Genomic DNA, 57,251 nt, shown 5'->3' on the forward strand with positions numbered 1-57,251 from the left:
GCAGCGAGCCGCGATGACGGAACGACATCAGACCATGATGGCCGGCATGGACCATTCCAACATGTCGAGCGAAGAGCGTGCGGCGATGAAGGCGAAGCACGAGGCCATGATGGCGGCCTGTGCCGGCGGTTTGGCGGGTATGGACCACGGTGCGAACGACCCGGCCCCAGCCGCCGCGGCTGAACCGGCCCACCAGCACTGAGGCCAGCGCCCGCCGCCGGCCTTCGGGTTAGCGGCGGGTCCGTTTTCTGCTCTAGCGCGCGCTCATCAGTTCGTCAGCGATTGCCGCGGTCGGCCCTGTCAGCCCAAACTTTATCCGCCCGGTAAGACGGCTCGCGCCAGGCTCATGGCATGGCCAAATCGACCAACCCGTTCCGCTGGTTTGACAGTTCGCCCGAGGTGATCCGCCTCATAGTGCTGATGTACGTGAAGTACCCGCTGTCGCTGCGAAACGTGGATCGCGAGGACGAGGTGCTGGAATCCTTTGTCACGCGGACCAGAGACAAACCCGCAGCGCTGAAATTCATCAAGAAAGCCATGAAGCGTCACGGCCGACCCAAGGTCGTCGTCACCGACAGGCTCCGCTCATACAAGGTCGCGATGAAGCAGCTGGGGAACGCTGAAAAGCAGGTGCTCGGCCGTTGGCTCTGCAACAGGGCAGAGAACTCACATCTGCCGTTTCGACGACGAGAACGGGCCATGCTCCGCTTCCGGCGGATGAAGACGCTGCAAAGTTCAGCTCCGTCCACGACGCCTTCTACAACCACTTCAACCAGGACCGCCACCTCATCAGCCGAGACGATTTCAAAGCCCGAAGCACGGCCACCTTTGCCGAATGGAACACGCTCGCCGCCTGACGATGAGCTCCCTGCCCTAGTTGTGCCCGGTGGAGACAAGTTAGCGTTGAACTGACAGCGCCCACGAGTGCGCCAGTCCGTCGCGACGTCAGCGCCCCCCACCAGGGTCCTGTCCTTCTGGGCCCGGACCGCATCAGTGACCCGTTTGCCGATGACGCCGTATCCTTTCACGGCAACCCGGGTTGGTCTGATCATAGCGACTTCATCTTCTGTGAGTTCACAGAACAGGAGATGAAGCAGCCACGCCTTGATGCACATCAAGGCGTGGCTGTGCCGACGCATGCAAGTCTGCAATGATGGATGAGACGGAATGTCCGACGCATACGATCAAAGACACGACATCGTGGATGGATCGTCGCGGATGTTGACCGCGGCCATCTTCGACGTCGATGGCGTCCTGCTCGCATCGCCTCATGAGCGCGCGTGGCGTGAGGCGCTTGCCGGCTTCGCCGAAACAGAGCGCTTCACGACGGCGATGTATCAGTCCCAGATCGCGGGCAAGCCACGACTCGACGGCGCTCGATCGGCGCTTGAGGCCCTGGGCGTGAACAACGCCGGGCGCCACGCGGTCGCCTATGCAGAACGCAAACAGGCTCGCCTCGAGGAACTAATGCGGACCGGCGGGATCGAGGCCTTCCCGGACGCCCTGCGCTTCATCGAGGCGGTCGCCGCCCTCGGCTGGCCCGTGGCCGCCGCCTCATCGTCCAGAAACGCCACCGAAATGATGCGATCAATCCGCCTGGGCACCGGCCAAAGCCTGCTGGATATCTTCCGCGTGAATGTCTCCGGTCGAGAGGTGAAGCACGGCAAGCCGGACCCGGAGCTTTTCCTGATCGCGGCCGACGAACTCGGCGTGTCGCCGACCCGGTGTCTGGTGGTCGAAGACGCTCCGGCCGGCATTCAGGCCGCTCGCGCGGGCGGGATGGCGGCGCTCGGCGTGGCTCGACTGGGCGACGCGGATCAACTGCGGACGGCAGGTTCGCATCTTGTGGTCGAAACCCTGGACGAGATCGCGCTGGTCGATCTTGCGCAAGGCCGGCTCAAGGCTCGGACACCGTGAAGGAACCAGGGACCATGGAACAGACGCTTGAACCAACAGCGGACGCTGCATGGGTTCTTGTTGACGATGGCTGCGACGCGCTCCGGGAGAGCGATCGCGAAACCCGCTTCACCGTCAGCAACGGTTTCCTGGCCGCCCGGGCCTCTCGGGCGATCAATCAATCACGGCAGCGCATCGCTCCGCCGAGTACCTATGTCGCCGGGCTGTTCGACACGCGCGATATCGAGCGCCCGGTGCCGGAACTGGTCCCCGCACCGGACTGGCTTCAGATCCGCGTTTCCTTGCCGGGAGGCCCCCTTATCCAGCATTTCGGGCCCGGGCCGTCGCATCCTTTGACACTCGATATGCGCAGAGGCCTGCTGCTCACCGAATGTCGCCTGGTGGAAGGGTCGGCCGTGAGCCTCCGCCTGCGCCTGCTACGACTGACCTCACAAGACCAGCGAGCGCTGGGTCTGCAGTTGCTTCACCTGGAGACCGACGAGGGCGAGACCGAGATCACGCTCGAAGCCTCCATGGACGGGTTCGATAGCGATCTCACGTCCGAGCGTCTTGAGCACGAGTTCGGCGTCTGGCGCACCCATCTTTCCGGAAAAGGCCTCGCCATGTCCGCCGCCGTGGCCTTGCGGATCGACGGCCAGACACTTCTTCCGACCGTGCTCAGCCCGTTCAGATGGTCCTGGACCTGGAGAACGCGACCCGGACAGGTCGTCTGCTTCGACCGGCTGGTTGCTCTGGCCCGAAGTGATGCTCCCGATCAGGACCCAGGCGAGAGGGCGCGGAATGTTCTCGATGGCGCTCGGACAAAGGGCTGGCGTCGCGTTGTCGAGCAACACGAAACGGCCTGGTCAAACCGCTGGTCGCGCAGCGACGTCAAGGTGGAAGGTGACGGCACCGCGCAAAAGGCTCTTCGCTTCGCGGTCTATCATCTGAACGGCGCAGCCAACCCGGAGGATCCGCGAGTCTCGATCGGCGCCCGGGCCCTGACCGGAGCCGATTACCGGGGCCATGTATTCTGGGACACTGAAATCTTCCTGCTGCCTTTCTATATCCTGACCTGGCCCGAGGCGGCCCGGTCCTTGCTGATGTACCGCTTCCATACCCTGGACGGCGCGAGAGCGAAGGCGGCCGAGAGGGGCTGGCGGGGCGCCTTTTACGCCTGGGAGTCCACCGACACCGGCCTGGAGGCGACACCTGAGCAGGCCGTCGGTCCGGACCGGCAGATCATCGACATCCTCACCGGCGCCCAGGAGCAACACATCAGCGCCGACGTCGCCTATGCCGTCTGGCAATACTGGCAGGCGACGGGCGACGACGAATTCCTGGTCGCGGCCGGCGCGGAAATCCTTCTCGAAACCGGACGCTTCTGGGCCAGTCGGGCCCAACCCGAGGCGGACGGCTTGCACCACATCCGCGGCGTCATCGGCCCCGACGAGTATCACGAGAATATCGACGACAACGCCTTCACGAACGTCATGGCGCGCTGGAACATCCGGCGCGCGCTTGAGGTCGCGGCGATGCTGCGCGAGCAGTGGCCCGCGCAATGGACCGCCCTCTCCCGCCGCCTCGACCTGAACGAGTCCGAACTCGAACACTGGACCGGCGTCGCGGAGACGATGGCGACCGGCCTGGATTCGGGCACGGGCCTGTTCGAGCAGTTCACGGGCTATTTCGATCTCGAGGACGTGGACTTGTCGGCCTACGCGGGTCGCACTGTTCCGATGGACGTGGTCCTCGGACGCGAACGCACGCAGCAGTCCCAAGTGATCAAACAGGCCGATGTCGTGGCTCTGCTGGCCCTGCTGCCTGAGGAATTCGCGGGCGCCGCCGGCAAGAAAAACTTCGATTACTACGAACCCCGGTGCGGTCACGGCAGTTCACTGAGTACCGCCCTGCACGGGCTCGTCGCCGCCCGTCTGGGCGATGTCGAGACGGCCCTGGACTATTTCCACAGGACGGCGGCGGTCGATCTCGCCGACACCAAGGTGGCGATCGGCGGCGGCATTCACATTGCGGCCCAAGGCGGCCTCTGGATGATGTCGGTCTTCGGGTTCGCCGGACTGTCGTTGCGGAGCGACGGCCTCGCCTTTGCGCCGCACTTGCCCGCAAGTTGGTCCAGCCTGAGCTTCAGCGTCCAGTGGCGAGGGCGACGCCTGAGCGTCAGGGTGGACCAGGTCAATCAGCAACTCGAAGCCTCCCTGGAAGTCGGCGAACCGATGATCCTGATCGTCGGTGGCCGACCATACCCGCTCGCTTCCGAGGCACCCCTTATCCTCCACCTCGAGTCGCCTCCGCCTTGATCAGGTAACTGACGGTCAGCATTGTCTTAGCCGAGGTCGACGCAACGGGTAGGCGTGCGGCCGCCTCCCTTGAGGTCACGCCTCACACCGGCCTGACTTGCTCAGGACGACCATAGCCAATTCCTCGTCGGCGGCGACGACGCCCGCGGCGCGCGCCAGATGTTATTCAGGCGCGTAACGCGCGTTCTACTCAGTCGCGCTCGTTTGCGTTGGCTTTTGACACTGCGCCGACAGGCGTGGCGAGCGGCCCATTGTCGAGCGTCACTGGACATCACTTTCGTTTCGCTGCAAGCGTCGCGTTACGGGGCGAAAACAGATGAAACACAGCGACCGCGTAACCCCGGACCGGAAGCGGCCTCCGGCAGAGCTCCCCTTCGGCGAGGATTTTCAAACCATCCTGTCCCTGATCGGGGATGGCGTGGTCAGCACCGACCAGGATGGTCGCATTATTCTGTTCAACCGAGCGGCCGAAGACATTTTTGGCTACACGATGAACGAAGTGCTTGGCTGTTCAATCGATACTCTCATTCCGACGCGTTTTCATGACCACCATCGCGAAGACGTCAGGCGCTTCTGTTCGTCAGAAGCCCCGTTGCGCCGATCCATGGGGGCCGGCCGCGAAGTCCTCGGACGACGAAAGGATGGTCGGGAACTGGCCATCGAGGCGACGCTCTCTCGGCAAATGATCGGAAGCCAGCACATCGTCACGGCCGTGGTCCGTGATGTCAGTGACCGGAAAACTTTGGAGAGGCAGGGTCAGGTCGTCGCGAACGAGGTCGCCCATCGCCTGCGGAACACCATGGCGGTCGTCGATTCGATCGTGACGCTCACCGCCCGAACGGCGCCGTCTGTCGCCGAATTCAAGGAGACGCTGTTGGGTCGTTTCGCGGCCATCTCGCGCACGAACGATTCCCTTATTCGCGGCTCATGGACCGACGCCAGCGTTCGCCTTCTCCTTGAAACAGAGCTGGCCCCTTACCAGGACAGCGAGGGAAAGATCACCCTCACAGGACCGGACATCAGTATCGATGGGCAGGTCGCCGTGGCATTGGCGCTGGTCCTCCACGAACTGGCGACAAATGCGGCCAAGTATGGCGCGCTTTCAACGTCAGCCGGGCTGCTGCGCGTGGATTGGCAAGTGTCGGCGGACGCAATCCCTCTGTTTGAACTCATCTGGGAGGAACGGGGCGGGCCCACGGTTGTCGCGCCGACGCGCCGGGGATTTGGAAGCGAACTTATCGCTCGCAGCCTTGGCCCCCATGGCGGTAGAGCCGCCTCGACCTATGCACCGCAGGGCCTCAACTGCCTCATCAGGCTGCCGTTCCGTAGCGTCAATCGACCAGCGGACGATCCTGTTCAATGACTGCAGCTCCGGCCCCTCGGCGGAGCCGATGACTTTTGCCGGCGGCGGCGCCTGGCGCGGTCGGGATGTCAGCCGGCCAGGTCCATACTCGCGAGAGCTTGCTGCAAAGCCTTTGCGGACGCAGCCAGCATGGTGTTCTCCGCGGGGGACAGCGCCGGCAGCAAAATCCTCTCGACCCCGCCGGCCCCGAGGATGCACGGAAGGCTGAGGCATACATCGGCGAAGCCGTATTGTCCGGTCAACAGCGTCGAAACCGGCAGGACCGCCCGCTCATCGCGCAGTATGACCTCGCATATCCGCACAATCGCGGTCGCGACGCCGAAGGACGTGTAGCCCTTTCCCTGGACGATACGGTAGCCGGCGTCGCGCACTTCCGTGGCGATCCGGTCCTGGTCGAGTGCCTGTCCCGGAGGACAGAAATCGCCTAGCGGCACCCCTCCGACCAGAACCGTAGAGAATGCGGCCACCTCGGAATCGCCATGCTCACCCAGAACGACCCCGTCGATGGACCCGGCCGCGACCCCCAGGCGCTCGGCGAGGGCTTGTTTGAGACGGCTGGAATCGAGCAATGTGCCCGTGCCGATGACCCTCGCTGCGGACAAGCCTGAGCGCCGCAGCGCCACCAGCGTCATCAAATCCACCGGATTGGCCGCGACAAGGATGATCCCCGTGAAACCGGCCTGGACCAGTTCTCCGACGCAGGTGGAGACGATCATGGCGCTTTGCGATGCGACCGACAGGCGACTTTCCGCGCCGTGCGTCGCTGCTCCGGCGGTGATGACGGCGATCCGGGCTGTCGCCGCATCGGCGTAGCTTCCCGCCCAGATGCGCGCGGGTCTGGCAAGGGCGTTCGCATCGGAGAGGTCGGCGGCTTCGGCCTCGGCGAGCCCGGCGTCACTGTCGATCAGGACGATCTCGCGCACCAACGCGCGAAGCATCAGCGCATAGGCGGCCGTCGATCCGACGTGGCCTGCACCGACGATCACAATCCGGTCGTGTCCGATCATCGGATATTCCTTCCTGTCGGCGCGGCTGGAGTCGGCCTCACCGCGCCGCCTCCATGCCGGCGGCGCCGACGGAGAAACATTCTGATCGACTTCGGCCGTGGGTGACGCTGACGGCCGAGATGATCTCGGGTTTGATCCGGATCAGGGCGACCGAGTCGCCCGATGGGCAATAGACACTGACGCCCGGATAGCGCGAGAAAACGAGCTGGTTCAGATGCTCGATATCCTCGGCGACGGTCACCTCCTCCGCCCTGCCGGCCAGGGACAGCCCCACGGCGCCGTCCGCGGCGCTCTCGCTTCTTATCGCGGCGGAAACGCGGGGATCGGCCTGAATATTCGCCAGCTTCTGACTGTCCCGTCCGGTCACGAAATACAGATTGAGCCCCTCGTTGACGTAACCCAGCGTCGTGACCTGGGGCCATCCGTCCGGTCGGTTGACGCCCAGGCTCATCAATCGTTCGCTGGCCAAAAGGACCACAACGGCGGCGACCGCCCGCCCGTGGATGGGTGTACAGCCGGGCGTGACGTCCTGGATCGGCATCGGAAAAATTCCTCGCTGGAATCACCCTTGGCCCGGCTCAGGGACAACGGCCTTGATCTTGCTCAAGCGCCTCTCGGGTATTGCAGTTCGCCGTCCGCCAGGGCGCGCAGCATCTCACGATGGACGATCCTGAGTTCGGACCGTGACAACAGTTGGATGACATCCTGCTTTTTCAACCTGGTCAGAACGCGGCTCACGGTCTCGATCGTCAAACCCAGATAGTCCGCGATCTCGCCGCGCGTCATCACCAACCGGACACGATCGGCAAGAGTCGGACGCAACGGGTCGTGGCCGGGGAGATCGAGCAGAAACCAGGCAACGCGTTCGATCGCCGTTTTGCGCCCGAGCAAGAGCATCTGGTCCTGAGCGGCGGCCAGCTCATGCGAGGCCCGGTTCAACAGGGCGTGCTCCAGGGAGGGACAGTCCTGAATCAGCGACCTGAAAGCGGTTTTCCGGAACCGGCATACGGACGCCGGCTCCATCGCCTCGGCGGAGAAGACATAGGCGTCACCAACGGCCAGACCGAGAAAGTCACCCGCAAAGAGAAAACCGATGATCTGACGGCGACCATCGGGCAGGAGTTTGTAGACCCTGATCGAACCCGAGGAGATGTTGAAGACATGCGGCGCCCGGTCGCCTTCACGGATCAGGACATCACCCGCCGCTAGCGTGACGGGTTCAGCAATGGCTGCGAGCCGATCCAGGGCGATATCGTCTGTGCTGCCGCAAACGCTGAAGGCTCGCGCCCCACAGCTGTCACAGACGTTTAAAGGTCGCCGCTCCGCACACCCGGTTGGAAGAGTGGCAAGCGCCAGCCTTGGCGTCGTCCTGGCTTCCATGGCGTCGGACACGGTTCCAATTTCAGATGTTGTTGACGTGAATCAAAGCGCGGTGATCCCGGACGATCCAGTTACACCGGATGACCGCCGCTGTCGTTAGTCGATTGGTCCGAGCCGCGATTGACGAATCCTTCGTCCTGGCGCGCTTGGGATACCCCGACCTGACCTTGATCGCCTGGCGACGGGCTGCGCGGCGACAGCTTGACCGTAGCGCTGCCACCGGGGGCATCCTGATCGCCCGGGACGCCCTCGGGCGCCTGAACGGTCTGGTGCTCTATTCGCATTCCGCCTGCATCGCGGCCAGGCCCTGCGTGCAGATCGAGCGACTGGTAAGCTTTGACGTCTATTCCCCCCGATCTGTCGCCGACAAGCTCGTCTCGGAGGTCATGCGCATAGCTCATCTGGCTGGCTGCGACAGCCTGAGCCTGGTTCGCCCTTGCCGTCCGCCCGCCGACACAACGACCCTGGTTCTGGCGTCCGAGACGTCGGTTGCATGCCGGATGTTCTGAGGGGAGCGGTCTGGGCCAGGCCATTCCTCTCACCTGCAAGCCCGCCGACATCCCGGAGGAATGAGGAGAGTCGCGGTCGCTTCGTCTGCGACATGTCTCCAGCCAGGACCGGTGCTGTGACGACCTCGGCCAGAACGATAAGGCGGGGCACCGTTGGAGCATCGGTCGGCGCCCGCTGGCCGGCTAAGGTCTCGAATGGTTCTGCACATCCTGAAGGTAGGCGATCAGATCCGCGATCTGGTCGCCCTCCAGGGTGATTTCAGGCATCTTCCTGTGGCCGCTGGTCATGCCCTCGGCGAAGGCTTCCTGAAGATCCGTCACGGGATAACGGGCTCCGAGGTGGCGGAGCGGGGGCGCGGCCGCCACCGGGCTTTCGCCGGTCGGCCCGACCGAATGGCACGCGGCGCACCGGCTCTGAACGAGCGCTCGGCCCCGCGCCGCCGAGGCGAGGTCCACAGCCTGTTTGGGATAGTATTTCGCCGCTTCAGCCGTGCCGGCAGCTTCGCGAAATTCGGGACCAGCCGTACATCCCGCCAGCATCAACACGCCGACAATCGCGATCAATCTCAAGACGCTCTCCTTACCGCACATCGACCAGCCTGATCTTCGACGAGGCGCCCGGCGTTGATCTCGATCAATGTCATCGTGGCGAACCCGTTGGACCTTCGACGCTTGTCGGGAGCGGAAACGTCGTGAAAAATGTCGTCCTCACTGGCGCGCAAACCCCGTCTTCCGTCCAGGATTCACCTGACCCCGAAGACCTGGTGAGGGCCTTGGTAGAGCGGGGCTTCTACGTCTTCCGTCGGCTCAATCCTCAACAGACCGGCACGGGTGGAAAGACCGTCGCCTCCACGGCGCAGGACGTTGCATGGGGCGGACGAGCCGAGCCGGTTCCGTCATTCGACCTGGTCACAGCATCGGGGGCCGGCTCGGCGCCATCCTCCACCTGATCGATGGACCGTCCTCATCGCATGACGCTCCGGGGATCAGTGAGGGTAGATCGCCGTCACCTCTCCGGCTCCGTCCCGTACTGTCAGATCGAACTGGATGCGGTCACCGACGGCGGCCTCCCGCAATACAGCCGGCGAAGCCTTGAACGTCATGGTCATCGCGGGCCACCCGATTGAACGGATGGCCTCGTGGTTGATGGTGATCGTCCCCGCCGCCGGGTCCACGGCTGTGATGACGCCCGCGCCGTCTGCGGTCGTGGCGTCGGCGGCCTGCGACGTCGAGGCGCCATCCGCGCCAACCGTCGGTGATCCGGACTGGGCGGCCGGGGCGGCCTCCCAGAGCAGCTCCAGCGCCGACAGCACCTCCTCGAGCGCCGCCAGCCGGCGACCGGCGTAGTGCAGATCGAGCCAGGCCACGCCGGCGGCGATCCGCGCCTCGCGGCGCGCGAGGGCGTCGGCGGCGGCGGCCACGTCGATGTCGGCCTCCGCCACGGCGCGTTCCGCCCGTCGCCGGGCGCGGCTGGGGACTTCCTGCATGAGGCCGATGCGCGCCATGGTCATTTCGTCGTCGCCGAACCGCCCGGCCATGGGGCCCGAGACCGGCAGGTCGTCGATTCCGAACCGGAGCTGTGGATCCGGGAGCCGACCCGCGGCCGCCGAGGCCGCCGAGGCCGCCTCCACGCCGAGGGCGCTGGCCCGCAGCTGCGGAGCGGAGGTCCCGGCGAGCGCCAGGGCCTCGTCGAACGTCATCGGCTCCGCCGCAGCGGGCATGCCAATGGCGGCGAACAGGCCGATGGCGGCGGCGGCGCCGATCGTTCCCCTGGGGGCGATCCTGGCCGGCCGGAGTGGTTTTCCGCGATCGGGATCGACGGCGGCGCTCGACATGTGACGGCCTGGAGCCGTCCGATAGCCGGAGTTCATGGGAATGTCCTCGAGCCCCGCGTCGATCACCTTGGTGCGACGCGGGATGCCAGTCGTTCGATCAGCGCCCGGGCGAGCGCGGGCCATGATCAGCGAAGTCGGGCTATGCCCGCGTCTTGGGAGGATCACCCAGGGGCGTCGGCCGCTCCCCTGCACGGGTGTCGTCGGCGCTCAATGCGACCTGCTGGCGATGCGGCGCCGATGGCCGGGCCGTGACGCCCGCGCCGGACGGAAGAGGAACCGCGACCGCCGCGCAGGCAGCGAGGCCCATGCAGTCGGGGCCGACGTCGTCGCAGGGAGCCCCCGGACCTTCGGCTCCCGCCTGCATCATCATCTCGGCGCAGTCCGGCATGGCGGCCATGGCGTCCGCGTCCGCGCCCGGCCGCTGGGGCGCGGCGAACGCCGAGGCCTGGCCGATGGAGCCGGCGAGGGCGAAGGCGAACAGAAGGGTGCGAACGATACGCCACATGCCATCGACGTTCCGCTTCGCTCTCCGGCGAGTCAAGGCGGCGGACACTCCGCTCAAACCCCGGCTTGACATTCCGAACGAGAGGGGTCTGCGGCCGTGCCGCAAGCTCGCCGGGGCGAGCTTGCGGGCGCCCATGAAATGGGAACGAACCAGGTTCCACTGTCCGCATCTCATTCGCCTCTCCCTTGCGAGATGTTCATGCGGGACCCTCGGCAGCCCCGTCGCCGGCATCGGACCGGCGGGCGCGCACCAGCCCCGCTGCGTCAGGCTCACGCAGCGCCGACGCCAGCAACGGGGCCAGGGAGATGGCGTTGCTCGGGTGCGGCACGCTGTCGGTGGACACCACCTGATCGGTTACCTTGGCCAGTTCCTCGAAGGCGTTATCGGCGAACACCGCATGCACGACCACGCAGACCGGCGGCTTCAGTCCCTGGGCCTGCAGCCGCCGGGCGGCCTCGATCAGGGTGCGTCCCGAGGAGGCGATGTCGTCGATCAACACGGGCCGTCTGCCGGTCCAGGCGCCGAGATCGGGCAGAACGATCTCGACCTCGCGATCGCCCCGGCGGATCTTGCGCAACACGATGTGCGGGGCTCCCACCCTGGCGGCGACGGCCGCGACCCATTGTTCGCTCTCCTCATCCGGACCTATGATCAGGGCATCCGGAACCTCGGCCGCGATCCAGTCCGCCAGCACGGGCGCCGCATGCAGCGTCGCGGTCGGAATGGCGTACAGCGCCGCCAGATCCGGATAGCGGTGCAGATGGGGATCCACCGTGATCAACCGGTCGAACGCTCCGGACAGCAGACGCGCGAACGGGCGCGAGGTGACCGCCTCTCCGGGCTTGAACCGCCGGTCCTGGCGCATATAGGCGAGGTAGGGCGCGACCAGGCTCACCTGCGCGGCGCCGAGATCCCGCGCGGCGTCGGCCGCGAACAGCAGGCTCAGAAAGCCGGGGTCCGGGCGGGCCAGGCTGCAGACCAGATCGACCGTCCGCCCCGCCATATCCGAGAGGTGACGGATGTAGCTCTCCCCGTCCGGAAAGCGCCGGGTTTCGAGACGGCCCAATTCGAACCCGCCGGCCGTGGCGAGCCGTTCGGCGAAGGCCTCATTTCCAGGCAGCGGCACGATCAGTCGCACGAGAACCTCCGATGGACCGGCGGACGGCCGGCAGGCTCTCCGACAGACGCCGGCGCGCGTGAAATCTTACTGCAGCGCCGGACTGATCGCGAAAGCGGGTGTCGGCGGGCGCGGAAGGATGCGGCTCCGGCGGTCGGAACCGCATGTCCGGCGACGCTCAGGTCGCCCCCCCCGGCGATGGTGAGGCCGGCGTGACCGCCGTCACCACGTTCCGGGCCGCGCCCGCGGCATAGGCTTCGATGTTGCCAAGGGTGGTCTCGATGATCCTGTCGACCGCCTCCTGGGTATTGTAGGCGATGTGGGGCGTGACCAGGACATTGGGCAGCCGAACCAGGGCGTGATCCGCCAGCAAGGCGCGCAGCCGGGCGGGGTCGACCTGGGCGTCCTGCCGGAAGACCTCCGCCTCATCGCCAAACGCCTGCTCCTCGGCGATGACGTCGAGGCCGGCGCCCGCGAGCCGGCCCGACGAGAGCGCGCGCAGAAGGGCGGCGGGATCGACGGCTCCGCCGCGCGCCGTGTTGATGAGCAGGGCGCCGGTCTTCATGAGTGCAAACTCCGGATCCGACAGGCGCAGGCCGGAGCCGCCCGGGGCGTGCAGCGAAATCACGTCCGAGGCGGCGAGAAGCTCCGGCAACGGCACAGCGTGGAAGTCGGGATCTTTTCGCGCTGCGGCGTCCGGAGACGGGTCGGAAGCGAGCGTCCGCATGCCGAAGCCGCGCGCGATCTGGAGCACGCGGCGACCGACCCGGCCGGCGCCGATCACGCCGAGGGTCTTTCCCGTAAGCTCCACCCCGCGGAGGTCCCGCGCCCGGACATCGCCCCGGCGCACCCGCTCCGTCGCCTCCGGAATACGTCGGCACAACGCCAGCAGCAGGGCGAAGGCGTGCTCGGCCACGGTGTGATCGCCATAGTCCGGCACATTACAGACGGTGATCCCGGCCTCGCGGCAATAGGCGAGATCGATATGGTCGTAGCCGGTCGATCGGGTGGCGATCATCCGCAGCCGGAGCATGCCGGCCAGAACGGCGGCGGAGAGGTCCGAATGAACGAACGGACTGATCACCTCCGCGTCGGCGAAGCGGGCGACGTTGTCCGGGCGGAGCGGTTCCGGCGTGCAGGCCAGGGCGTGCGTCCCGGCGAGGCGGCCGCAAGCGGCCGCCTCCCACTGCTCGGTCTCGAAGATCACGATCTTCATCAGGGCCCTCCCGGTCCTACCAACGGCGCCTGAAGACCAGCCAGGCGCTGAGGAACATGGCGCCGCTGATGGCGCCCAGGGCCAGCGCCTGACGCCACAGTTCGGCCAGGCCCGCGCCCTTGAGAAACAGACCGGAGACGATCTCGACATAGTGGCGCTGCGGACTGGCCAGCGAGGCGGTCTGCAGCCACGGCGGCATGCTCTCGATGGGGGCGATGCTCCCCGACAGAAAGAGGAGCGGAAACAGGCCGAAGAAGCCCACGAGCATCGCCTGCTGAAGGGTCTGGGTGATGGCGCCGACGAAGGTGCCGAGCGACACGGCGCTCAGCAGATAGACGACCGTGAGACCGAGCAGGATGAGCACGTCGCCCCGCATCGGCACGCCCATCAGCGTCATGATGACCAGGGCGGGAAACACCGCGCCGGTGCAGATCACCAGGGTCGGCGTGATCTTGGCGATGAACAGTTCGTGGGCGCGGATCGGGGTGACCCGGAGTTGCTCGATGGTGCCTTCCTGCTTTTCCCGAACGATCGCGGCCGCCGGCAGGACCACGCCGAGCATCAGCCCGGCCTGGGCCAGCATCGACAGGGCCATGAACCGGGTGTTGGTCAGGTCCGGATTGTACCAGACCCGCACTTCCGGCCGGACGGCGGCCCGCCGCTCCCCGGCCGGACGCCGGCTCTCCACGAAGCGGGCGCTCTGTTCGATCACATAGGCGCGCGCCCGCGCCGCGACATTGCCGTTGGACCCGTCGACCACGACGCCGAACGACGCCGGGCGTCCGGCGGCCAGCCGGGCGCCCATGCGCGGTGGTATTTCGACGACCACGTCGAGGGCGCCGCGCCGCAGCCGGTCCTCCGCCTCGCGCAGACTGGTGAACTGATCGGCGAGCACGAAATTGTCGCCCGTGGTCAGTTCCTCGATGAGGGCGCGGCTGACGGCCGACCGGTCGTGATCGACGACGGCCAGCTTGAGATGCTGGACGTCGAAACCCAGGGCCATGGTGCACATGACCAGTTCGGCCGTGTAGAGAAAGATCACCACGAACAGCATCACAGGATCGCGCAGAAACTGGGCGAATTCCTTGGTGATCAATCCCGCGAGACGGCCGGACAGCATCAGGCGATCCTCTTGCGGAAGCGCCAGGCCGCGAGCGCGAACACCGTCGCGGTATAGGCCGCCAGCACGAGGACATTGGGCCAGAGGTCCCCGAGCCCCGCGCCCCGCAGCACGACCCCGCGTGAGAACTCGAGAAAATACCGCGTCGGCAGCACCGAGGCGTAGGCCTGAAACGCTGGCGGCATGGTGAAGAGCGGATAGACGAAGCCGGAAAACAGGAAGGCCGGCATCAGGGTCACGATCAGGGCCGTCAACATGGCGGCCAGCTGGGTGCGCACGAGGGTGGAGACGAGCAGTCCGATGGAAACCGTGCAAAGAACGTAGAGAAGGCCCACGGCGAGAAGCAGCCCCACGCTTCCCCGCACCGGCACGTCGAACCAGACCACGCCGCCAAGGACGACAAGGAGAAGTTCCGCATAGGCGATCACGGCGTAGGGCAGCAGTTTGCCGGCGATGAACTCGCTCCCGGTCAGCGGCGAGGCGTAGATCTGGGCGATGGTGCCCAGTTCCTTTTCGCGCGCGACGGCCAGCGCCGTGAGCAAAGGCGGGAAGGCCATGAGGATCACCGCGAACAGGCCCGGTACGATGAAGTTGCGGCTGCGCAGTTGCGGATTGTACCAGACGCGCACCTCGGGCCTGAGAGGGAGGCGCGCCTCCTCCGGATAGGCGTGGAGGATGGCCCGGCCATAGGCCGACAGGATCGCCGCCGTGCTGGCGTAGGTGCCGTCGACCACGAACTGCACAGGCGCGTCCTCGCCGCGTCCGAGGCGCGCGGAGAAGCCCGGCGGGATGAACAGCGCCGCCCGGGCCGTCCCGCGCATCAGGGCGTGCTCGGCCGAGCGTTCGTCCTCCGGCGCCGCCTGGAGGACGAAATATCCCGAGTTGAGAAACCGGGCCTGCAGCTCCCGGCTGGCGGCGGTCCGGTCATGGTCGACCACGATCAGCGGCGCGCGGTCGACGTCCAGCGATATGCCGTAGACGAACAGGAACAGCATCATCAGCGGCATGAACAGCGCCACCCCCATGGTGAAGCGGTCGCGGGAGATCTCCAGCACCTCCTTGCGGGCGAAGGCCAGAACGCGCCGCGCCTTCACGCCGCCCTCCCCTGCCCGGCCCGTTCGCGCTCGATGAAGCCGAGAAAGACCGCCTCGACATCGGGCGTGGCGAGCCCGAGCTCGCCGGCCAGCGTGGTCAGGGGCCCCAGGGCGATGAGCCGGCCGTCCATCATCAACCCGAGGCGATCACAGAAGGCGGCCTCCTCCATGTAGTGGGTGGTGACGACGATCCCGACGCCGTCGGCGGCCAGGGCCGCGATCAGACGCCAGAACCGGAACCTGGACAGGGGGTCGACCCCGGAGGTCGGCTCGTCGAGGAAGAGCACCCTGGGCCGGTGAACGATGGCGCAGGCCAGCGCCAGCCGCTGGCGCGTGGCGCCGGACAGGTCGCGCACCGCGCCCTCCCCCGCGTTCTCGAGGCTGGCGCGCGCGCTGGCCCAGGCGATGCGCTCGCGCAGCTGGGATCGGGGCACGCCATAGGCGCGCGCGAAGAACGTCAGGTTCTCGCGCGCGCTCAGGTCGGGGTAGAGGGAGAACCGCTGGGACATGTAGCCGATGCGCGCGCGCACCGCCTCGCTCTGGCGCGCCACGTCGAACCCCGCCACCTCGGCGGTCCCTTCCCCGGGCGAGAGCAGCCCGCACAGGATGCGGATCAGGGTGGTCTTGCCGGCGCCGTTGGGGCCGAGCAGGCCCAGGATCTCCCCCTCGGCGACCGTGATCGTCACATCGTCCACAGCCTTGAAATCCCCGAACCGAACGCTGACGCCGCGCGAGACGATCACGTCATTCCGGATGCGCGGCGGCGGCGGCTGCGGGGGCGCGGCGGAGGCCGCGCCAGGCGGCGCGGGCGGGGGCGCCGAGGCGAAGGTGAACACGTCCTCCATGGTGGGAACGGCGGCCTCCGCCACGGCCGCCTCGATCGGCGCCAGCCTCGACCCGTCCCGGACCTGCGCTCGCACTTCCCGGCCCGCGCGGCGCTGGAAGCTGATCACGCCGACGTCGGTCTCGAGCGCCGCCTCGATCCGGTCCAGGGCCGGACCGGTGATCCTGTAGACCTGCCCGGCCACGTCGCGTCGCAACTCCTGCGGGGCTCCAAGCGCGAGGGGCTTTCCATCCCGCAGAAGCAGGACGCGGTCGCAGGCGTCGGCCTCGTCCATGTAGGAGGTCGCGAACACGATCGTCCGGCCCTCGGTTCGCGCCCGGTCGAGGATTCGCCACAGCTCCCGTCTCGACAGCGGGTCCACGCCCAGGCTGGGCTCGTCGAGGATGAGCAGCGGGGGCTCGTGCATGAGGTTGGCGCACAGGGCCAGCTTCTTGCGCATGCCCCCCGACAGTTGTCCCTCGCGGCGGTGCTGAAATCGGTCCAGCCCGGCCATGCGGAGCAGCTCGGCGCCGCGCACGGCCCGGTCCGGTCCGGTGACGTCGCGGATGTCCGCCGCGAAGGCCAGGTTTTCGGCGACGGTGAGGCGATCGTACAGGGAGAAGCCCTGCGACATGTAGCCGACGCGCGCCTGCACCCCGGCCGGATCGCGCCGGACGTCGCGCCCCAGAACCTGGCATGTCCCCGCGCTCGGGCGCAGGATGGCGGCCAGCATCTGCAGCAGGGTGGATTTGCCCGCTCCGTCGGGGCCGACCACGCCGAACACCTGCCCGGCGTGGACGTCGAGATCGATGTTCTCCAGCACGCTACGGGCGCCGTATCGGCGCCCCAGTCCGCGGGCCTCGACGACAGCCTCGGCCATCCCCCTACTCCGGAACGGCGAGACGGTCGGGCCAGCCGGCGGAGGCGTCCCACAGAATCCATGCATCGGCCGGCATGCCGGGCTTGAGCAGCCCGTCCGGATTTTCAGCCTCCAGAGTGACCCCGTAGACGGTCCGGCCCCGTTCGTCCTGCATGTGAATATCGCGCGGGGTGAACTGGGCCTGGGCGTCGACCCGGGCCACGCGCGCCGCGAAATCCCGGCCGGGAAAGGCGTCAACCCGCAGCCTGGCGGGAGCCCCCAGACGGACCTTGCCCAGGTCCGGCTCCCGAACGAAGACACGCAGCCTCACCCGCGACAGGTTGGCCAGCACCACCACGGGCTGGCCGGCGACGATCACTTCGCCGGGCTCGGCGAGACGCTCCAGCACCGCCCCCGATATCGGCGAGGCGATATGGGTCCTGACCAGCTGCGATCGGCCCAGGGCCAGGGTCTGGGACGCCGCCTCGGCCTGGGCGACGGCCTCGCCGCGACGCGCCTCAAGCAGGCTGATCTGATCCACGGCGGCCTGATGGGCGTTGCGGACAACGTCGAGGCGTTGGGCCGTGACATAGCCCTCACGCGCGAGCGCCTCGTAGCGCGACAGATCCGCCCGGGCCGAAGCGGCGTGATGGCGGGCCAGATCGATCTGGCTGCTCACCTGGGCCACGGTCTGCCCGGCGGCGGCGCGTTGGGCGGCGGCGCGATTCATGAGCAGACGGGCGTCGGACGGGTCGATGGAGGCCAGCGGGGCTCCGGCCCGAACCGGGGCGCCTTCCAGGGCGTGGTTCTGCAGTAGACGGCCGGACAGCTCAAACGAGACACGCACCTCGTCGACCTCGATCCGCCCGCTGCCGTAGATGACCTGGGCCGGCGCCGGAGCGGGCTGCAACCGCCAGAAGGCGGCGGCCGAGCCGGCGGCGACCACAATGAGGCCGACAGCCACCAGCACCGTCAGACGTCGCCCCTGAATCCTCACATCCTGCCTCCGGACGCGCTCGCCTGTTCGATGCGCTGATCCTGAAGACGCCGGGTGGAAGGATTGCTTACGCCCTCGGAAGCCGCCCGCGACGGCGGCTGTGCGCAAGGGGCAGCCGCGCTTCGAGCCGGGAGAGGAGATCCGGCGCCGAAGTCCCCCCAAGCTTCGTCGGACATGATCGCGCCAGCCGGGGGCCCCGCGGCGTGCGTCTCGATCCGGCCGCGCAGACAGGGCGCCAGTCCGCCCGGCCCCTTGGCGAAGACGCCGAATTAGCAGGTCGAGGCCCGCTGTTGGGAGCGACGATGAACGGCTTGCCACGACTGGATCCTTGATCGGACAATGACCTGATGGCCCAGGGTCTGACGCCGGCGACCGGCGGGTCTTACGACCGTCGGCCTTCCGCGTCGGTAATGATCGGTCGGGTGAGGCGTCAGACGGCGGACGGTGTTCAGAACGGAAGGGGCCTCGCATGACCTCCAATTCCCCCGGGATCGGCCGGGTCTTCACGCGGCGAGTTCTGGCTCATCTCCGCCTGGCCGGTGCTTCATCGCGCCCAACGCGAGGGCAGGCTGACGACGACCGGTCCGTGCAAATCCATCCGCCACCCGCAGTAGGCCGGCTTCGTGTTGATCATGATCGGCGTACTGCTTCAGTGGCCGAGGCTGCTCACCTTGGCGATGTTTCCGGCGCTCGTTGTCCTGTACTGGCGCCTGGCCGTGGAGGAGGAGCGCGAAACCGCCCCCCGCTTCGGCCCGGCCTGGGCCGGATACCGGCGGGCGACGCCGGCGTTCCTCTCCCGACTCGGTCCCGTGTCCCGGCCCGCCCGGCCTGAAGTTTGATTTTCACCGGAGTTCTTCTTGATGCGCACCACCACCATCGACGTTTCCGGATTCCGCACCCCGCTGGATCCGCTCGTGATCGAGAAACACCTGCGGGGTCTGAAGGGCGTGCTGGACGCCGCCGCCAACTTCGGCTCGGCCACCGCCACGGTGCGCTACGACGAGGCCCGTCTCAGCCAGGCCGAACTGGAACAGGCCGTGCGGGACTGCGGCTTCCATTGCCGGGGCGAGGTCGTGCCCCGACACGTCTGCGTCCCGAACGAGGATGCCGTGGACGCCCGCGCCTCGCACCCCCACCCGCCGGCGGCCCCGGCGGCCGCCCACGGGGATCACGCGGCGAGGCGCGGGCACGGGGCCGCGGCCGGCCCCGACGACATGGCCGAGATGGGCCACGGCCCCGGCATGGACATGCAGGCCATGGCCCGGGACATGCGCAACCGCTTCCTGATCGCGCTGGGCTTCACCGTTCCAATCTTCTTCCTCGCCCCGATGGGCATGGACTTCATGCGCGTGGCGCCGCCGTTCGGCCTGCCGCTGAAGCCGCTGCTGTTCGTTCTGGCCAGCGCCGCCATCCTCTACCCCGGCTGGCCCTTCTACATCGCCGCGGTCCGGGCGCTGCGACGCGGCGTGCTCAACATGGCGGTGCTGGTCCTGCTCAGCGTCGGCACCGGCTATCTGTTCAGCGTCGGCGCGACTTTCCTCTATGACGCGCCGGACTTCTACGAGGCCTCGGCCCTGCTGCTGGTCTTCATCCTCATGGGCCACTGGCTCGAGATGCGGGCGCGGGCCGGCGCCTCGGACGCCATTCGCCGACTGATGGACCTGGCGCCGCCCACCGCCCGCGTGCTGCGCGACGGCGTCGAGGTCGAGGTCCCGACCTCCGCCGTTCTGGTGGGCGACCGGGTGGTGGTCCGCCCGGGCGGCCGCATCCCGGTTGACGGCGTCATCGAGGACGGCGGATCGGAGGTCGACGAATCCATGCTCACCGGCGAATCCCTGCCGGTGATGAAGGGGGTCGGCGATGCCGTGACCGGCGGCGCCATCAACAAGACCGGGGCCTTCCGCTACAGCGCCACCCGGGTGGGCGCCGACACCGCCCTGGCCCAGATCGTCAAGCTGGTGCAGGAGGCGCAGAACTCCAAGGCCCCCGCCCAGCTGCTCGCCGACCGCGCCTCCCAGTGGCTGGTGCTGGCCGCCATCGTCATCGGCCTGCTCACCTTCGGAATCTGGTTCTGGGTCCTGGGCCAGACCCTGCTGTTCGCCCTGACCCTGACGATCACCGTCTTCGTCATCGCCTGCCCCGACGCGCTCGGCCTGGCCACCCCCATGGCGATCATGGTGGGCACGGGGCTGGGCGCGCGGCACGGCGTCCTGATCAAGAACGCCGCCGCCCTCGAGGACGCCGTCAAGCTGGATGTGATCGTCTTCGACAAGACCGGCACCCTGACCCTCGGCGCGCCCAAGGTCGTCCAGATCACCCCGGCCGCCGGGGTGGACGAGACCGACCTGCTGACCACGGCCGCGGCCCTCGAGCGAGGGTCCGAGCATCACATCGCCAAGGCCGTGCTGGAGCGGACCCGGGACCTCCCCGAAATCGCGGCGGCGGGCTTCGAATCCTTCGGCGGCAAGGGGCTGCGGGCGACGGTGGACGGTCGCACCGTGCTTTCCGGCAACCGCATGCTGATGGCCGACAACGGCGTCGAGCTCGGCGAGCTGGCCACGGAATCCGAACGGCTGCAGGGCGCCGGGCGCACCGTCGTCCACATCGCCCGCGACGGCCGCGTCATCGGCCTGATCGCGGTGGCCGACGCCGTGCGGCCGACCGCCGGGGCCACCATCCGCCGGCTGCAGGGCCTGGGCGTCAAGGTCGCCATGATCACGGGCGACAACCTCGGCACGGCGCGGCGCATCGCGGGCGAACTGGGCATCGACATCGTGCTGGCCGAGGTCCTGCCCGGGGAGAAGGCGCTCAAGATCAAGGAGCTCCAGGGCGAGGGGCACAGGGTCGGCATGGTCGGCGACGGCGTCAACGACGCCCCCGCCCTGACCCAGGCCGATGTCGGTTTCGCCATCGGGGCCGGGACCGACGTGGCCATCGAGAGCGCCGACGTGGTGCTGATGCGCAGCGACCCCGCCGACGTGGTCAAGGCCATCGAACTGTCGCGCGCCACCCTGCGCAAGATGCATCAGAACCTGTGGTGGGCCGTCGGCTACAACGTCATCGCCTTCCCGCTGGCCGCGGGCGTGCTCTACCCCTTCACCCTGAGCCCCGAGATCGCCGCCCTGTCTATGTCCGGCAGTTCGGTGCTGGTGGCGATCAACGCCCTGATGTTGAAGCGCCTGCGACTGGGCGCCGGTATGACCTCCCCGTCGTCCGCCAGAGCCGCAGCGGCGCCGATCTAGCGTCGCCATCGGCCGTAACGTTCGGGCGGACGCCCGGCGATTTCGCGGGGCCCCGGCAACCGGGCGCGCACGCCGCGTTCCTGGGACGGTCGCTGGGGATGGCGCCGGGCTCGCCTGGCGCGCCCTGGCGCCGGGGTTCGTCGTCATCGCGGGACGCCCGGCCTCGTCGATGATCGCCTATGGCCCGGCCGTAGCGGTGGGCGGCCTGCGCCCCGGCAAGGCCAGGATGTCCGGCTCGGCAGACGGACGGCGGCGGTGAGCCTCGGCCAAGCCCCCGGCCCGGTGACGCGCAACCCCGGCCGATTCCGTTCGCCGTCGTGGTCTCTGTCGCCGGAGCGATCGTCGCCCCGCTGCGGCCATGGGCGTTCCATCCGCAGTCCGCTTGAACCCTCGACGTGACGGGACGCATGTAATCACCCGGGGGACTCGAACGTCTTAGCGAATGACCCGGCGCCACCCGCCAACGTGCATCCGTGAAAGGCACGACCATGATGCAAGACGTGAGGGAGGCGCTTGGCTCGATCCTGCCCGGCCAGACGGCCTTCGGTCTCCTCGCCGCGCTGCTGCGGCGGACGGTCCGCTATGGATCGCTGGTGGTGATCGATCCATGGGACGAGCGGCATGCCTTCGGCACGGGCGAGGCGCCCTTCGCCACAGTCCGCATCGCCGACCCGCGCGAGGCGGCCAGGCTCCTGGCCAACCCGCGTCTGCGGGTGGGCGAAGCCTATATGGAGGGTGGGCTCACGCTCGAGGCGGGCACGCTGCGCGATTTCCTGCTGATCGGCGTGGCCGCTTCCGGGGCGATGACCAAGGAAGCTCGGGCTCTGCGCGAGTTCGCCGCGCCGTTCAGGCCGCGGCGGCACAATCCGATCCCCCGCGCACGGGCGAACGTTGCGCACCATTATGACCTCTCCGAAGAGCTCTATCGGCTGTTCCTCGATGAAGACCTGCAATACTCCTGCGCCTATTTCCAGGACGGCGACGAAACGCTGGAGCAGGCGCAGGCCAAGAAGAAGCGCCACATTGCGGCCAAGCTGCGGTTGCACCCGGGCGTACGCGTGCTCGATATCGGTTCGGGCTGGGGCGGCCTGGCCCTGGAGCTCGCCCGCCGTTATGGAGTCGAGGTCGACGGCGTGACGCTGTCGCAGGAACAGCTGGCCGTGGCCCGGGCGCGCGCGGCCGAGGCCGGTCTGGAGGATCGCGTTCGGTTCCACCTGAGGGACTATCGGCAGGAGGCGGACTCCTACGACAGCATCGTCTCTGTTGGCATGTTCGAGCATGTCGGGACCCCGCACTACCTTGAATTCTTCGACGCGCTGAGCCGGCTGCTGGCGCCCGATGGCGTCGCCGTGATCCATGCCATCGGCCGCAAGGGGCCGCCAGGCGAGGCCGATCCGTGGATCGACAAGCACGTCTTCCCCGGCGGCTACTGCCCGTCCCTGTCGGAAGTGTTCGCCGCGGTGGAGAGGTCAGGGCTCTGGGTCACCGACGTGGAGATCCTGCGCCTGCACTACGCCGAGACCCTGCGGCACTGGGCCGAGCGGTTCCAGGGCGAGCGCGGGCGTGCCGCCGCGCTCTATGACGAGCGCTTCTGCCGGATGTGGGAATACTACCTCGCCGTCTGTGAAGCCGCCTTCCGGGTCGGCGGCCTGATGGTGTTCCAGATCCAGCTCGCCCGCGATATCCGCGCCCTTCCGTTGACCCGGGACTACGTGGTCGATGCGGAGCGCCGCGGCGTCCCCTGAGGGCCCCGGGCGCGCCCGACCTTCTCGCCGCAACCGATCCGGTCCGGGGACCTTCCCTTCACGACCAGGCACCAGCAAGGACAGCGATCCATGGCTCAATCAGACACCATCCGCGTCGCGGGGAACGGCTACGGCGTGATCGGCAAGCGGGTGGCGGCGGCCATCGACGCACAGGGAGACATGACCCTGGTCGGCGTGGCCGACGTCAGCGCCGAGCTGCGCCTGCGCGTGGCCTCCCGGAAGGGCGTCTCACTGTATGGCGCCGCCGATGACGCCCCCCGGGCGATGGAGCGCGCCGGCCTTCCGGTTGCGGGCGGCCTGGACGACCTGATCGCGGCCGCCGACATCGTGGTCGACTGCACGCCCAAGGGCATCGGGGCCGCCAACGCCGAGCTCTACCGGCGCAAGGGCAAACCGTTCATCGTCCAGGGCGGCGAAAGGCACGCGGTGACCGGTCACTCCTTCGTCGCCGAGTCGAGCTATGCCGGCGCGCTCGGACGGTCATCGACGCGGGTCGTCTCCTGCAACACCACCTCGATCGTCCGCACCCTTGGCGCGCTCAAACAGGCGGGATTGCTGCACCGGGCCCGGGGTACGCTGCTGCGAAGGGCGACGGACCCTTGGGAAAGCGACCGGGGCGGGATCATGAACACCCTGGCGCCGGAGCCCGGGATTCCGAGTCATCAGGGCCCCGATGCGCAGAGCGTCGACCCCGGACTGGATGTCGTGACCATGGCGGTCAAGGTTCCGGAGACGATCGCTCATCTGCACTATTGGGCGGTGCAAATGACCCGTCCGGCCGAAAAGGCCGAAGTGGTCGCGGCTCTCCTCGCGTCCTCGCGCATCGCCCCCGTGCGCATGGCCGATGGCATGACCGCGCTGAACAGCGTCAAGGAACTGATGGCCGATCTCGGCCGTCCGCATGACAGTCTCTACGAGGTGGCGCTCTGGGTGGACATGCTCCGCGTCCAGGGCGACGAACTCTTCTACGCCTATATGGTCGACAACCAGGCCATCGTCGTACCCGAGACCATAGACGCCATCCGGGCGCTTGCGGGCCGGATCACGGAGGCGGCGGACTCGATCGCCATGACCGACGCCAGCTTGGGCGTCGGCGCCGTCGCGGGGTTGGGCTTTCCGGATTAGGTCGCGTCCGGCCATTCCCGAACGCAGGCCGCAAATCACCGTCCGTCTTCGTCGAGCGGCGGTGGCGCCACGGGCCGCCCGATGCCGTCCAGGGAAGGCGCAGGTGGCGCATCCCGCCTGGAGCCGGACCGGATGCGGGCCGGCGGAATCGCCGCGAGGCGGAATACAATACGCATCACGATTGAGTATCCCTCAACAAAACAGGCGCTGAGGGGAATCTTTTCAAGCACTTGATTCAACGCAAATCTTGGCGTTGCTTGTCCGTGAGTGCTCCCTGACTTCATGCAGGAGAAGGTCCATGAGCTTGCAGAGCCCCATCGCGGCGCGTGACCAGGGAATACGAGCCGTCGCCCCCCGACTGGCCGCCCGCGCGACACCGGCGGCCGAGATTCGACGCCTTGTCGAGCGCCGCTTGCGCGACGATCGCCCGGCGCACCTTCGTTACCTCCTCAAACGGCTGCGGTCGCACGAAGACGCCGAAGATGTCCTGCAGGAGTTCGCCCTCAAGGCCACGCTGGCGGCCAGCCGGCTCACCGATCCCGGCAAGGTGGACGCCTGGCTCGGGGTCGCGCTTCGCAACGCCCTGTTCGACCGCTATCGCCGCAACGCGGCCAGGGCGCGGTTGACAGAGGCGCTGAGCGCCGAGGCGGCCTGCGACGGGGAGAACCCCGCGGATGACGAGCTTGCCCAGTCGCTCCGTTGCCTCGCGCTGGTTCTTGCGGATCTGGCGCCCGAAACCGCCAGCCTGCTCCGGAGAGCGGAACTGGAAAGGACTCCGCTGGCGACGATCGCCGGCGAGATGCATCTGACCGCCAACAATGTCGGCGTGAGGGTCCACCGGGCCCGGGCCGTGCTGCGGGAGGGAATGCGGGCCCGCTGCGGGCTCTGTCCCGATCCCTGCGCCCTGGCGGTCGCCGCCTCCGTCCGCGCGACCCTCGTTGATCCCCTGCGGCCTCAGCCTTCGACCTCGATCAGGTCGGTGTGCGACGCCGCATAGACCATGGCGTAATCGAGTTCGCCCCGGCTCTCCGCGTGGACCGTGGCCAGGGCGTCGCCCGCCGCCACCTCCATCCCGAGGCGGACGTGCATCTCCAGACCGGCCGCCTTGCGTTCGGGTGCGCCGGCCAGTTTCGCCAGGGTCGCGATCTGGCGGTTGTTAACCAGGATCACCCGACCCGACCGGGTCGCCCGGATCACGGCGCGCTGGCCCGCCGTGGGCGGGACGCGCATCCCGCCCTGGGCTTCGCAGATCCGCTGGAATTTCGTCCAGGCGCGCCCATCGGCGATCACGCCCTCGGCGGCGGTCACTCCCTCCCCCGCGGCCGCCCGCCCGGCCAGTTCGAGTGCGGCGCCCGCCAGCAGGCAGGCGCGCGCTCGCAGATCCGCGGGCGCCCCGGGACGGTTCTGCAGCACGGCGAGGATGTCGCGGGCCTCCAGGGCCGGCCCGATGCCGACGCCCACGGGCTGTGAGCCGTCCGTCTGCAGGCACAGCGCCCGAATTCCAAAGCCGCTCGCCACGGCCGTCAGCCGCGCGGCCAGCGCTCCGGCCGCCTCCGCAGAGCGCACCTTGGCGGTCGCACCGACCGGGAGGTCCAGCACCACATGGGTCGAGCCGGCCGCGATCTTCTTGGACAGAACCGAGGCGATGAGCTGGCCGTCGGTGTCGACGTCGAGAACCCGTTCGATGCGGATGAAGATGTCGTCCACCGGGCTCAACCGGACCGCGCCGCCCCAGACGACGCAACCGCCTTCGGCCTCGACCACCCGCCGCATCGCGCCCACGTCGAGATCGACCGGCGCCAGGGTCTCCATCGTGTCGGCCGTTCCGGCCGGCGAGGTGATGGCGCGCGAGGAGGTCTTGGGGGCGACCAGGCCGCAGGCGGCGAGGATCGCCACCACGATCGGCGTCGTCCGGTTGCCGGGCAAACCGCCGATGCAGTGCTTGTCCATGACCACGTCGGCGGCCCAGCTCAGGCGGTCTCCCACGTCCACCATGGCGCGGGTCAGGGCGACCGTCTCGGCCTCGTCCAGCGGAAGGGCGGAGGTGGCGGTCAGAAAGGCCGCCAGATGAATGGAGGTGTAGCGCCCCGCGGCCACATCGCGGATGACCCCCTGGATCGCCGTTTCGTCCAGCCGCGCGCCATAGATCCGGCGGCGGACGCTGGACATGGACTCGATGGCCGGCGCGTGTCGCACGGCGACGGGGTCGCCCGGCGCCACCCCCAGCAGGCGCCACGCCTCTTCGGAGAGCGCGACTTCGTCGTGGCCGAGGAGGTCCCCTTCCATCTGGTACAGGGTGGCGTAGACCTCGCGGCCCCCGGCCGACAGCACCACCTGGGCGCGCGACGACAGGCCCTCGGAGCGGCAGACCGGGCAGTCTCGCCGCATCAGCACGATCGACTCGTGCTGGGCGTGAAGACCGAAGCGGCGCGCCTTCAGGGAAGGAACCGCGGCGTGGGACGGGTTGGACAGGCGGGTCACAGCGCGTGACGCTCCATCATCTGGGGAATGACGCAGTCCCATCCGAACCGGTCCTGGATGCGGACGCGCAGGGCGTCGGACGCATGCGGTTCGCCATGAACGATGAAGACCTTGCGCGGGGGCCGCTTGAGGCCGGACAGCCAGCGCAGGATTTCCTCGGCGTCCGGGTGAGCCGAAAGCATGGGCAGATTGGCGACCTCGGCCTGGATGGGGACCCACCCGCCGTGGATCTTCACCTCCCTGGCGCCCTCGACCATCGAACGCCCGCGGGTTCCGGCCGCCTGGAAGCCCGAAAACAGGATGGTGTTGCGCCGATCCGGGCCGAAGGCCTTGATGTGATGGAGCACCCGCCCGCCGGTGGCCATGCCACTCGCCGACAGGATCACCTTGGGCATGGGGCTTGCGGTGAGCTTCTTGGACGCCTCCACGTCGCGCACATAGGTGGCGACGGCGCAGGCGGCGTCGCACACGTCGGGCGGCATGCGGTGGTCTTCCAGATGCGCGCACAGCAGGTCGGTGGCGTTGATCGCCATCGGACTGTCCATGTAGATCGGCGTCAGGCCGATCCGCCCCGCCTGCTTCAGCCGCCAGATGTGGTACAGCAGCGACTGGGCCCGGCCGACGGCGAAGGTGGGGATGACGACGGTCCCGCCGCGCGCGGTGGTCCGCTCGATGACCTCGCCGAGGGCTTCCGTGGGGTCCTGGGGGTCGTGGCGCCGGTCGCCATAGGTCGATTCCACGACCACATAGTCGGCCTCCGCCACGGGCTCGGGATCGACCATGGTGGCGTCGCCATAGCGGCCGAGGTCGCCGGAGAAGAGGATCTTCGTCCCGTTCCAGGTCACCTCGGCGGTGGCCGCGCCGAGGATGTGCCCGGCGCGCCGCAGCATCAGGCTGGCTCCGCCCGGCAGCTGGACCGACGTGTGGAACGGCGTCGGGGCGAAGCGCTCCACCGCGCGCTCCGCGTCATGAACCCCATAGAGCGGCAAGGCCGGCTTGTGCTTGCCGTAGCCGTAGCGGGTCGCCTGCTCGGCGTCCTTCTCCTGGATGTGGCCGCTGTCGCGCAGGATGATTTCCGCCACGTCCCGTGTGGCGGCGCTGGCCAGGATGGGTCCGCGGAATCCGTCCTTGACCAGTTTGGGCAGATAGCCGGAATGGTCCAGGTGGGCGTGGGTCAGCACCACCGCGTCGATGCTGGACGGCTCGATCGGCAGGGGGGCCCAGTTCTGCTCGCGCAGGGTCTTGAGGCCCTGGAACAGGCCGCAGTCGACCAGGATGCGGCGGCCGTCCGCCTCCAGCAGGTGTTTTGATCCGGTGACGGTGCCGGCGCCGCCGAGGCTGGTGAGACTGATCACGAGGAAGATCCTTCCGGGGGTGAGACTTGCAGGATGCGGGGGTGGGCGTCGCCGCGAACGGCGGCCAGTTCCGCGGGGGTGAGAACGCCGGACGCGTCGGCGCCGAGGAGGTCCGCGCAGGCAACCGCTGCATGGGCCCAGGTGCACCGGTTGGCGAACAGCATGCCCGGGGTGTCGAGGGTTCCGCCGCGGCTGATGTAGCCCAGAGCCCGGGTGCGTCGGGGTCCGCCGTCGAGGCGGCGCAGCAGGCCGAGCATGGGCTCGGGCCGCGTATGGGTCAGGATCAGGCGCGGCAGGCGCTCGGGGAAGCAGGCCTCCAGGTCCTCGGGCGACGCGGTATGCCTCGCCTCGATCTCGTCGCGCGGGGCCCGGAACCGGCCCGGCTCGAGCAGGGCCACGACGCAGACCCGGCGGCCGCTCCGTTCCAGCCGGACGGCGGCGGCGATGGCTTCTCGGGCCTGATAGGCGCCGACCGCGACGATCTGCATCTCGGCCGCGGCCGGGTCGCCGTGAATCACCCCCGCGCCCCTCGCCCACAGGGCCTCGGCGGCGGCGGCGTCGACCAGGCAGGGCCCGATCCGTTTCGGGACGACGAGACAGGCGACCTCGCCGCGGCCGCCGTAGACGCCGCGAAGCGCGGCCACGGCGCTGTTGGCGTCGACCGGGAACAGCACCCGCGCGGTGTCGGACATCTCCCCGAGCAGCGCCTCGGCCAGGGTCGGATCCTGATGCGACTGTTCGTTCTTGCCGTTCTCCCAGGTATGGGAGGTGGCGACCAGCGGCACGCTCAGCCATTGCGGCGGGACGCCGATCTCCCGCTGCCGCCGCGCGAAGAGGATCTCCTGGCGCAGCAGACCCAGCATCTTCACGGCGAAGGCCTCGTAGCTGACGATCAGGTTGAGGCCGCCCTTGTTGCCCAGGGCCGCGCCGGCCACGGCCTCCTCGTTCAGGGCCGTGACGACGGCCCCGTCCACCGCTTCCGGCAGGCCCGGCTCCGGGCGGTTCACCCGGTGGCGGAGCCGCTCGAGCGTCCGTCCCATGCCGTTGCTGCGGAGTTCGTCCGGGTTGCCGAGCCGGACGCGCAGGCCCGGATTGGCGTCGACGAACGACACGAACCAGTCGTCGATCGCCGCCATGGGCGAACGCGGTCCGGCCTCCGGAGACGGCGCGGGCCGGACCGGCGCCGGCGGCGCTCGCCGCGCGGCCGGATGGCCGCTCTCGAGCGGACGGCGCTGCAGTTCATGCGTCGCCAGGGCGCCGAGCGCGGGCTCGAGTTCGCGCGGCGGCACGAAGAGGGCGGCGGCGGCGGCGTTGAAGGCGGCGCGCGCCGCTGAATCGGTGTGCGGGTTTCCCTCCAGCGGAAGGTTGTGGGCCCGGTTGGTCCCCGCCCCGGGAAAGCCGAAGCCTTTGACGGTGCGGGCGACCACATAAGGCAGCCGCGCCGGATAGAGGCGGTTGGGATCGGCGGTGAAACGCTTCAGCCGCTCTTCGGATTCCAGGATGGCCCAGGCCACGGCGGCGGGGTCGCGGCCGTCGATCTCGATCGGATCGAACCCGTTCAGGCGCAGGTGGCGGTCAAGCCAGTCCGCGCCGCCGTCCTGGGCGATCTCGGTGCGTTCCTCGATGCGGCGTCCGTTGAGGATCATGACGGGCGTGACGAGGCCGCAGTCCTCCGCCCGCCACCAGCGCGGCGACCAGTCCGAGCCGCGCTGCTCCTCGAAGGCGCCGTCGCTCAGGAAGGCGACCAGGCTCTCGCCGCGCAGCGGCATGTGGACATATTCGAGCTCGGCGAGCCGAGATAGCCGCCCTCCGAGACGGCGCCCGCCGTCCCGGGGCCGGCGTGACTGCCGAGGGGAACCGCGGGGCGGCCGTCGGGACCGATCGCATAGCTGTAGAAGTCGGCCGCCAGCTGGGACAGGCCGGCGTCGGAGCGATCGTAGCGACCCGTCTGTCCCGGCGAGACGTCCCCGGTCAGGGCGTTGACCGCCTCCACGGCGGCGACGCAGTGGCCCTGCCCCATGATCCAGGCGCGCGTTCCCCCGGACAGCGCATTGGCGAGCAGATAGCCCACGAAGGCCGGGACCATGTTCAGCGATCCCCCGGTATGTCCCTCCGGCGCGGCCTTGAAGGCCTCCGCCGGCAGGGTCGCGCCGGACAGGTCCACGCGGCGCGCGTAGGTCATGTGCGCCACCAGCCACAGAGCGGCGCTGGCCAGCCGATCAGCCGCGGCCAGCAGACGGTGGACCGACTCCTCGTCCGGCCAGACGCCGCGCCGCACGAGGCGGTCGGTCGTCGCGGCCAACCGCTCGACGGTCTCCGGGCTCCGCACCAACGGCCCGTAGCCGCCCCGCCATGTCTCCGCCCAGCGCATCGATTCCTCGTCCGTCCGTCAGCGTCCGGCCTCGATCCGGTCGTGCGTATGACGCCGCTCGCACGGAATGCTTACGGCGGGGGGATCGATGTCGCCGCGCCTTGCGCGCGGTCCCCCGGGGCGCCAAGATGATCGCCTGCCTGATGAAACGGATGACGAGATGTGCCTGTCGGCGCCCGTGAGCTTCGCCGCCGCCGCCCTGCTGATCCCGACCGGCGGCTTCACCGTGGCGACGGCGCTGAGGCGTGATCCGCGCTACGCCATGCTGGCCGCTCTGCCGATCCTTCTGGGCCTCCAGCAACTGATGGAGGGGTTCATCTGGGTGGCGGGCTCCGGCGGCGATCCGGAGGGCGCCCGCCTCTATTCCCTCGCCTATATGTTCTTCGCCTGGGTGGCCTGGCCGATCTGGCTGCCGGTCTCGGTGTATTTCATCGAGCCGCACCGGCGGCGCGCGGCCTATCTGGTGTTCGCGGTCGCCGGGGCCGCCCTGGGGGCGGTTCAGTTCATTCCCTATCTGGTCCACGAGGGCTGGCTGCAGGTCACCCTGCTGCCCCGCGCGATCCGCTACAGCGACACCGAACTGCTCGACGCGGTCATCGGCCGGCCCATGACCTACCTTGTCTATGTCACGATCATCATCGTCCCGCTGCTGCTTTCGACGGATCGCACGGCAAGGGTGTTCGGCAGCCTGGTGGCGCTGGTGCTGGCGGTCACCGTCGGCTTCTTCCAGTGGGCCTATATCTCGGTCTTCTGCTTCGGCGGCGCGGCGGCGTCCCTGTATCTGATCTGGGCCCTCTCCCGGAAGCCGGCGGCGTCGCCCGCGCCCTGCTGAGGCGTCGCGCGGGCCGTCGCGCGGGTGGCGTCACTCCGGCCGGGCGGCGCGCCGCCGACGTGGTGCTGATGCGCAGCGATCCCGCCGACGTGGTCCAGCTGTTCGGCGGACGGTGAGGTCGTCCGGGCGGAGCTGATCCGCCACACCGCCCGGCGCCGGTCGGCGGTACGCGCGTCTTCGCGCGCCACGCCTGGGAAGGGACCCGGTCATGAAGGTTCTCAAGCTCTCCACCCAGCTGCACAAATGGATCGCGCTCGTGGTCGGCCTCCAGGTCCTGTTCTGGGTCGGCGGCGGTCTGGTGATGACGGCCATCCCGATCGAGACGGTCCGCAGCGAACACCGGGTGGCCGAGCAGCCCACGGCGCCGCTGGCGCTCGCCGCCCTGCCGCCGCTCGGCGATATCGCCCGGCAAGCCGGCGTCGCCCCCGCGCAGGCCGCGCTTCACAATACGCCCCGCGGACCCGCCTGGACGTTGACGCCGGCCAGCGGCCAGCCGGTCGTCGTGTCCGCCCTGACGGGGCAACCGTTCGGTCCCCTGTCGGCCGGCCAAGCCTCGGCCTTCGCCCGGCGCGCCTATCGGGGAACGGCGGAGGGTGTCCAGCGTCGCGCTGCTGCCCGAAGCGCCCCGGGAGACGGGGCGGACGGGCCCGCTCTGGCGCGTGGATTTCGCCGATCGCGAAAAGACCAGCTTCTACCTGTCTCCGGCGACCGCCGAGGTGGTGACGCGCCGCTCCGGCGTCTGGCGCCTCTTCGACTTCTTCTGGCGTCTCCATGTCATGGACTGGAACGACGGCGAGGATTTCAACCACCCCCTGATCATCATCACCACGGCGTTGACGCTGAGCATCGTGGTCTCGGGGTTCATCCTGCTGTGGATCTGCTCAAACGGCTGCGGCTCGGCGCCGGCATGGGCGCCCGGCAGCCCGCTACGTCAGGGGCGGCGCCGATCTAGCTTCGCCAGTACCGCGTTGTCCCTGGTGACCGAGGCCCGCTGAGCGCCGCAGCGGACAGGGCGGCTCCTCCAGCCGGAGATGCTCCAGCTGTTCGGCGGACGGTGAGGTCGTCCGGGCGGAGCTGATCCGCCACACCGCCCGGCGCCGGTTTGGCTTGACGGGGAACCTCCTGCGGAAAGAGCAGGCGGGGCATCCGACGACATCGGCTGGTGGAAACCGGGTGAAGCGGATGTCTATACGCATAGCCGCTCCGTATCCCTCAACAAAACAGGAGTCGAAGGGAATCTTTTTAAGCACTTGATTCAGCACAAATCTAGGCGTTGCTTACTCAGGAATCTTCACTGACTTCATGCAGGGGACCAACCATGAGTTTACAGAGCCTCGTCACCGCTTCCAGCCGGGGAACACCGTCCACATACCCCCGGCTTGCTGCCTCCGCGACGCCGGCGGCTGAAATTCGCCGCCTCGTCGAGCGCCGTCTCCGCGAGGATCGTCCGACGCATTTGCGCTACCTCGTCAAACGGCTGCGCTCGCCCGAAGACGCCGAGGACGTCCTGCAGGAATTCGCTCTCAAGGTGACCCTGGCGGCGGGCCGGCTGACCGACTCTGGCAAGGTGGACGCCTGGCTCGGGATCGCGTTGCGCAACGCCCTGTTCGATCGTTACCGCCGCAACGCGGCTCGAGCCCGGTTGACGAACGCCCTCGACGCCGAGCCCCGATATGACGAGGGGAACGGAACTAACGACGACGTCCACCGCGCGCTGCACTGTCTCGCGCAGGCCCTCGCCGAGCTTCCGCCGGAAACCGCTCGCCTGCTGCGCAAGGCGGAAATGGAAGATGTCCCTTTGGCGGCGATCGCCGGCGAGATGCGACTGGCCGCCAACAACGTCGGCGTGCGGGTGCACCGGGGCCGCGCCGCGCTGCGGCGGCAGATGCTGGCGCACTGCCAGGCCTGCCCGGAGCCCTGCGCCCTGGCGGCCGCGGCCACCGCCCGCGCGACGCGGGCCGGGACTTTGGAGCATCAGACATCGACTTCGATCCGGTCGCCATGCGACGCCGCATATTCCAGGGCGTAATCCCGTTCGCCCGGGGTTTCCGAATGAACCGTGGCCAAGGGGTCGCCGGCCGCCACTTCCATGCCAAGGCGGACGCGCATCGGCCCGTGCTGGTGGGCAAGCTGTTCATCTTCGCGCGCATGCTGGTCCTGGCGGCCGCAAATCGCGTCCACCTGGCCCCGGATCTCGCCAGCGCCCGTCACATTCCCAAGGACTTCCGGCGCGGTCGGACGTCTGAAGCTCGACCTGGTGATGGAAACCCTCCTCGCTCTGGCGCTCCTCGTCGTGGTCGTGGTCGCGGTCATGGCGCCCTGTCTCCGGTCACGCCCATCACCATGGCGAAGTCGGCATGGCGGCTGGCGCGCGACTCCCTTGCCAGGCGACCAGCGTCGGGACCCTGCGCCCAACCGCCACCCGCCTGGCGCCGGTGGCGCTTCCGCACCAATCTGACTAGGCTGGGACGGCGATGGAGTTCTGTGGGGGCGGCGTGCCGGATCGACTTCAAGAGCTTATCGAGCAGTGGCGCGACGATCCTTCGGCCACCTATAGGACGTGGTTCCTGTGGGATGAACGGCTGAAGAATTTCCGGTCCATCCGGCGGGGCATCGGTCAGGTCGTCGAGGAGATCGAGGCGGGCCGGTTCGGCGTCGCCTATCGTGGCTCGTCGCTGGAGACCATCGTCCATTCGGTCGCCGAACAACGCCAGATATTCAGGGGCGCCGACCACGCGTTCCTGTGGAAGCCCAAGCTCCGGATTCCCGACATCTACGAGAACCCGCCCAACCAGCGCGCCTTTGGCCGTCTGCTGCATCACTGCAGCTGCTGTTCAACCGGCGCCGAGATCCTGTCCGGCATCCGCACGATCGATCAGCTCAAGATCAAGGGCCTCGGGCCGGCCGTGGCCAACCTGATCTACTTCTTGCATCCCACGCACGCCCCGCCGTTCAACACCGCCATCGTCAATGGCTACAACGCAATCACCGGGTCGAAAGTGAAGCTGGGCAGTTGGGAGCACTATCTGGCCATGCGTGAGGGAATTCTGGAACTCAACGCCCGCTATCGCGACCTGCTGTCAAACGACCTGGGCGCCATCGCGGGCTTCCTGTTCGATGTCGGGTCAGGACGATACCCCGCTCCGCCCCTGGAAAGCGAAGATCTCTCTGACCGTGACTGGGATCGGCGGCTGGCTGAAGCCCGGGCTGAAGCGGTGAAGTTCGAGAAGACCGCGCTGCAGCAACGCGACACTGATCGCACCCACACCGAAGTTCAGGCATGGATCCGGGATCTGGGGCGAGCGCTCGGCTATCGCGTGTGGATCGCCGCCAATGACCGCAGCCGGCCTTATGACGGCGCGCGTCTCGGTGAGGGTTGTCTGGACCAGCTGCCCGCGGCGCTGGCGAACGGCGCGGGTGCAGAGTCGATCCGCCTCATCGACGTCCTCTGGCTGGAGGCCGGCGCGGATCGCGTGACAGCCGCCTTTGAGGTCGAACACTCCACCACGATTTATTCCGGCGTCGTGCGTATGCTGGACCTCGCCCTGTCTGGCGAGCTCCATACGTCCGCAGGCCTGTTCCTGGTGGCGCCAGACAGCCGCGAGGGCGATGTCGGCGCCCAGTTGCGGCGGCCCGCCTTCAGCCGGATCGCGGACCTTGACGTGCGCTACCTTCCCTATGGCGAACTGGAACGGCACCGGGCTTCAATCGCCCGCTTCGGGACCGACCTTCGGGCCCTGACAGAAATCTCCCACCGCCTGATCTGATGGCGGGCCGGGCGGCGGTCGGCAATCGATCCGGGGGCGCGTCACTCTCGCCGGACGGCGCGCTGCGAGGCCCGAGCCGCCTTCAGATCCCGCGCCAGCCGAATCCAGAGCAGGATGAACCCTGAAACCACGATGCTCAGCGTCAAGGCTGTGGTTATGATGATCAGGGGGTGATTGAAATCCTCGCCGTCGTTCCAGTCCATGACATGGAGACGCCAGAAGAAGTCGAAAATCCGCCAGACGCCCGAGCGGCGCGTCACCACCTCGCCGGTGGCGGGCGACAGGTAGAAGGAGGTCTTCTCGCGATCTGCGAAGTCGACGCGCCAAAGCGGCCCGGTCCGTCCCGTCTCCTCTGGCGCCGTGGTCAGGAGCACGGCGCCCGAAACCCCCGCCTCACCCTTGTAGGCGCGCTTGGCGAAGGCCGAGACCTCGGCGGCGGACATCGGTCCGAACGGCCGACCTGTCGCGGCGGACACGATGACCGGCTCGCCCGCCGCCGGCTTCAGGGTCCAGGCCGGCCCCCTCGGCGTGGAATGAAGCTCCGCCTGGACGGGCGCGACGCCGGCCCGACGGGCGATCTCGCCGAGGGCCGGAAGCGCGCCGAGCTCCAGCGGACCCGGCTTGAGTTCGACCGCGCGATGTTCGCCGCGCACCGTCTCGATCGGGATGGCCGTCATCACCAGACCGCCGCCGACCCAGAACAGCACCTGAAGACCGACGACCAGCGCGATCCATTTGTGCAGCTGGGTGGAGAGCTTGAGAATCTTCATGCCCTAGCCGTGACGCGCGAACACACGCGTGCCGCCGCTCTTGAGGATCAACAAGGTCTCGTAAGGCTCCCGCCGGCCGTCGGGCGTCTCCATCCCGGGCGATCCCAGCGGCATCGCCGGCACCGCGAGACCCACGGCCTCCGGACGTTCAGCCAGGAGTCTGCGCACATCCTCCGCCGGCACATGACCTTCCAGCACATATCCGCCAATCAAGGCCGTATGGCAGGACGCCAAGGACTCGGGAACGCCTTGGGCGCGGCGGACCGAGCCGGGGTCGGTCACCTCGGTTATCCGCGCCTGAAACCCCGCCGCTGTCATGTGTTCAACCCATGCGCCGCAGCAGCCGCAGGTGGGCGATTTGTAGACGGCGAGGTCGGACGAAGGACGAGGGGTTTGAGCGCAGGCCGCGGCTGCCGAGGCGCTGACGCCGAGGATCAGAAGGGAGCGGCGCGAAAGCGACTTTATCATTGGCTCATTACTCTGGTGATCGGGAGGCCGGGCAACCCGTTTCCGCGTCTTCAGGTCGCCCGGCGCAAGGGCCGGGCCGAAGAGTGATAGATGGCGAACCTCCACTCGTCGCCCCGCTTGCGCAGGACGCTTGTGGCGACGCCGCGACGCTCGATCGGTTCGCGCGCCGTGTCCTTGAAGGTGATGTGATAGGTGTAGGTCTCGCTCACGAATGCGGTATCGCCGTCGATCTCCACTGTCATCTCGTGGTTGCGAAACTCGAAACCCGCCAGATCGGTAAACTCGGGTCCGAGATGGTGCTCGAGGTAATAGGCGAAAGTCCCCTCTACGCCGCCGTTCTCGAAAATCGCCGAGTCCTCCCAGAACAGAGCCGGGGTCTGTGACACGTCCATCCGGGTAATGGCGTCCTTGTAGGCGGCGACGACGGTTCGGACCTGCGCCTCGTCAGCGGCTTGCGCATGGCCGGGAGCGTGTGCCGAGCCTGGGGTGTGGGCCGAGCCGGGGGCGTGAGAGTGGGGCGCCTGGGTCTGGGCCTGGGCGGAGGTAGCGAGGACGGCGGCGAGCGCCGATCCGGCGAGTGCTGAACGAAACGACATGGATCAAAGCTCCTGGTTAGCCGCGGCCGCGAAAGCGTCCTGGTCCGGCGAAAGTGGATGGAAAACTATGGGGCGGGCGACGCGTGTCCTTGAGGCCGTCAGAACATAAGATGTCTCACGCCGTGGGTCAGCATCCCGCCCAGCAGGCCGTTGACCATCACGGCGGCGGCGGTGAGCGTCAACAGGCCGACGTAGATCAGCTCACGCCGGCGTCCCGGTCGGCGGACCCAATGCTCCTTCGCCCACCAGCTCAGCAGGCCGAGCGCGGCGATCGAGGTGCCGAGCCACCGATGGTAGAGGTGAGTCACATCGTCCTTCCCGGGCAGCCCCATAGCGAACCATCCCAGCGCCACCGCGGCGAGCGCAGAGATCGCGGCCAGGGCGATAATGACGCGGGTGCCCTGGGTCAGGACAGGCCGGCGGAGCGTCAGCGCGGCGATCTCGAGAAGGGCGGCGACGAGGAACAGCGCGATGGGGAAATGCACCGCGGCCGGATGCATGGCCCCGAGCCAGCGATACAGGCGCTCGGGCATTGGCTTGGGACCCTCGTCCGCCGTCATGGCCCCGTGGTCCATGTCCATAGCCATTCCCGGCATGGCCATCACGCCGCCTTCTGGCACGGCGCCCGCCGGCGCGGCGGCCTGGGCACGGGCCGCGGCCTGCTTGTCATGATCCTCGTGCGCGAACGCGGGCGCGCTGACAGACAGCGCCACCACCAGGGCGATCCCCGACAGAAGTTTGCGTATCGACATTGTTCTCTCCCATCCCGTCCCTTCTGCTAACTACGCACCGGGGAGGCCGTCCCCTCGTTTGAGGGATTTGGCTTGTTTCGGCGTAGTAGGGATTAGGGGCGCAAGGAGAGTGTTCGATGGCGCGTAATTTGGATGATCTTTTGGCCGGATCGGCGGCGACGCCCTTGGGCCGGTCGCTCGACGGGCTCGAACCGCTCGTCTGGAGCCGGGTCGACGCGCTTCGCGGCGAAAGGCTCGCGTCGCAACTGCGTTTGGGGGCCGTCGCCATGGCCCTGGTCACCGGCCTGACGGCAGGCGGCGTCGGCGCGGTCGCCGCCCCCAGACCGGCCGGGGAGATGGCCATTTTCACGGTCGACGCGGGCCTGTCGCCTCTGGTGAGACTGGAAACCGGCCGATGAAGCGCGGCTGGCAGGCCATCGCCCTGACGGCCGTCCTGGCGGCGGTCGCCAGCGGCGCGGGCACTTGGATCAGCGCCAGCTGGGTGCTGAGCCGGCGCGAACCGCCATCCCTGCACGACATCGTGCACCACGACCTGAAGCTCTCGCCCGACCAGCTGACCCGCATCGACGCAGTCGAAGCCCGGTTCGCCGCGCGCCGGCCCGCGCTCGAAGCGGACGTCCGCGCGGCCAATCAGGAACTGGCGCGCGCGATCGCAAGGAGCGACGGCGACGGTCCCCAGGTCCAGGCGGCGGTGGACCATTTCCACGTCGCCATGGGCGCCTTGCAGAAGGAGACGATCGCCCACGTCTTCGAGATGCGGTCCGTGCTGACGCCGGCCCAGGCGGAGGTGTTCGACGACCGCATCGTCGCCGCCCTCGCACCCGCCGAAGGCTGACGATCCGGGTGGAGAGTCCAGCGGACCTGTCAGCCCGCGCCGCCGGCGGCGACCGGGCGGCCTTCAGCGAGTTGATGCGGCAGACCAAGACGGGCCTGTTCCGCTTTGTCCGGCGTTATGTCGGCGACGAGCAGGACGCGTGGGACCTGTTGCAGGACACCTATGCGGCGGCCTGGATCAGCATCCGACGCTACGATCCGACACGGCCCTTCGAGGCCTGGATCCGCACCATCGCGCTCAATAAATGCCGGGACTGGAGCCGCCGCCGCTTCGTTCGGCGGCTCATCCGGGGCGGCGTCGACTTGTCGTCGCCGGAAGCCATGTCCGTGCCGGACGGGGCCGAGGCGGTGGATGACCGGATGGATGCCAACGCCCGGCTGGCGCGGTTGAACGAGGCCGTGAGCCGTCTGCCGCCGCACCTCAAGGCTCCGCTTCTGCTGACGGCGATCGAAGGCCGCAGTCAGGCGGAAACGGCCGGGATGCTGGGTGTCTCCATCAAGACCGTGGAGACCCGCGTGGCGCGGGCTCGTCGCAAGCTGTCCGAGGCGCTGGACGACACGCCCGCTGTCCGGGCCGCTCTTGAGTGATCAGCTCGAGGGTCCTCGGAACCTTCGTCGCGCCTTAGCCCCGCTCGGGCCGCAGCGGCGCTCCGTCGATCGACCTCCAGGCGGCGAGGGATGCGGCGCCCGTCCGCGTATTCTAGTATGAGGGCGTCGCGGGAAATCGACCCGATCATCGCCCTTTTCTTTCAGGAGCTTGTCACATGAGAGTCCCGATCCTAGCCGCCGCAGCGGCGATCACCTTGGGCGCCTGCCAGCCGGCCGCCGACCCTCAACCGGTCGAGGCCCAGACGGCGCCGGGCGCCTCGGCGACGACCCCGATGGAGGCCGCGCCGGTCGCCACGCCCGAGCCGACCCCGCAGCCGCAGGCCGCCGCACCAGCCCCGGCGCCGTCCCCCCGGGCCTCGACGCCCCGACCGACCCGCCCCGCGCCGGCGCCAGCACCCGCCCCGACGCCGCCGCCGGCCGATCCGATGGCCGGCCATGACATGTCGAAGATGGACGGCATGACCATGCCGCCCAACCAGTAGTCCACGTAAGCATCAGGAAGTCTCTCATGAACCGTTCAATCCTCACCAGCCTGGCCGCTCTGGCGGCGCTGGCTCCCGTCTCCCTCGCCCAGGCCCAGAGCCATTCGCACGCGGGCATGTCGGCGCAGGATCACGCCGCCATGCAGGCCCCCGCCAACGGCGTCGTCACCGCGCCCGCGGACAACGCCATGCTAGCGGTCGCGCCGACGACCTTCTCGGCGACGTTCCCGCACGCCATGACCCTGACCTCTCTCAGGCTGACGGGCCCTGACGCCCGGTCCATCGACGTGGCTGTGGTCGACGACGCGGCGCCGGTCACCACGGTCAGCGCGCCCCTCCCCATCCTGGCCCCCGGATCCTATTCCGCCGCCTGGGCCGCGAAGGGCGCCGACGGCCACCAGATGAACGGCCTCGTCCGTTTCATGGTTCACTGAGGGATCGGCCTCCCGCCTCCTGAGGGGCCGAAGCCGGATGTGGAAGGAACGCCGCGCGACCTGCCGCGCGGCGTTTTTCCGTCGTCGATCAGCGGTCGGCTCCCCGGCTGACCCCTCGCGATGGTCTTTCAGCCCTGGGCTCAGTCGGCGCGCCGTGATCGCCGGCCGGCGCGATCCATCCGGCCGGGGGGCGAACTACGCTCCTGAAGGTGGGGCGCCAAGCTCGCCAATGTCCGGGTCACAACGTGGGCGTCGCCGAAACCGCGTCCTACAGCTTGGCCAGCCTCCGGGTCGTACAGAATGGTGAAACAGCCCAGCGCCATGGCCGGGCGAATGTCCCATACCAGACTGTCGCCGACGACGCAGACCTCTGCCGGTTCGACGGCCAGGGCGGCGAACATTCGCCTGAACGCTGCGGGATCGGGCTTCCCCACGCCGACCTCGCCTTCAATCTGGATGTGGTGGAAATGCGAAGCCAGGCCGAAACGCTCGATCTTGGCGCGCTGCAGGGGACCGGCGCCGTTGGTGAGAAGCGCCAGCCGGTATCCAGCATCCCGCAGATGGACCAACACGGCGTCCGCCCCGGGTTCGAGCCGCATCTGCCGGTCGCGATGAAGGCTGAAGGCGTCGGCGAGGCGTTCGGCGATTTCCGGAGAGGGCGTCGCACATCCGTCGCGCCGCAGGGCCTCAAAGGCCTTGGCCGCGATGATGCGCCTGGCCTGCCTCGGGGCTCCGCGGCCGATGGCGTGGCTTTCCGGATCGCTCCAGAAAGCCCGCCCCGCCTCCGTCAGGGCCCGCGCCGCATGGTCCGGAGCCAGGTCGCCAAGCTCGGTCTGGTACAACTGACAGACCCTACGCCACGCCAGGTCCGGGCGGCGATAGGCTGAGATCAAGGTGTCATCCAGATCGATAGCGACGGCCCGGGTTCGCCGAGTCGCTGTCATTGGACCCCACCCGGCCGGACACCAGCGTGCGCAAGACACTGGCTATAGTGGCGCACTGACCCACGCGAGGGCATCCTCATGCCCCCCCGCTGGTTGACTGCGCGGGCCCGGCACCAAGATGAACCCGCCAGCCTTCGCTAGAACCAGGCCCGAATGCCGACGACCAGTCGGGTGTCTTCCGAGCTTCGTCCGTCGGCTTCCAGGAAGTCCGCCGTATTGCCGAAGCTCTTGGTCCATTCCACGCCGACATAGGGGGCGAACTCCTTGCGGAACTCGTACCGCAGCCGGGCCCCGATCTGGAGCGACGACAGGCCGGAGCCGATCCGGAGTTCTGGGATGTCCTCCGCCGACAGCACCACCTCGGCCCGGGGCTGGACGATCCAGCGATTGGTGATGCGCTGATCGTATTCGGCCTCCGCCCTTGCCGTGAGTTCGCCCTTGTTGGACAGGAAGGCCGCCGCGTCGACCTCGAACCAGTAGGGCGCCAGACCCTGGATGCCGACGACCAGGTCGGTCCGGTCGCCTTCGGGCCGGTAGGTTTGCCGCAGGCCGGTCTGGAAGTCGAAGAAGGGTCGGAACGCTCGGCTGTAGAGGGCCTGAATCTCGGCCTCCTCGACCTCGCCGTCGAAGGCGCCTTCCCCTTCCGACTTCCACCAGAAGCGATTGATGTCGCCGCCGGTCCAGCCCTGGGCGTCCCAGGCGTAGGCTTCTTCGCCTTCGGCGAAGGTCGCTTCGAGCTGGTCGATGATGACCGCCGTCGTGCGCACATTTCCATGCTCGACCCGCAGTTGGGCGCGGGCCGCCGCCATTTCGGCGGGGTCGAACAGCAGGTCGGCGGCATTGGCCGGCCCGGTTGCCGCGCCCGCCGGAGCGGGGGCTTCCGGCGGACGGCCCGGATTGTCCGCGCTGGTCGGGACGTCGGGCGGCATGGCCATTCCGGACATGTCGTGTCCGGCCGGCATCTGACCCATCGTCGACATATCGTGACCGGCCGGCATCGCCGGAGTCGGCGTCTGGCCCATCATCGACATGTCGTGCCCCGCCGGCATGGCCGGCGCGGGCGGAGTCTGACCCATGGTCGACATGTCATGGCCGGCATGCGGGGGCGCGGCGGCCGGAGCCGGCTGGGTCTGGCCCATCGTCGACATGTCGTGCCCCGCCGGCATGGCTGGCGCGGGCTGGGTCTGACCCATGGTCGACATATCATGACCGGCATGCGGGGACGTGGCGGCCGGAGCCGGCTGAGTCTGGCCCATCGTCGACATGTCGTGCCCCGCGGGCATGGCTGGCGCAGGCTGGGTCTGACCCATGGTCGACATGTCATGGCCGGCATGCGGGGACGCGGCGGCCGGAGCTGGCTGGGGCTGGCCCATCGTCGACATGTCGTGCCCCGCCGGCATGGCTGGCGCGGGCGGGGTCTGTGCCATGGCCGACATGTCATGACCGGCATGCGGGGACACGGCGGCCGGAGCCGGCTGGGTCTGGCCCATCGTCGACATGTCGTGCCCCGCCGGCATGGCTGGCGCGGGCTGGGTCTGACCCATGGTCGACATGTCGTGCCCCGTCGGCATCGCCCTAGCCGGCAGACGGACGGGCACCGCGCCCGTCGGGCACGTCGGCGCTCCGGCCGTACCTATCCGGGATGCATCGGCGGTGGAGGAGCCGCGCGCGACGCAGCCCTCCGGAAGCGCCTGGCGAACAGGCGCGGGCGTGGCATGCCCGGCGTGGCTCTGCGCCAGCGCCGACGTCGCCGCCGTCGCGGAAGCCGCTGCGAGGATCAGGGGGAGAATCGCGACCGACGTCTTCACGATGCGGCTCCTTCCATCGGACGGACCGTGACCACGTTGAACATCCCGGCATGCATGTGCAGCAACAGGTGACAGTGGAAGGCCCAGTCGCCGGGGTTGTCGGCGGTCAGGTCGAAACTGACCTTGCCGCCCGGCGGAACGTTGACAGTGTGTTTGAGCGGCTGGTGCCCGGCAGGGCCCCCGGTGACCAGTTCGAAGAAATGGCCGTGCAGATGGATCGGGTGCGCCATCATGGAATCGTTGACCAGGGTCACGCGCACCCGCTCGTCCCGCTCGAACCGGATCGGCTCGACCAGCTCGCTGAATTTTCGGCCGTCAAAGCCCCACATGAACCGCTCCATATTGCCGGTCAGATGGATTTCCATCGTCCGGGACGGGGGACGCTGATCCTTGTTGGGCTGGAGCGAGACGAGGTCGGTGTAGACGAGGACGCGATGCGGAACATCCTGAAGCCCGATCGGACGCTCGCCCATGCGGTTGGCCGGCGCCATCGCGATGGCATCGACGCCCACACCGACCGCCATGTCGGGCGGCGCATTCTCGGGATCGCGCATGTTCATTCCGGCCATGGAGCCGTGATCCATTCCAGGCATCGCCCCGGCAGGCTGGGCAGGCACGGCGCCGTGATCCATGCCCGCCATGGCTCCGCCGGAGGCTCCGGTCATGGCCCCGTGGTCCATCCCGGCCATGGCTCCGCCCGGCTGGGCTCCCATGGACCCGTGATCCATTCCGCCCATGCCGCCCATGTCCCCCATGCCCATGTCCTTCATGGTCAGGTTGGGAACCTCCCGCAGCGGCGGAACCTCAGCGGTCATTCCAAGACGCGGCGCCAGGGTCGCCCGCCCCATGCCCGATCGGTCGATGGCTTCGGAGACGATGGTGTAGGCGCGGTCCTCGGTCGGCTGGACGATGACGTCATAGGTCTCGGCCACAGAAATCTGGAACTCGTCGGTCTCGATCGGGCGCACATTCTCGCCGTCGGCCTGAACCACGGTCATCGGCAGTCCGGGAATTCGCACGTTGAAGATCGACATGGCCGAGGCGTTGATGATGCGCAACCGCACCCGCTCGCCGGGCCGGAACAGACCGGTCCAGTTCTCCCGCGGCCCGTGGCCGTTGATCAGATAGGTGTAGGTCGAGCCGTTGACGTCGAGGATGTCGCGCGGATCCATGCGCATCTCGCCCCACATCCGGCGCTCTTCCAGGCTCATCCGGTCGCTGCCGTCCAGCAGGCCGGCCAGGGTGGTGCGCTGGCGGTTGAAGTAACCGGGGCTCTTCTTGAGCTTGTCGAAGATTTCGTGCGGGTGCATGAAGCTCCAGTCCGACAGGACCAGCACATGTTCGCGGTCGTAGGCGACCGGGTCGGCGCCCGCCGGGTCGATGACGATGGGCCCGTAATGGCCGAGCGCCTCCTGCAGTCCTGAGTGGCTGTGGTACCAGAAGGTGCCGGACTGCCGGACCGGGAATTCGTAAACGAAGGTCTCGCGCGGGCGGATGCCGGGGAAGCTGACGCCCGGCACACCGTCCATCTGGAACGGCAGCAGGATGCCGTGCCAGTGGATGGATGTGTCCTCATCAAGCTGGTTCGTCACCGCGAGGCGGACGTTCTGGCCTTCGCGCAAACGGAGCACCGGCGCGGGAAGCACGCCGTTGATCGTTGTGGCCGTGGCGGTGCGCCCGTTCACGGTGAACGGCGACTGACCGATCGTCAGGTCGATGTTCGGGCCGGTGAGGGTCGGCAGGTCCGCCCGCAACCCCGGCGAACCTGTCTGGGCCCAGGCGGGCATCAAGCCCTGCAGGGCCGCGAGACCGCCTCCGGCGACAGCGCCGCGCAGCAGTAGTCGACGATCCAGCTTCATGGGATACTCCTGAAAGTCATGACCGCGCCTCCGTACGGCGACGATCTATAGGGATTTACGCAGGCGACGCGGTCGGCCCTCGCGACACGCTGCCGCAGAGCCGACCGCGCCGGCGGCCCTCGCGGCCGCCCGCCGAATTACCGCCGCGCCAGAAGAGCCTTCATCTGGGCGATCTCCTGTTCCTGGGAGCGGACGATTTCCTCGCACAGACCGAGCACTTCCGGATCCGTCAGCGAGGCTTGCTGGCACATCAGGATGGCGCCGGAGTGGTGCGGGATCATCGAACGCAGGAACTCCGTGTCTCCCACCGCCGCCTGGGTCCGCATACCCCAGAAGCTGACCGCAAACACCAGGGCGGCAGCCCCGCCGATCAGCAGATTCGTCCGTTTCGACGGATACATCGACCGCATGAACACCAGCATGAGGATCGCCATAGGCGAGACCATCATGAGGGTCATGTAGACGTTGTTGAGGTTGAAGTAGAAATGATTGAGGGACGCGATCATCGTGTACATCACGAGGTACATGATGATGAAATCCAGGACGAGCTCGATCGCGAACGACCGATAGCTCCCCTTCATGGCGTGCATGGTCTTCATGTTTTCCATCGATTGTTCTTCCTCTACTCGCAAATCTGCAACGGGACTTCTCGCCGACGCCGGATCATCCTGCGCTGGCGGGATGAGCCTCCAGCCAGGCGCGCAGCTCCGCGATGTCCGCGGTCTGCATCTCGATCGTCTTCTGCGCCATGCGCCGGATGTCGGCGTCCTGGCTTTCGCGCAGCACCACCTGGGCCATGTCGAGGGCGCCCTGGTGATGCGCGATCATCTTGCGAGCCCAGGTCTGGTCCGTGTCGACCCCGGTCGCGGCCATCATGGCCTCCATCATTTTCGCTTCGGCCGGCGCGAACGGCGGCTCACCGCCTCCGCCCGGCGCTGCCGCACCGGCTGCGGCCCCCACGTTTGTTTCGAGCCAACGCTGGAGCTCGGCGATGTCCCCGGTCTGCATCTCGACGGTCTTCTGCGCCATCCGGCGAATGTCGGCATCCCGCGTGTCGCGCAGCACGATCTGGGACATATCGAGGGCGCCTTGGTGATGGGGGATCATCTTGCGGGCCCATGCCTCTCCGGCGCTGGCTCCCGTCGCCGACCTCATGGCCTCGTGCATCCTCGCCTCGGCGGCGGAGAAGGGCGTCTGCGCCATCGCCATGGGCTCCGGAGTCTGCGCCGACTCGTCGGCCTTGGAGGCCGCCGGCGGCTCGGCGGCCGGGCTGCACGCCGCCACGAGGAGAGCGGAACAGCCGGCGAGCAGAACGGACGAGCGTGTGAAGGTCAGGTTGAACATCGGGTGTCTCCGGCGTGGGGCGGCGCCGGCGAATCGGCCGGCGGCTAGTTGAAGAGGGCGCCGGCGAGGCGGCGGCGGGACGCGGACTTGAACCGGGATCTCGGCGCCGTTGCGCAACCGGACATGAACGCCAGTTAAATCCGGGTCCTCCGACACGGTTCCGCCTTGATCAAATATACCCGAACGCTGTTGGATCAGGCGAGGGATCGGCTGCCGGAGTGCGTAATGGCGCAAACGCCGGTCGTCGCCTTCTCCTGGCCCCGGTCCCCCATGCCGCCCCCGTTAAAGTCTGACCGCACGAAGCCGCAGCGCATTGCCGATGACGCTCACGGAGGACAGGGCCATCGCCAACGCCGCCAGAGCCGGCGACAGCAGGAGGCCAAAGATCGGGTACAGCAGCCCCGCCGCGACCGGGATGCCCAGGGCGTTGTACCCGAAGGCGAAGACGAGATTCTGGCGAATGTTGCTCATCACCGCCTTCGACAGCTTGCGGGCCCGGACGATGCCCTGGAGGTCGCCCCCCAGCAGGGTGACGCCGGCGCTCTCGATCGCCACGTCGGAACCTGCGCCCATGGCCACACCAACATCGGCGGCGGCCAGGGCCGGGGCATCGTTGACCCCGTCGCCAGCCATGGCGACGATCCGGCCCTCGGCGCGCAGCCGCTCGACGACCGCCGCCTTGTCCTGCGGCAGGACCTCGGCCTGGACGTCGTCTATGCCGAGCCGGCGCGCCACCGCCTCGGCCGTGGTCCGGTTATCCCCGGTCATCATCACCAGGCGCAGGCCCGCGGCCTTCAGATCGCGAATGGCCCCGGCGGTCGTCGCCTTGACCGGGTCGGCGATGCCGAGGACGCCGGCCGCGGCCCCGTCCACGGCCACGAAGATCGCGGTGGCGCCGTCCTGGCGTAGCGCCTCGGCCTCGGCCTCGAGGGCGGCGACATCGACGCCGATCTCGCCGAGGTAGCGGCCGTTGCCGAGCGCCACGCGGCGGCCGTCGACCACCCCGGTGACGCCACGCCCGACCGGGCTGTCGAACTCCGAGGCCTCCGACAGCGCGAGCTTGCGATCCGTCGCGGCGCGGACGACGGCGTCGGCCAGCGGATGTTCGCTGGCCCGCTCCAGACTGGCGGAGAGTCTCAGAAGCTCGGTCTCGTCGAACCCGGGCGCGGGCCGGATCGCCGTGACCGACGGGCGCCCCTCGGTCAGGGTGCCGGTCTTGTCGAGCACCAGGGTGTCGACCTTTTCGAAACGCTCCAGCGCCTCGGCGTTCTTGATCAAGACCCCGGCGTGGGCGCCGCGCCCCACCCCGACCATGATGGAGATCGGCGTTGCCAGGCCCAGCGCGCAGGGACAGGCGATGATCAGCACCGAGACCGCGGCGACCAGCGCGTAGGACAGGCGCGGTTCGGGACCGACCAGGCCCCAGACGAGGGCGGCGAGAACCGCGATGCCGATCACTGCCGGCACGAACCAGCCGGACACCTTGTCGGCCAGCCGCTGGATCGGCGCGCGGCTGCGCTGGGCCTGGGCCACCATCTGGACGATCTGCGCCAGCAGGGTGTCGGCGCCGACCTTGTCAGCCCGCATCACGAACGAGCCGGTCTTGTTGAGCGAACCGGCGACGACCTTGTCCCCGACGCCCTTGGTCACCGGCATGGATTCACCCGTGACCAGGGACTCGTCGATGGTTACGCGACCGTCCAGAATCTCGCCATCGACCGCCACCTTCTCGCCGGGGCGGACGCGCAGCCGGTCTCCGACGGCGACCATGTCGAGCGTGACGTCCTCGTCGCCGCCGTCGTCACGGAGCCGCCGCGCGGTCTTGGGCGCCAAATCAAGCAGCGCCCGGATGGCGCCGGACGTCTGTTCGCGGGCGCGCAGCTCAAGAATCTGGCCCACCAGAACCAGGACGGTGATGATGGCCGCTGCCTCGAAATAGACCGGCGCGCTGCCGTCCATCCGGCGGACCGCCGCCGGGAACAGAGCCGGCGCCAGCACCGCGACCACGCTGTAGATCCAGGCCGCGCCGACGCCGATGGCGATCAGGGTGAACATGTTGAGGCTGCGGTTGCGGAGGGAAGCCCAGCCCCGCTGGAAGAACGGCCAGCCGGCCCACAGCACCACGGGCGTCGCCAGCGCGAACTGGATCCAGTTGGAGGTTTGGCCCGAAATCCGCATCGCCAGTCCGGTCAGATGGCCGCCCATCTCGAGCGCGAAGACGGGCAGGGTCAGGACCGCGGCAACCCAGAGGCGGCGGGTGAAGTCGATCAGTTCGTGATTGACCGGCGCCTCGGCGGTGACGGTCTCCGGCTCCAGCGCCATGCCGCAGATCGGGCAGGAGCCCGGGCCCTCCTGGCGCACCTCCGGATGCATCGGGCAGGTGTAGATGGTGCCCGGGATGACAGGCGCCGGTTGCCGGGCCTCGCCGAGATAGCGGTCCGGATCGGCGATGAATTTGGTCCGGCAGCCCGCCGAACAGAAGAAATAGTCCTTATCGTCGTGGGCCGCCCGATGCGCTGTGGTCGCCGGATCGACGGTCATGCCGCAGACCGGATCGACCGCCTTCGCGCCGCTGTCCGCCGATTTGGCCGAACAGCAGCTGTGGTCGGGCGGATGCGAATGGGAGGGCATGGACATGGCGGGCTCCTTGAAACAGCTGGACGCCAGATATACCCTATGGGGGTATCGCGCAAGGCGCTGTCCTGGGGTAGGGTCGAACGGTCAGAACGAGGAATTGGATGCAGACGGAAACCAAACCCAAGGTGTTGAACCGCCTGAACCGGATCGAGGGCCAGGTTCGCGGCATCGCCCGGATGGTCGAGGAGGACCGCTACTGCGTGGAGGTCCTCACCCAGCTCCAGGCCGTGCGGGCCGCCCTGCTGCGCGTCGAGAGGGAGGTGCTGAAAGACCACCTCGACCATTGCGTCATGGGGGCGATGACCGGCGACGATCTCTCCGATCGCAAGGCCAAGGCCACAGAACTGATCAACCTTCTCGGACGCGCATCGCGCTAGCGCAGGATATTTCCCTAGACGGCCTGTCGGATTGGTTCGGCGAGCGTCCTAAAATATCCTCTCGGGTAGTAGGGCCGATCGGACACGCCGATCTGGCCTGTCCGGGGGCGTGTGGGCCCCGGACCGGAACTTGCCCAAGAGATGATCCCACAGGCTGATGAACAGGCCGAAAAACCCACGGAGAATCACGGGCGCATAGCGAAGACGTGGAGCCTGCATCTGCGCCTAGGCCAGGACCTTGAGGCGCCGACCGACCAGGCCCCACGGGCGACGGCTCCGGGCGCCGGGTCCTCAGACGGCTTGAGAAGCACCCCTTCAAGGCGTGGATCCAGCTTATACGCCTTGACGCCGAGCCGTTCTCTGAAGCCCGCCACGATGCGGTCCGGCTGGGCCTCAGGGCTCGACAGGGCCGTCAGGGAGGGCGGAATGACGAGGCGAGGGCCGGCCCGATCAGCGCCAGAAAGCCCGATGACGATCGCCTGACGGCTCGGGGCGCGACGGTCGTCCAGAACCACGCGGACCGAGCCCGCGCGAGCCACGGTCAGCTGGATTGCGACATGGGTGGGCGACGTGGTCTTCGTGCGCGCCCGCATAGACGGCCCATCCATCGCCCATGGAGAAAACCGCGCTCGATGAGATCCAGGCCATCGTTCACCACGGCCCGCGCTGAACTGTGGGCTGAGCCGGTGGCACGCGTCATCCCGCCTTCCGATGAAACCTGCAAGCCGACCGCCATGAGCCCGCGAGCGGCGCAGGATCAGATCATGGCCTTTTCTCCAGCGCGGCAGGCCTGACCCCCGGATGCGAGAGGATGAGGGATGGCGGCGACCGATGCGTATACCAATTAAGCGGTCCGTCCTGTGCCGCCCGCCGTGGGGGCCATCGTTCATGACGTCCGTTTCTCCGACTCACGAAGGCTACCCGGCTGATCTGAGGGCCCTGACCAGCCTGCGGGCCTTCCTGGCCATGGGCGTGGTGCTGTTCCACTACCAGCTTCAGTGGGATCCGGCCCTGGGCTACAGCCCGATCATCGAGCGAAGCCGGCTGGGGGTCGACGCCTTCTTCATGCTGTCGGGCTTCATTCTGGCCCACGTCTACGGCCCCGCTTTCGCCGCAGGAACGTTCAGCTACAGGCGCTTCCTCGTGGCCCGCTTGGCTCGGCTCTATCCCCTCCATCTGGCGATTTTAGGCGGTGTTCTGATCATGGTGCTCGGAGCTTCAATCTCTGGCGTTCCGTTCGATCTCTCGACCTACACGACAGAGGGCTTCTTCAAGACCCTGTTCCTGGTACAGGCGTGGTTTCCAAGCGAAATCGGATACAATTGGAGCGGCCCGTCCTGGTCGCTCTCGGCGGAATGGTTCGCCTATCTGCTGTTCCCGGCCTACGCCCTTCTCTCGATCCGGATGAGACATCGTCCTTGGTTCCTGCTCGGCTTGGGCATCGTCAGCTATGTTGTCATCGACGCGGCCTACGTCTCAACCTTCGGCAAGGTTCTGCCTCGGGCCGAGGACGACATGGGCATCTTGCGCATAGCGCCGGCCTTTCTGATCGGCATGGCGCTCTACGGCTTGGGCCATCGCTGGCGCTGGAGCCGGCCCGTCGCCATCGCCGCCGCCCTGGCTGCTACCCTCGTGTTGCTCGGCGCTATGCAGCTGTCGTTGGACGACCGGATCATCGTCGCCCTCTCAGCCCCCGTTATCCTGACCTGGTCCCTGCTCGCACGCGCGGACTGCGAGGGGCCTCTCGCCGCCCCTGCGCTGGTTTTCGCCGGTGAAGCCTCCTTCGCCCTCTATCTCGTGCACATGCCCGTCCTCGTCGCCTTCAAGGGCGTGGTCGCCGAACTGCGCGGCATCGACAGCGCCTTCCGCATCACGCCAGTCGAACTGGCAGGGTTGTTCGTCGTCACGGCGCTGATCGCGGCGGCCCTGCATCTGCTCGTTGAGAAACCTGGGCGAACCTGGATCCGACGCCGGTTCGAAAGCCGGCGAGCCCGGCCCGCAGCGCCGGCCTGACCCCGGGCCACGAGACGTGGGTACTGCCTCGGCGTCGGTCAATCCCGACCGGTCGGCGCCGCACTGGCGCCGCAGCGACCCGCAGCCCACCAAGAAAACATTTTGAGAATGATAGTGAGTCACTCCCATGCCGCCCCTTACCACGACTGGCGGATCGATCAATGTTCGCATCGTCGCAGCCGTCAACGGAGCTCCCGACCTCCGCCATCACGTATCCACCTGAAGGACGAATCCTAGCCATATCGTGATGCGGCAACCTCGACCGTTGCCATTGGGATCGGGTCGCACTATGGCGGATGAAGGAGCCGTTCAATCTTGTCTCGCCTGTTTCGCACCATTTGCGTCAGCCTGTGCGCCGCCCTCGTGGCGACGTTGAGCCTGCATGGGGTTCAGGAAGGGCGGCACCAGATTGCCCATGCGTCGGATTGGCCGGCAGTCGCGATCGGCCACGGTGATCACGCAGAGATCGCGGACGTCGATCATGGCTCGCTGCACGTCCATATCGCCCCCGACGCGCCAGCCGAGGATCCACTGGATCAAGCCGAAGACGGCGAAGACGAGGGCGAGGCCGGGCGTCCAGCAAGCCATCACCACCATACGAGCGGCGACAGCCACACCGCCATCCCGATCCTCAACCGCGATCTGAGCCCCCTCGTCGCCATGAACGCCGTGCTGATCCAGCCGGCGGGCGATGGCGCACGTCCGGCCCACGACGGCGACGGGCCTGAATACCCTCCCAGACGGACGCGCACGATCATCTGATCCGACGCGGCCAATCGGTCGCGCGTGCACCCCCGTTTCCCGGAGAGAATCCCTTGAAGACCCCATCGTCCGGCATTGCCGGGCCGTGGGCGCGACTGACGGCCGTGTCGGCCCTCGCGCTCATTCTGGCGGCCTCGCTGCCGCCGACCCTTGCTGTCGCACAGGATGCGGCGGCCACGTCCACCGCGCCTGTACTGTCGCTGGACGAGGCGCTGCGTCGAGCCGCCCTGGTCGATCCCTCACTGGCACCGACCCAGGCCCGGCGACAGGCGTCGCGGGCAGCCGTGCGTCAGGCGGACGTTCGTCCCAACCCCACGCTTGGGGTGATGGTCGAGAACTTTCCGACCATCGGCGGAGGCGACCTGTTCCGTCGGACCGAGACCACGCTCACAGTCGAGCGACGGTTCGAGCGGGGCGGTGACAGGTCCGCCCGTGTCTCTCTCGCCGAAGCCGAAGGGCTGCTGGTCGACGCCACCGCGCGCATTCGCCAGTTGGACCGGCTCGAACAGGTGCAGCGCGCCTGGGCGGAAGCTCTGGCGGCTCAGGCCGAGTTGGAGATCGCCCGCGAGCGCCTTGACCTCGCCGAACGGTTCCAGACCGAGGTCGGTCGCCGCGTGGACATGGCGCGCGATCCTCTGTTCGCCGGGGCGCGCGCCGAGGCCGAACTGGCTCAGGCCCAGATCGACTTCGATCAGGCCGGGATTACCGTCCGGGTCGCCAACATTTCGCTGGCCCGGTTCTGGGATGGGTCATCGGACTTCACCCTTGGCGCCGAGACCTTCGCCGACACCCGGTCGGCGCTCGACGTCACGGATGGGGTCGCCCAGGCGGACCTGGACATCTTCGTCGCACAGCGCGACATCGCCGTCGCCCGGGTGGCGGTGGAGACGGCCCGCGCCCGGTCGGACGCCACGGTCAGCGCCGGCGTCCGTCACTTCGGGGACGGCAACGACCTCGGCTTTGTCGTCGGCGCGTCGATTCCCCTTGGTCGCTACGACCAGAACCTCGGGGCCATCGACCGCGCCCGAGCGGAGGGGCTGGCCGCCGAGGGTGATCTCGCCGCCGCCCGCATCGACCGTGAACGTGAGATCGCGCGCCTGCAGGTTCAGGTCATGGCCCGAGCCAGCGAAGCTCGCAGGATCGGGCAGGAAACCCTTCCCCAGGCCGAGCGCGCCGTCGTTCTGGTGCGCGACGGCTTCAACAGGGGCGGCTTCACCTACAACGACGTCATCTCCGCCCAGACCGCCCTGCTGCAGACCCGCGCCCGCCGCGTCGCGGTGCTCAAGCAATTCCATATCGATCGCGCCCGCCTCGACAGACTGACCGGCGCGCACGGCGCCCTGATCCTCGCCCTGGAGACTCAACCATGATCCGCCTGACACCTTCGCGGCGCTGGCTCGTTGCGTCCGCGATCGTCCTCGCCTTCGCCGCCGCCGCTTGCGGAGACAAGCCCGCCGAAAAGGCAGGCGAAAACGGCGAGGCTGCCGCCGCCGACTATGAGCGTGGCCCTCACCGAGGCCGGATGCTCCGCGACGGAGACTTCGCCCTTGAGATCACCATCTTCGAGGAAGGACCAGAGCCCCTGTTCCGGCTCTATCCCTATCTGAAGGACAAGCCGCTCGATCCACGTCAGGTCCAGGCGACCATGGCCCTGACCCGTCTCGGGCCGAAGGTCGATCGGTTCACCTTCATCCCGACCGAGGACTATCTCGCCAGCCCCGGTGTCGTCTCCGAGCCGCACTCCTTCGACGTGGCGGTCGCGGCGACCCAGAACGGCAAGCGATCGACCTGGGCCTACCAGTCCTATGAGGGTCGCACCGTCATCTCAGCCGACGCCGCCCGCGCCGGTGGCGTCACCACGCAGCGCGCCGGTTCCGCAGTCCTGGGCGAGTCTCTGCCGTTGAGCGGTCGGGTCGAGATCACGCCTGAGGGCCAGAGCGATGTCTTCGCCCGCTATCCGGGTCGGGTGATGGCGTTGAACGTCGAACTGGGCCAGCGCGTATCGCGAGGCCAGGTTGTGGCGCGGGTCGAGTCCAGCGAGAGCCTCCAGACCTATTCCGTCACCGCGCCGATCTCCGGCGTCATCATGGCCAAGAACGTCAACGCCGGGGCCATCACCGGCGCGGGCGGCGAGCCGATGCTGGTGATCGGCGACCCAACCCGCCTCCATGCCGAGTTCGCCCTCTATCCGCGCGATGCAGAACGTGTCCGCCGGGGCCAGCGGGTCGAGGTCACCAGTCTGGCAGGTGACCACCGTTTCAATGGCGTCATCGAAACCATCCTGCCCGGCTCTGATCCGATGAGCCAGACCCTGATCGCCCATGTCGAACTGGCCTATCAGGGCGGCGTCTGGCGGCCGGGCCTGGGAGTACAGGGCACCGTTCAGGTCGGTGAGGGTGCAGTGCCTCTCGCCGTCCAGACCAAGGCCATCCAGCCGTTCCGCGATTTCCAGGTCGTCTACGCCAAGGTCGGCAACACCTATGAGGTGCGGATGCTCGAACTGGGCCGAAGGACCGACGAGTGGACCGAGGTGCTTGGCGGGCTCGAACCCCGAACCGAATACGTCGTGGACGGCGCCTTCCTCATTCGCGCGGACATCGAAAAGTCCGGCGCGAGCCATGATCACTAGGGGGCGCGAGAACCATGCTTGCACGCATCATCGCCCTGTCGATCCGCTTCCGATGGGCGGTCATGGGGCTCGTCCTCCTGGCCTGCGCCATCGGCGTCTGGAGCTTCCAGCGCCTGCCGATCGACGCCACTCCGGACATCACCAACGTCCAGATTCAGATCAACACCGAAGCCCCCGGCTATTCGCCGCTGGAGGCCGAACAGCGCATCACCTTCCCCGTCGAGACCGCCGTCGCAGGCGTTCCGGGCCTTCAATACACCCGCTCGGTTTCGCGATACGGGTTGAGCCAGGTGACCGTCATCTTCGACGACGGCACCGACATCTATTTCGCACGCCAACTGGTGAATGAGCGCCTCCAAAGCGCCCTCGGTCAGCTTCCCCCCGGCGTCACCCCTGAACTTGGCCCTATCGCCACCGGCCTCGGGGAGATCTTCATGTATACGGTCGAGGCCGAGCCGGGTGCACGACGTCCCGACGGCCAGCCCTATACGACCGAAGACCTGCGCACGCTTCAGGACTGGGTCATCCGGCCCCAGCTTCGCAACACGCGCGGTGTCACCGAGGTCAACACCGTCGGCGGCTACGAGCGTCAGTATCACGTCACACCCGATCCGCAGCGGCTGGCGGCCTACGGGGTGACCATGGCCGAGGTGGTCGAAGCGCTGGACAACAACAACGCCAACGTCGGCGCGGGCTATGTCGAGCGCTTCGGCGAACAGTATCTGATCCGGGTGCCGGGGCAGGCTTCGACGAGTGAAGACCTGGGCAACATCGTGATCGCCACGCGTGGGGGCGTTCCGATCCGCATCCTGGACGTCGCCGACATCGGAATGGGCCAGGAACTTCGCACCGGCGCCGCGACCGAGAACGGCAAGGAGACGGTCCTTGCGACGGTTCTCATGCTGGCTGGCGAGAACAGCCGTATCGTCGCCCAGGCCGCCGCCGCCAGCCTGCAGGAAGCCGCCAAGGCCCTGCCGCCCGGTGTCGTCGCCACGCCGGTCTACGACCGCACCGAACTGGTGGAACGCGCCATCCACACCGTCGAAAAGAACCTCGTCGAGGGCGCCCTGCTGGTCATCGTCGTGCTGTTCCTGCTGCTCGGCAACATCCGCGCGGCCCTGATCACGGCGGCGGTCATTCCCGTCACCATGCTGATGACCATCACCGGCATGGTGCGGACCGGAACCTCCGGCAATCTGATGAGCCTCGGCGCGCTCGACTTCGGCCTGATCGTGGACGGCGCCGTCATCATCGTCGAGAACTGCCTCAGGCGCTACGGCGAGGCCCAGCATCGCCTGGGTCGTATCCTGACCCGCGAGGAACGGTTCGATCTGGCGGCGACCGCCTCCAGCGAGGTAATCCGGCCCTCGCTATTCGGGGTCATGATCATCACCCTGGTCTATGTCCCCATCTTCGCCCTGACCGGGGTGGAGGGGAAGACCTTCCACCCGATGGCGATCACCGTCGTCATCGCCCTGACGGCAGCGCTCCTGCTGTCCCTGACCTTCGTACCCGCCGCCGTCGCCATGTTCGTCACCGGCAAGGTCGAGGAGAAGGACAGCTTCCTGATGCGCTGGGCCCGGGTGGGTTATCAGCCGGCGCTCGACTTCGCGCTCAGGACCCGCAGCCTGATGATCGGCATTGCGGTCGTGCTGGTGCTGCTCGCCGGGTTCGGGGCGTCGCGGATGGGCTCGGAGTTCGTGCCCAATCTCGACGAAGGCGACATCGCCATGCACGCCCTGCGCATCCCGGGCACCAGCCTGACCCAGGCCGTGCAGATGCAGACTGCGTTGGAAGCCCGCATCGCCCGCTTCCCCGAGGTGGAGCGGGTCGTGGCCAAGATCGGCACCGCCGAGGTCGCCACCGATCCGGTGCCGCCCTCGGTCGCCGACACCTTCATCATGCTGAAGGACAGGAAGGATTGGCCGAACCCTCGCAAGTCTCGCGGCGACCTCGTCGCCGAGATGGAAGAGGCCGTGAATGAGATTCCCGGCAGCAAATACGAGTTCACCCAGCCGATCCAGATGCGGTTCAACGAACTGCTGAGCGGGGTGCGGGCCGACGTCGCCATCAAGGTCTATGGCGACGATCTCGACGAACTGCTGCGCCTCGGCGCCGAGATCGAAGCCATCGTGGCCTCGGTGGACGGGGCCGCCGATCCCCAGACCGAACAGATCACCGGCCTGCCGGTGCTCCAGATCACACCCAACCGACCCGCCATGGCGCGCCTTGGCCTGAGCATCGAAGACGTCCAGTCGGTTATCTCCACCTCGATGGGCGGCACGACCGCCGGGCAAATCTTCGAGGGTGACCGTCGTTTCGACGTCGTTGTCCGCCTGCCCGAGCGTCTGCGCGCCGACACCAACGCCATCGGTCGTCTCCAGGTCCCGCTCCCGGCGGGCGAAGGACAGCCGCGTCAGTTCGTGCCCCTGAATGAGGTCGCCACGATCGAACTCACAAAGGGTCCGAACCAGATCAGCCGAGAGAACGGCAAACGCCGCATCGTGACCACGGCCAATGTCCGCGACCGCGACCTGGGTTCGTTCATCCGCGAGGTTCAGGACCGGGTCGATGCTGAGGTCGCCATACCGGCCGGCTATTGGGTCACCTATGGCGGAACGTTCGAGCAGTTGATCTCGGCCGCCAAACGATTGCAACTCGTGGTTCCCGCGGTGTTGCTGCTGATCTTCGGCCTGCTGTTCGCCTTGTTCCGCTCGGTCAAGGACTCGGCCATCGTTTTCTCCGGCGTGCCTCTGGCCCTGACCGGAGGGGTGGCCGCCCTGATGCTGCGTGGGCTGCCTCTGTCGATCTCGGCGGGGGTCGGATTCATCGCCCTGTCCGGGGTCGCCGTGCTCAACGGTGTCGTCATGGTCACCTTCATCCGCAGCCTGATCGCCGAAGGGAAGCCTCTTGGCGAGGCAATCCGGGAGGGGGCGCTGACCCGTCTTCGCCCGG

53 protein-coding genes (1 of these 53 cut by a window edge) are annotated in these 57,251 nt (G+C 68.1%); 26 read left to right on the plus strand and 27 right to left on the minus strand.

All coding sequences use genetic code 11. The features are described 5' to 3' along the window. The 5 genes from GGR11_RS13065 to GGR11_RS13085 form a co-directional block, all read left to right on the plus strand. Positions 1-202 (plus strand): hypothetical protein (locus tag GGR11_RS13065; protein ID WP_221205263.1); only part of this gene is annotated, 202 nt, incomplete at its 5' end. A 149-nt stretch (positions 203-351) separates the two neighbouring features. Next, positions 352-912, plus strand: coding sequence for a DDE-type integrase/transposase/recombinase (locus tag GGR11_RS13070; RefSeq protein WP_221205264.1), 561 nt, complete (start codon positions 352-354; stop codon positions 910-912). Between the two features lie 306 nt (positions 913-1,218). After that, a complete protein-coding gene (locus tag GGR11_RS13075; protein WP_183197597.1) occupies positions 1,219-1,917 on the plus strand; it encodes an HAD family hydrolase in 699 nt (232 codons plus the stop codon). Between the two features lie 14 nt (positions 1,918-1,931). Further along, complete coding sequence (locus GGR11_RS13080; RefSeq protein ID WP_183197599.1) at positions 1,932-4,214, plus strand: glycoside hydrolase family 65 protein; 2,283 nt, start codon at positions 1,932-1,934, stop codon at positions 4,212-4,214. A gap of 316 nt (positions 4,215-4,530) precedes the next feature. Then, positions 4,531-5,577 carry a PAS domain S-box protein gene (locus GGR11_RS13085; protein WP_183197601.1) on the plus strand — a complete coding sequence of 349 codons (1,047 nt, stop codon included), beginning with the start codon at positions 4,531-4,533 and terminating at the stop codon, positions 5,575-5,577. Positions 5,578-5,645: 68 nt separating this feature from the next. Here GGR11_RS13085 and GGR11_RS13090 read toward each other — a convergent pair whose 3' ends face one another. The 3 genes from GGR11_RS13090 to GGR11_RS13100 all read right to left on the minus strand — a co-directional run bounded on the left by GGR11_RS13090 (position 5,646) and on the right by GGR11_RS13100 (position 7,976). Beyond that, positions 5,646-6,584, minus strand: coding sequence for an L-lactate dehydrogenase (locus GGR11_RS13090; protein WP_183197603.1), 939 nt, complete (start codon positions 6,582-6,584; stop codon positions 5,646-5,648). A 37-nt stretch (positions 6,585-6,621) separates the two neighbouring features. Next, a complete protein-coding gene (locus GGR11_RS13095) occupies positions 6,622-7,125 on the minus strand; it encodes a pyridoxamine 5'-phosphate oxidase family protein (RefSeq protein ID WP_183197606.1) in 504 nt (167 codons plus the stop codon). A gap of 62 nt (positions 7,126-7,187) precedes the next feature. Further along, on the minus strand, positions 7,188-7,976 hold the full coding sequence (locus GGR11_RS13100; RefSeq protein ID WP_343051139.1) for a Crp/Fnr family transcriptional regulator: 789 nt from the start codon (positions 7,974-7,976) through the stop codon (positions 7,188-7,190). Positions 7,977-8,044: 68 nt separating this feature from the next. On the opposite strand from GGR11_RS13100, the gene GGR11_RS13105 reads away from it, so the two are divergent. After that, a complete protein-coding gene (locus GGR11_RS13105) occupies positions 8,045-8,473 on the plus strand; it encodes a hypothetical protein (protein ID WP_183197608.1) in 429 nt (142 codons plus the stop codon). Positions 8,474-8,656: 183 nt separating this feature from the next. On the opposite strand, the gene GGR11_RS13110 is transcribed toward GGR11_RS13105, so the two are convergent. The 9 genes from GGR11_RS13110 to GGR11_RS13150 all read right to left on the minus strand — a co-directional run bounded on the left by GGR11_RS13110 (position 8,657) and on the right by GGR11_RS13150 (position 18,039). Further along, a complete protein-coding gene (locus tag GGR11_RS13110) occupies positions 8,657-9,043 on the minus strand; it encodes a c-type cytochrome (RefSeq protein ID WP_221205265.1) in 387 nt (128 codons plus the stop codon). Positions 9,044-9,459: 416 nt separating this feature from the next. Continuing rightward, entirely contained in the window at positions 9,460-10,344 is an 885-nt protein-coding gene (locus GGR11_RS16825; protein ID WP_246331799.1) for a copper-binding protein, read from the minus strand. Positions 10,345-10,447: 103 nt separating this feature from the next. After that, positions 10,448-10,813: a hypothetical protein gene (locus GGR11_RS13120; protein ID WP_183197612.1), complete on the minus strand. Its 366-nt coding sequence runs from the start codon at positions 10,811-10,813 to the stop codon at positions 10,448-10,450. 196 nt (positions 10,814-11,009) lie between these two features. After that, complete coding sequence (locus GGR11_RS13125) at positions 11,010-11,951, minus strand: ribose-phosphate diphosphokinase (RefSeq protein ID WP_183197614.1); 942 nt, start codon at positions 11,949-11,951, stop codon at positions 11,010-11,012. A gap of 157 nt (positions 11,952-12,108) precedes the next feature. Continuing rightward, the gene (locus GGR11_RS13130; protein WP_183197616.1) at positions 12,109-13,146 is read right to left on the minus strand and encodes a hydroxyacid dehydrogenase; all 1,038 of its coding nucleotides are present in this window, start codon (positions 13,144-13,146) and stop codon (positions 12,109-12,111) included. Positions 13,147-13,162: 16 nt separating this feature from the next. Then, positions 13,163-14,266 (minus strand): ABC transporter permease, encoded by a 1,104-nt coding sequence (locus tag GGR11_RS13135; protein WP_183197618.1) that lies wholly within the window; start codon positions 14,264-14,266, stop codon positions 13,163-13,165. Then, complete coding sequence (locus GGR11_RS13140; protein ID WP_183197620.1) at positions 14,266-15,360, minus strand: ABC transporter permease; 1,095 nt, start codon at positions 15,358-15,360, stop codon at positions 14,266-14,268. The genes GGR11_RS13135 and GGR11_RS13140 overlap by 1 nt, the downstream gene beginning before the upstream one ends. Next, positions 15,357-17,063 carry an ATP-binding cassette domain-containing protein gene (locus tag GGR11_RS13145; protein ID WP_183197622.1) on the minus strand — a complete coding sequence of 569 codons (1,707 nt, stop codon included), beginning with the start codon at positions 17,061-17,063 and terminating at the stop codon, positions 15,357-15,359. The genes GGR11_RS13140 and GGR11_RS13145 overlap by 4 nt, the downstream gene beginning before the upstream one ends. A gap of 4 nt (positions 17,064-17,067) precedes the next feature. After that, a complete protein-coding gene (locus GGR11_RS13150; protein WP_343051140.1) occupies positions 17,068-18,039 on the minus strand; it encodes an HlyD family secretion protein in 972 nt (323 codons plus the stop codon). 623 nt (positions 18,040-18,662) lie between these two features. Here GGR11_RS13150 and GGR11_RS13155 point away from each other — a divergent pair. From GGR11_RS13155 to GGR11_RS13175, 5 genes are all read left to right on the plus strand, one after another. Further along, positions 18,663-18,878, plus strand: coding sequence for a methyltransferase family protein (locus GGR11_RS13155; RefSeq protein WP_246331801.1), 216 nt, complete (start codon positions 18,663-18,665; stop codon positions 18,876-18,878). Between the two features lie 21 nt (positions 18,879-18,899). Next, complete coding sequence (locus tag GGR11_RS13160; protein WP_183197624.1) at positions 18,900-21,281, plus strand: heavy metal translocating P-type ATPase; 2,382 nt, start codon at positions 18,900-18,902, stop codon at positions 21,279-21,281. 488 nt (positions 21,282-21,769) lie between these two features. Then, positions 21,770-23,026: a class I SAM-dependent methyltransferase gene (locus GGR11_RS13165; RefSeq protein WP_343051141.1), complete on the plus strand. Its 1,257-nt coding sequence runs from the start codon at positions 21,770-21,772 to the stop codon at positions 23,024-23,026. A 90-nt stretch (positions 23,027-23,116) separates the two neighbouring features. Next, on the plus strand, positions 23,117-24,172 hold the full coding sequence (locus GGR11_RS13170) for a type II glyceraldehyde-3-phosphate dehydrogenase (RefSeq protein ID WP_183197626.1): 1,056 nt from the start codon (positions 23,117-23,119) through the stop codon (positions 24,170-24,172). 298 nt (positions 24,173-24,470) lie between these two features. Further along, positions 24,471-25,169, plus strand: a complete 699-nt coding sequence (locus GGR11_RS13175; RefSeq protein ID WP_183197628.1) for an RNA polymerase sigma factor — start codon at positions 24,471-24,473, stop codon at positions 25,167-25,169. On the opposite strand, the gene GGR11_RS13180 is transcribed toward GGR11_RS13175, so the two are convergent. The 4 genes from GGR11_RS13180 to GGR11_RS16830 are packed head-to-tail and all read right to left on the minus strand — an operon-like array spanning position 25,127 to position 30,379. Next, positions 25,127-26,653 (minus strand): thymidine phosphorylase family protein, encoded by a 1,527-nt coding sequence (locus tag GGR11_RS13180; RefSeq protein ID WP_343051142.1) that lies wholly within the window; start codon positions 26,651-26,653, stop codon positions 25,127-25,129. The genes GGR11_RS13175 and GGR11_RS13180 overlap by 43 nt on opposite strands. Beyond that, positions 26,650-28,008 (minus strand): MBL fold metallo-hydrolase RNA specificity domain-containing protein, encoded by a 1,359-nt coding sequence (locus tag GGR11_RS13185; protein ID WP_183197631.1) that lies wholly within the window; start codon positions 28,006-28,008, stop codon positions 26,650-26,652. The genes GGR11_RS13180 and GGR11_RS13185 overlap by 4 nt, the downstream gene beginning before the upstream one ends. Continuing rightward, on the minus strand, positions 28,005-29,777 hold the full coding sequence (locus tag GGR11_RS13190; protein WP_246331803.1) for a phosphoketolase family protein: 1,773 nt from the start codon (positions 29,775-29,777) through the stop codon (positions 28,005-28,007). Before GGR11_RS13190 ends, GGR11_RS13185 begins: the two co-directional genes overlap by 4 nt. Continuing rightward, positions 29,741-30,379, minus strand: coding sequence for a phosphoketolase family protein (locus tag GGR11_RS16830; RefSeq protein ID WP_246331805.1), 639 nt, complete (start codon positions 30,377-30,379; stop codon positions 29,741-29,743). Before GGR11_RS16830 ends, GGR11_RS13190 begins: the two co-directional genes overlap by 37 nt. A 160-nt stretch (positions 30,380-30,539) precedes the next feature. Here GGR11_RS16830 and GGR11_RS13195 point away from each other — a divergent pair, with 160 nt between their 5' ends. The 3 genes from GGR11_RS13195 to GGR11_RS13205 all read left to right on the plus strand — a co-directional run bounded on the left by GGR11_RS13195 (position 30,540) and on the right by GGR11_RS13205 (position 33,240). Continuing rightward, complete coding sequence (locus GGR11_RS13195; protein WP_183197634.1) at positions 30,540-31,211, plus strand: DUF6629 family protein; 672 nt, start codon at positions 30,540-30,542, stop codon at positions 31,209-31,211. A gap of 593 nt (positions 31,212-31,804) precedes the next feature. Further along, positions 31,805-32,206, plus strand: coding sequence for a PepSY domain-containing protein (locus tag GGR11_RS13200; protein WP_183197636.1), 402 nt, complete (start codon positions 31,805-31,807; stop codon positions 32,204-32,206). Positions 32,207-32,529: 323 nt separating this feature from the next. Continuing rightward, entirely contained in the window at positions 32,530-33,240 is a 711-nt protein-coding gene (locus tag GGR11_RS13205) for an RNA polymerase sigma factor (protein ID WP_183197638.1), read from the plus strand. Here GGR11_RS13205 and GGR11_RS13210 read toward each other — a convergent pair. Then, the gene (locus GGR11_RS13210) at positions 33,186-33,524 is read right to left on the minus strand and encodes a hypothetical protein (protein WP_183197639.1); all 339 of its coding nucleotides are present in this window, start codon (positions 33,522-33,524) and stop codon (positions 33,186-33,188) included. The genes GGR11_RS13205 and GGR11_RS13210 overlap by 55 nt on opposite strands. A gap of 161 nt (positions 33,525-33,685) precedes the next feature. On the opposite strand from GGR11_RS13210, the gene GGR11_RS13215 reads away from it, so the two are divergent. Further along, positions 33,686-34,978 carry a type II restriction endonuclease gene (locus GGR11_RS13215; protein WP_183197641.1) on the plus strand — a complete coding sequence of 431 codons (1,293 nt, stop codon included), beginning with the start codon at positions 33,686-33,688 and terminating at the stop codon, positions 34,976-34,978. Positions 34,979-35,019: 41 nt separating this feature from the next. On the opposite strand, the gene GGR11_RS13220 is transcribed toward GGR11_RS13215, so the two are convergent. The 4 genes from GGR11_RS13220 to GGR11_RS13235 all read right to left on the minus strand — a co-directional run bounded on the left by GGR11_RS13220 (position 35,020) and on the right by GGR11_RS13235 (position 37,564). Beyond that, a complete protein-coding gene (locus tag GGR11_RS13220) occupies positions 35,020-35,748 on the minus strand; it encodes a PepSY domain-containing protein (RefSeq protein WP_183197643.1) in 729 nt (242 codons plus the stop codon). Positions 35,749-35,751: 3 nt separating this feature from the next. Next, positions 35,752-36,216 carry a DUF411 domain-containing protein gene (locus GGR11_RS13225; RefSeq protein ID WP_154725690.1) on the minus strand — a complete coding sequence of 155 codons (465 nt, stop codon included), beginning with the start codon at positions 36,214-36,216 and terminating at the stop codon, positions 35,752-35,754. A 50-nt stretch (positions 36,217-36,266) separates the two neighbouring features. Next, the gene (locus tag GGR11_RS13230; protein ID WP_154725689.1) at positions 36,267-36,812 is read right to left on the minus strand and encodes a YybH family protein; all 546 of its coding nucleotides are present in this window, start codon (positions 36,810-36,812) and stop codon (positions 36,267-36,269) included. Positions 36,813-36,910: 98 nt separating this feature from the next. Next, complete coding sequence (locus GGR11_RS13235; protein ID WP_183197645.1) at positions 36,911-37,564, minus strand: DUF2231 domain-containing protein; 654 nt, start codon at positions 37,562-37,564, stop codon at positions 36,911-36,913. A 116-nt stretch (positions 37,565-37,680) separates the two neighbouring features. Between GGR11_RS13235 and GGR11_RS13240 the strand changes: the two genes are divergently transcribed. From GGR11_RS13240 to GGR11_RS13260, 5 genes are all read left to right on the plus strand, one after another. Continuing rightward, positions 37,681-37,962 carry a hypothetical protein gene (locus tag GGR11_RS13240; protein WP_088582506.1) on the plus strand — a complete coding sequence of 94 codons (282 nt, stop codon included), beginning with the start codon at positions 37,681-37,683 and terminating at the stop codon, positions 37,960-37,962. Next, on the plus strand, positions 37,959-38,399 hold the full coding sequence (locus GGR11_RS13245; RefSeq protein ID WP_183197647.1) for a Spy/CpxP family protein refolding chaperone: 441 nt from the start codon (positions 37,959-37,961) through the stop codon (positions 38,397-38,399). The genes GGR11_RS13240 and GGR11_RS13245 overlap by 4 nt, the downstream gene beginning before the upstream one ends. 8 nt (positions 38,400-38,407) lie before the next feature. Beyond that, positions 38,408-38,986 carry an RNA polymerase sigma factor gene (locus GGR11_RS13250; protein ID WP_343051143.1) on the plus strand — a complete coding sequence of 193 codons (579 nt, stop codon included), beginning with the start codon at positions 38,408-38,410 and terminating at the stop codon, positions 38,984-38,986. A 176-nt stretch (positions 38,987-39,162) separates the two neighbouring features. After that, the gene (locus tag GGR11_RS13255; protein ID WP_183197649.1) at positions 39,163-39,489 is read left to right on the plus strand and encodes a hypothetical protein; all 327 of its coding nucleotides are present in this window, start codon (positions 39,163-39,165) and stop codon (positions 39,487-39,489) included. 26 nt (positions 39,490-39,515) lie between these two features. Further along, positions 39,516-39,923, plus strand: coding sequence for a copper resistance CopC family protein (locus GGR11_RS13260; RefSeq protein WP_052004988.1), 408 nt, complete (start codon positions 39,516-39,518; stop codon positions 39,921-39,923). Between the two features lie 140 nt (positions 39,924-40,063). Here GGR11_RS13260 and GGR11_RS13265 read toward each other — a convergent pair whose 3' ends face one another. The 6 genes from GGR11_RS13265 to GGR11_RS13290 all read right to left on the minus strand — a co-directional run bounded on the left by GGR11_RS13265 (position 40,064) and on the right by GGR11_RS13290 (position 48,515). After that, positions 40,064-40,867 (minus strand): HAD family hydrolase, encoded by an 804-nt coding sequence (locus GGR11_RS13265; RefSeq protein ID WP_281380229.1) that lies wholly within the window; start codon positions 40,865-40,867, stop codon positions 40,064-40,066. Between the two features lie 137 nt (positions 40,868-41,004). Further along, positions 41,005-42,675 (minus strand): copper resistance protein B, encoded by a 1,671-nt coding sequence (locus GGR11_RS13270; RefSeq protein WP_343051144.1) that lies wholly within the window; start codon positions 42,673-42,675, stop codon positions 41,005-41,007. Then, positions 42,672-44,534, minus strand: coding sequence for a copper resistance system multicopper oxidase (locus GGR11_RS13275; protein ID WP_035308097.1), 1,863 nt, complete (start codon positions 44,532-44,534; stop codon positions 42,672-42,674). Before GGR11_RS13275 ends, GGR11_RS13270 begins: the two co-directional genes overlap by 4 nt. Positions 44,535-44,671: 137 nt before the next feature. Continuing rightward, a complete protein-coding gene (locus tag GGR11_RS13280) occupies positions 44,672-45,142 on the minus strand; it encodes a DUF305 domain-containing protein (RefSeq protein ID WP_035308099.1) in 471 nt (156 codons plus the stop codon). Between the two features lie 55 nt (positions 45,143-45,197). Continuing rightward, on the minus strand, positions 45,198-45,878 hold the full coding sequence (locus tag GGR11_RS13285) for a DUF305 domain-containing protein (protein WP_052004990.1): 681 nt from the start codon (positions 45,876-45,878) through the stop codon (positions 45,198-45,200). 282 nt (positions 45,879-46,160) lie between these two features. Next, positions 46,161-48,515, minus strand: a complete 2,355-nt coding sequence (locus GGR11_RS13290) for a heavy metal translocating P-type ATPase (RefSeq protein WP_183197652.1) — start codon at positions 48,513-48,515, stop codon at positions 46,161-46,163. A gap of 101 nt (positions 48,516-48,616) precedes the next feature. On the opposite strand from GGR11_RS13290, the gene GGR11_RS13295 reads away from it, so the two are divergent. The 6 genes from GGR11_RS13295 to GGR11_RS13320 all read left to right on the plus strand — a co-directional run. Next, the gene (locus GGR11_RS13295) at positions 48,617-48,892 is read left to right on the plus strand and encodes a metal-sensitive transcriptional regulator (RefSeq protein WP_035308104.1); all 276 of its coding nucleotides are present in this window, start codon (positions 48,617-48,619) and stop codon (positions 48,890-48,892) included. Between the two features lie 888 nt (positions 48,893-49,780). Then, a complete protein-coding gene (locus tag GGR11_RS13300; protein ID WP_088582501.1) occupies positions 49,781-50,905 on the plus strand; it encodes an acyltransferase family protein in 1,125 nt (374 codons plus the stop codon). 315 nt (positions 50,906-51,220) lie between these two features. Continuing rightward, positions 51,221-51,667 (plus strand): hypothetical protein, encoded by a 447-nt coding sequence (locus GGR11_RS13305; protein WP_088582500.1) that lies wholly within the window; start codon positions 51,221-51,223, stop codon positions 51,665-51,667. A 53-nt stretch (positions 51,668-51,720) separates the two neighbouring features. Then, on the plus strand, positions 51,721-53,037 hold the full coding sequence (locus GGR11_RS13310) for a TolC family protein (RefSeq protein WP_088582499.1): 1,317 nt from the start codon (positions 51,721-51,723) through the stop codon (positions 53,035-53,037). Further along, positions 53,034-54,296, plus strand: coding sequence for an efflux RND transporter periplasmic adaptor subunit (locus tag GGR11_RS13315; protein WP_035308110.1), 1,263 nt, complete (start codon positions 53,034-53,036; stop codon positions 54,294-54,296). Before GGR11_RS13310 ends, GGR11_RS13315 begins: the two co-directional genes overlap by 4 nt. A 14-nt stretch (positions 54,297-54,310) precedes the next feature. Beyond that, on the plus strand, positions 54,311-57,251 hold the 5' portion of the coding sequence (locus GGR11_RS13320; RefSeq protein WP_035308111.1) for an efflux RND transporter permease subunit. It continues 248 nt past the right edge of the window; 2,941 of the gene's 3,189 nt are visible here — the first part of the coding sequence; the start codon lies at positions 54,311-54,313; its stop codon lies off the right edge, out of view.

The sequence above is a fragment of the Brevundimonas mediterranea genome (assembly GCF_014196125.1).
GTDB lineage: Bacteria > Pseudomonadota > Alphaproteobacteria > Caulobacterales > Caulobacteraceae > Brevundimonas > Brevundimonas mediterranea.

Bases quoted from the DNA above. Each gene is read 5' to 3' on its own strand.
- GGR11_RS13070 (WP_221205264.1), top strand. From the start codon at position 352: ATGGCCAAATCGACCAACCCGTTCCGCTGGTTTGACAGTTCGCCCGAG.
- GGR11_RS13075 (WP_183197597.1), top strand. From the start codon at position 1,219: ATGTTGACCGCGGCCATCTTCGACGTCGATGGCGTCCTGCTCGCATCG.
- GGR11_RS13080 (WP_183197599.1), top strand. From the start codon at position 1,932: ATGGAACAGACGCTTGAACCAACAGCGGACGCTGCATGGGTTCTTGTT.
- GGR11_RS13085 (WP_183197601.1), top strand. From the start codon at position 4,531: ATGAAACACAGCGACCGCGTAACCCCGGACCGGAAGCGGCCTCCGGCA.
- GGR11_RS13090 (WP_183197603.1), bottom strand. From the start codon at position 6,584: ATGATCGGACACGACCGGATTGTGATCGTCGGTGCAGGCCACGTCGGA.
- GGR11_RS13095 (WP_183197606.1), bottom strand. From the start codon at position 7,125: ATGCCGATCCAGGACGTCACGCCCGGCTGTACACCCATCCACGGGCGG.
- GGR11_RS13105 (WP_183197608.1), top strand. From the start codon at position 8,045: ATGACCGCCGCTGTCGTTAGTCGATTGGTCCGAGCCGCGATTGACGAA.
- GGR11_RS16825 (WP_246331799.1), bottom strand. From the start codon at position 10,344: ATGAACTCCGGCTATCGGACGGCTCCAGGCCGTCACATGTCGAGCGCC.
- GGR11_RS13120 (WP_183197612.1), bottom strand. From the start codon at position 10,813: ATGTGGCGTATCGTTCGCACCCTTCTGTTCGCCTTCGCCCTCGCCGGC.
- GGR11_RS13130 (WP_183197616.1), bottom strand. From the start codon at position 13,146: ATGAAGATCGTGATCTTCGAGACCGAGCAGTGGGAGGCGGCCGCTTGC.
- GGR11_RS13135 (WP_183197618.1), bottom strand. From the start codon at position 14,266: ATGCTGTCCGGCCGTCTCGCGGGATTGATCACCAAGGAATTCGCCCAG.
- GGR11_RS13145 (WP_183197622.1), bottom strand. From the start codon at position 17,063: ATGGCCGAGGCTGTCGTCGAGGCCCGCGGACTGGGGCGCCGATACGGC.
- GGR11_RS13160 (WP_183197624.1), top strand. From the start codon at position 18,900: ATGCGCACCACCACCATCGACGTTTCCGGATTCCGCACCCCGCTGGAT.
- GGR11_RS13165 (WP_343051141.1), top strand. From the start codon at position 21,770: ATGATGCAAGACGTGAGGGAGGCGCTTGGCTCGATCCTGCCCGGCCAG.
- GGR11_RS13170 (WP_183197626.1), top strand. From the start codon at position 23,117: ATGGCTCAATCAGACACCATCCGCGTCGCGGGGAACGGCTACGGCGTG.
- GGR11_RS13175 (WP_183197628.1), top strand. From the start codon at position 24,471: ATGAGCTTGCAGAGCCCCATCGCGGCGCGTGACCAGGGAATACGAGCC.
- GGR11_RS13190 (WP_246331803.1), bottom strand. From the start codon at position 29,777: ATGCCGCTGCGCGGCGAGAGCCTGGTCGCCTTCCTGAGCGACGGCGCC.
- GGR11_RS16830 (WP_246331805.1), bottom strand. From the start codon at position 30,379: ATGCGCTGGGCGGAGACATGGCGGGGCGGCTACGGGCCGTTGGTGCGG.
- GGR11_RS13195 (WP_183197634.1), top strand. From the start codon at position 30,540: ATGTGCCTGTCGGCGCCCGTGAGCTTCGCCGCCGCCGCCCTGCTGATC.
- GGR11_RS13205 (WP_183197638.1), top strand. From the start codon at position 32,530: ATGAGTTTACAGAGCCTCGTCACCGCTTCCAGCCGGGGAACACCGTCC.
- GGR11_RS13210 (WP_183197639.1), bottom strand. From the start codon at position 33,524: ATGACCGCGACCACGACCACGACGAGGAGCGCCAGAGCGAGGAGGGTT.
- GGR11_RS13215 (WP_183197641.1), top strand. From the start codon at position 33,686: ATGGAGTTCTGTGGGGGCGGCGTGCCGGATCGACTTCAAGAGCTTATC.
- GGR11_RS13220 (WP_183197643.1), bottom strand. From the start codon at position 35,748: ATGAAGATTCTCAAGCTCTCCACCCAGCTGCACAAATGGATCGCGCTG.
- GGR11_RS13225 (WP_154725690.1), bottom strand. From the start codon at position 36,216: ATGATAAAGTCGCTTTCGCGCCGCTCCCTTCTGATCCTCGGCGTCAGC.
- GGR11_RS13230 (WP_154725689.1), bottom strand. From the start codon at position 36,812: ATGTCGTTTCGTTCAGCACTCGCCGGATCGGCGCTCGCCGCCGTCCTC.
- GGR11_RS13235 (WP_183197645.1), bottom strand. From the start codon at position 37,564: ATGTCGATACGCAAACTTCTGTCGGGGATCGCCCTGGTGGTGGCGCTG.
- GGR11_RS13240 (WP_088582506.1), top strand. From the start codon at position 37,681: ATGGCGCGTAATTTGGATGATCTTTTGGCCGGATCGGCGGCGACGCCC.
- GGR11_RS13245 (WP_183197647.1), top strand. From the start codon at position 37,959: ATGAAGCGCGGCTGGCAGGCCATCGCCCTGACGGCCGTCCTGGCGGCG.
- GGR11_RS13255 (WP_183197649.1), top strand. From the start codon at position 39,163: ATGAGAGTCCCGATCCTAGCCGCCGCAGCGGCGATCACCTTGGGCGCC.
- GGR11_RS13260 (WP_052004988.1), top strand. From the start codon at position 39,516: ATGAACCGTTCAATCCTCACCAGCCTGGCCGCTCTGGCGGCGCTGGCT.
- GGR11_RS13265 (WP_281380229.1), bottom strand. From the start codon at position 40,867: ATGACAGCGACTCGGCGAACCCGGGCCGTCGCTATCGATCTGGATGAC.
- GGR11_RS13275 (WP_035308097.1), bottom strand. From the start codon at position 44,534: ATGAAGCTGGATCGTCGACTACTGCTGCGCGGCGCTGTCGCCGGAGGC.
- GGR11_RS13280 (WP_035308099.1), bottom strand. From the start codon at position 45,142: ATGGAAAACATGAAGACCATGCACGCCATGAAGGGGAGCTATCGGTCG.
- GGR11_RS13285 (WP_052004990.1), bottom strand. From the start codon at position 45,878: ATGTTCAACCTGACCTTCACACGCTCGTCCGTTCTGCTCGCCGGCTGT.
- GGR11_RS13290 (WP_183197652.1), bottom strand. From the start codon at position 48,515: ATGTCCATGCCCTCCCATTCGCATCCGCCCGACCACAGCTGCTGTTCG.
- GGR11_RS13295 (WP_035308104.1), top strand. From the start codon at position 48,617: ATGCAGACGGAAACCAAACCCAAGGTGTTGAACCGCCTGAACCGGATC.
- GGR11_RS13300 (WP_088582501.1), top strand. From the start codon at position 49,781: ATGACGTCCGTTTCTCCGACTCACGAAGGCTACCCGGCTGATCTGAGG.
- GGR11_RS13315 (WP_035308110.1), top strand. From the start codon at position 53,034: ATGATCCGCCTGACACCTTCGCGGCGCTGGCTCGTTGCGTCCGCGATC.